Consider the following 57,671-nt stretch of genomic DNA (forward strand, 5'->3'; position numbering starts at 1 on the left):
GCCGGCCCGGCCGGGGCCTTCGAGCCCCGGCCGGATCACGCGTGACATCTCGCGGCGCTCAGTGAGCGCCGAGCTCCCCTCCGAGGTACGCCTCGCGCACCTGGGGGTCGTTGAGCAGGTCGGCCGCCGGAGCGGACTTGACCACCTTGCCGGTCTCCAGCACGTACGCCCGGTGGGCGAGCTGGAGGGCCTGCTGGGCGTTCTGCTCCACCAGCAGCACGGTGGTCCCCCGGTTGTTGATCTCCTTGATGATCGAGAAGATCTGGGCGACCAGCATGGGGGCGAGGCCCATCGAGGGCTCGTCGAGCAGCAGCACCTTCGGCTTGCTCATCAGCGCCCGGCCGATGGCCACCATCTGCTGCTCGCCGCCCGACATCGTGCCGCCCGCCTGGTTCTTGCGCTCGGCCAGCCTCGGGAACAGCTCGAAGACCTCGTCGAGGTCCTTGGTGAGGTCCCCGCTACGGGTGTAGGCCCCCATCAGGAGGTTCTCGGTGACGGTCATGCCGGGGAAGACGCCGCGCCCCTCCGGGGACTGGCCGATGCCGGCCACGACCCGCTTGTGCCCGGGCAACTTGCTGATGTCGGCGCCGTCGAAGGTGACGGTGCCGGACGTCAGCGGCCGGAGACCCGAGATGGTCTTCAGGGTCGTGGTCTTGCCCGCGCCGTTCGCGCCGATGAGGGTGACGATCTCCCCCTGGTCGACCTCCAGCGAGACGCCCTTGATGGCCTCGATCTTGCCGTAGTGGACGCGCATGTCCTTGATCTCAAGAAGCATCTGCGGGAGCCCCCAAGTACGCCTCGATGACCCGCGGGTCGTTCTGCACCTCGGCAGGGAGGCCGTCGGCGATCTTCTGCCCGAAGTCCAGCACCGCGATGCGGTCGCTGATGCCCATGACCAGGGCCATGTCGTGCTCGATCAGCAAGACGGTGCGCCCGGCGTCGCGGATCCTGCGGATCAGGCCCTGGAGGGACTCCTTCTCCGCGGGGTTCATGCCCGCCGCCGGCTCGTCCAGCAGGAGGAGCTTCGGCTTGGTGGCGAGCGCACGCGCGATCTCCAGCCGCCGCTGGTCGCCGTAGGGGAGGTTCTTGGCCGTCTCCTCGGCGCGGTGGCCGATGCCCACGAACTCCAGGAGCTCGCGGGCCAGCGCCTTGCCGTCACGCTCCTCGTGGCGATGCCACGGCAGGCCGAGCGCCGCGCTGAACATGCCCGCGCGGTGGTGGGCGTCGGCCCCCACCATGACGTTCTCCATCGCCGACATGTTGTGGAACAGCCGGATGTTCTGGAAGGTGCGGGCGACACCGCGCTTGGTGACCTTGAACCGCTTCATGCCGTCGATGCGGTCGCCGTCGAAGACCACCTGGCCCGACGTCGGGCGGTACACGCCGGTGACGACGTTGAACACCGTCGTCTTGCCCGCGCCGTTCGGCCCGATGAGGGCGAAGATCTCGCCCTCGTTGATGGTCAGCTCCACCTCGCGCAGGGCGACGACGCCGCCGAACTGCATCTTGACCTTCTGCAGCTGCAGAAGCGGGCGCGGATCGCTCATTTGGCTGCTCCCTCGGCTGCGGGCTGGGACTCCGGACCCGGAACCTCGGCGCCCATGCTGCCCATGCCGCCTGTGCCCTCCGCCAGCTCGGCTTTTCGGCGGCGCGACGGCAGCAGGCCCTCAGGCCGGAAGATCATCAACGCGACCAGCGCGGCGCCGAACACCATGGTCCGGTACTCGGACAGGCCGCGGAACCGCTCAGGCAGCCAGGCGACGAGGAACGCGCCCAGGATGACACCCGGGATGTTGCCGGAACCGCCGAGCACGACCGCCGCGAGGATGGTCGCGGACAGCATGAACATGAAGTCGTTCGGGTTGATCGAGATCGTCTTGCCGGCCCAGACGACTCCCATGGCCCCGCCGATCGAGGCGCCGATCGCGAAGGCCAGGAGCTTGAACTTGAAGGTCGGCACGCCCATGACCTCGGCGGCGTCCTCGTCCTCGCGGATGGCCGCCCACGCGCGGCCGACCCGGCTCTTCTCCCACCGCTTCACGAAGATGATGATCGCGGTGGCCACCACGACCAGCAGGTAGTAGTAGGGCCTCGGGTCGAGCACGCCGTAGTGGAAGATCTGCACCCCGAAGACCTCGATGCCGTCGAAGCTCGGCGGGTGCGGGATGCCGGCGATGCCGCGGGGGCCGCCGATGGCGTCGGTGTTCTCGGCCGTCTGGCGGACGATCTCTCCGAAGCCGAGCGTGACGATCGCCAGGTAGTCACCGCGAAGGCGCAGCGTCGGCCCGCCGAGGACCACGCCTGACAGCGCCGACAGCAGCACGCCGACGATCAGGATCTCCCAGAAGTTCAGGCCGAGCTTCGTCCCGAGCAGCGCCATCGAGTAACCGCCGATGGCGAAGAACGCGACGTACCCGAGGTCGAGCAGGCCGGCCTGGCCCACGACCACGTTGAGGCCGATCGCGAGGACCACGTACGTCCCGATGGGGAAGAACAGGACGCTGGCCCAGTCGCTGTAGGGCGACATGAAGTGGCCGAAGGACTCGGAGGGCAGCAGCAGCGCGATCACGAACAGCGCGACGTAGACGATCCAGCGCTGCCAGACGGGGGCGCCGGCCCATCGGTCGCGGATGCCGTCGAGGAAGGCCGAGAAGGCGTTCCTGCCGGTGGTGGTCGTGGAGTTCGTGCTCATGCGCGTGCCTGCTGGAGTGATTCACCGAGGATGCCGGTGGGCCGGAACATCAGGACCAGGACGAGAACCGTGAACGCGATGACATCCTTCCATCCCGAGCCGAAGATGGCGGCACCGTAGTTCTCGATGAGACCGAGGAACAGGCCGCCGACCAGCGCTCCGCGTAGGTTGCCGATGCCCCCGAGCACCGCGGCCGTGAAGGCCTTGATGCCGAGCAGGAAGCCGATGGAGAACTTCGTGACCTCGAACTGGAGCACGAAGAGGGCGCCGGCGATGCCCGCCATGAGGCCGCCGATGAGGAACGTCATCCGCACGATCTTGTCGATGTCGACGCCCATGAGGACCGCGGTCTCCGGGTCCTGGGAGGTCGCGCGGATGCCCCGGCCGATCTTCGTGCGGTTCACCAGCAGGTCGAGCAGGACCATCATGCCGATCGCCGCCACGAAGATCAGGACCTGGTCGACCCGGATCTGCGCGCCGCCGATGGTGAAGAGCGTGTCCTTCTGCATGATGCGGGCCACACCCATCTGGTTGCGGCCCTGCTGCGGACGGTTGAACACGTGCGGGATGATCACCAGGGCGAAGAGCTCCTGGAGGAAGAGAGAGGCGCCGATGGCCGAGATGAGCGCGGCCAGGCGGGATGCGCCGCGCTTTCGCAGCGGGCGGTAAGCGATGCGTTCGAGCAGCATGGCCGAGCCCGCGGAGGCGAAGCCTCCGGCGAGCACCATCAGGAGCAGGCCGCCGACGAGGGCGAGCCCGGTCAGCGGCTGGGTGATGCCGAGGGTCATCACCACGAACGCCGACGCCATGGTGCCGATCATGAACACTTCGGAGTGCGCGAAGTTGATGAGGCGCAACACGCCGTAGACCATCGTGTAGCCGAGGGCGACGAGACCGTAGATCGAGCCCAGGATGAGGCCGTCGATCGTGTACGGCCAGAAGGAGCCGAGGAGGTTATCGAACACTGAATGGTTTCGCTTTCAGGGAAGCCTGCAGGCGACAACGGGCAGGGGCGGGACCGCCGTGGCGTTCCCGCCCCCTCACTACTGTGACTACCGCCGTCAGCCGAGCTTGGCCGTCGTCGTGTCGCCGAGCAGGCCGATCTGGCCACCCTTGACCTCGTACATGTAGATCGACTTCGCGGAGGGCTCACCGTTCGGGTCGAACTTGATGTGCTTGGAGATGCCGTCGAAGTCGGACTTGCCGACCGCCTCGTTGATCGCCTCGGCGGTCGTCGCACCGGAGCCGATGGCCTTGGTGAACGTCGTCATGGCGTCGTAGCCCTCGGTGGCGTAGATCAGCGGGTCGGCGCCGAACTTCGCCTTGTAGTCCGCGGCGAACTTCTTGACCTTCTCGTCGGTCTCCGCGGCGGTCGGGATGCGGCAGGGGCAGCCGATGAGCGCGCCCTCGGCCTGCGGAGCGCCGGCGCTCTCGATGATGCCCTTGTCCAGGGAGCCGTCGGCGGAGAAGAACTTGGCCGTGACGCCCTTGTCCCTGAGCTGCTTGAGCAGCTTGCCGGCGGCGGCGTAGTAACCACCGAAGAACAGCGCGTCCGGCTTGGCCGAAGCGATCTTGTTCACCGTCGAGGAGTAGTCGGCGGCGTTCGGGTCGAGCGCGTCGTCGGTGACCGTGGCGCTCTTGGCCTTGAGCTGGGCGCGAACCGCGTCGCCGAGGCCCTTGCCGTACTCGGACTTGTCGTCGACAACGAAGACCTTCTTGGCCGCGGCGGCGCCCACGATGAAGTCGGCGATGGCCGGGCCCTGGACACCGTCGTTCGGGACGACCCGGTGCCAGTACTTCCAGCCGTTCTCGGCCAGGGCCACGGCGGTGGCCGAGGCGGAGATGCTCGGGATCTTCGCCTCTTCGAGCAGCGGGCCGACCTGCTTGGACTCGCCGGAGAAGGCGGGGCCTACGAGCGCGACGACCTTGTCGGTCTTGATCGCCTGCTGCGCCAGGCTGACGGCCGTGGTCGGGTCCGCCTTGCTGTCATACTTGATCATCTCAAGCTTGACCTTGGGATTAGTGGCGTTGTACTCGTCGACGGCAAGCTGGGCGCCGTTGCTCGGCGGGATGACGATGCCGGAGTTCTCACCCGACAGGTCGCCCATAAAGCCGATCTTCAGCGTGGTCGGCGCGGCGGAGTCGCCACCCTCCGACGACGACCCTGAGTCACTACCACAAGCAGCGAGACCAACGGTAAGTGCCACACCGACGGCGAGCACGCCCCCGAGGCGAGCAATCTTGGGCCGCAAGGTTGCCTTCCTTTCGCCTGATCCACGAAGGGATCGGGTCCACAGAACCACCCTGGCGGTCTGGCCAGGGCTCGTTGACGGCATTACACCCAGCTCAAGTCACAGGTCGGTACAGAGTCACATCACGTTACCGCTTCGTTATCACACCGGTCCTCTTCGGCGATCGGCCGGAAAAGTAAAGGTCACATCGGCGGCGCCGTGTTTCACAAGATCGGCTGACCTGCCCTGACCGACCACTCCGGACAACCGCCCTCAGGCTCCGACAGGACGAGGCAGAGCGGTCCTGACGCCCCACGTCAGGACTCCTCGGGGCCCTGGGCCTCCTGCACGACGGCCTGGGCGACCTGGCGCATGCTCATGCGGCGGTCCATCGACGCCTTCTGGATCCAGCGGAACGCCTGGGGCTCGGTCCAACCGTGCTCGGCCATCAGCAGGCCCTTGGCGCGCTCGACCAGCTTGCGGGTCTCAAGGCGCTCGCCGAGGGTGGTGACCTCGCGTTCCAGGGCGGCGATCTCCTCGTGGCGGCTCACGGCCATCTCGATCGCCGGTACCAAATCGGACTTCGTGAATGGTTTGACCAGATATGCCATGGCCCCCGCGTCCCTCGCCCGCTCCACGAGGTCGCGCTGGGAGAACGCGGTCAGGATCAGGCACGGCGCGACGCGCTCCGACACGATGCGCTCGGCCGCCGAGATGCCGTCGAGGATCGGCATCTTGACATCGAGGATCACCAGATCGGGCCGCTGCTCCAGGGCGAGTTTGATCGCCGTCTCGCCGTCCCCGGCCTCGCCGACGACGGCATAGCCCTCCTCTTCGAGCATTTCCTTAAGGTCGAGACGGATCAGCGCCTCGTCTTCCGCGATCACCACTCGCCGCTGCGTACTCACGACCAAGAGAGTACCGATGTCCGCTAGATTAGGGACACGAGCAGCTCGGCGCCCCGATAGACCAACGGCAGAGTCGATGGCCTCAAAATCCATACAGTGTGGGTTCGAATCCCACTCGGGGCACTGATCCGGCGAAACCGCGTGGCTGAGGCCGCGCGGTTTCCTCATGTCCGCCCTCTCGCAGGGCCGGCAGCCACAGGAACCACACGCGGCCGTCACCGGTGACCTGGCGCCGCGAGACCCACCCCGCCACCGCGGGCTCGGGCACGTCGGTCAGGTACGCGGCCATCCGCCCGTCCGGCCAGGTCAGCGGCGTGCGTCGGAACGAGCGGAAGGCGCAGCCCGCCTCGTAGGCGATGGGCAGGGTGCTCGCGGGGCCGCCGACTACGCATGGGCCGCGCAGCCCCGCCTGCCTCAGCGTCTCGGCGACGGCCCGCTCCGCCGCCCTGTAGGCGTGCGAGCGCTCCACGCGCCGTCCAAGGACCAGATGCTGCGTGACGAGCTGGCCCGCCATCGCGACCAGGAGGAGCACGGCGGGCAGGCGCCCGGTGGAAGTCGACCACACCAGGAGCAGGGCCACCGGCAGGGCCAGCATCGCGTAGGCGGGCAGCAGGAAGCGTGGCGCGCCGTACCCCACCAGGAACAGGTACTGCGCGGCCAGCCCGGCCCCGGCGGCGCAGGCCAGGCCGTACGGCTTCGCCACGCCGAGCCTGCGGGCCACAAGGAGCCCTCCGGCCACGGCGAAGGGCAGCGCGAGCCACCAGACCGCCAGGTAGGAGTACCGCACCGAGATCGCGCACGGGCGGCACAGCAGCGGCCCGTTGAGCGCGGCGAACTCGTGGACGAAGCCCCAGGTGGGCCGGAGCCGGCCCTGGATCCTGCCGGCCTCGTCGATCCGGTGCGCCACCCCGCCGTACCGGACAACGGCCTCGACGACCCACGGCGCGAGCCCCAGCCCGAGCCCCCCGGCGAGGGCGAGAAGGACGTCCTTGCGCCGCCACGCGGGTACGGCGAGCCACGCGAGGGCCAGGGGCAGCACGAGCCACACGGCGTCGCCGGGCCGCAGCGCCGCGGCGGCGGCCACGCTGAGCGCGAGCCCGGCCAGCGGGCCACGCGCCCACCGCCGGAACTCTTCCTGAGCGGGATCCCGGACGGCGAGCAGGAACAGGGCGACCGCGGCCACCGACGCGTAGGCGACGTACAGGTTCGGCATGACGGCCCCGCCGTAGTACTGGGCGACCCACAGCCCGCACAGCAGCAGCGCGGCCAGGGCCACGGTCGCGGAGCGGCCACGGTGGGCCAGCACGCGCAGCCACGGCAGGTAAGCCAGGAAGAGCCCGGCGCAGGACAGCAGCGTCATCCAGACCCGCACCACCTGCGGCGAGGCGGACAGGTACGCCGCCGGAGCGGCCAGCCACGTGATCCCCCGCGCGCGGGGAGCGGTGAAGGGGGCGTCCGGCAGGCGCGGGCTCACCTGGCTGAGATAGACCAGCTCGTCCCATCCCCAGCGCAGGCCGGGACCGACGAAGACCAGCTGCGCCAGCCCGTACAGCACGGCCACGAGCGCCAGCGGGAACGCGGGATGGCCGGCCCAGGCAGGGACCTGGCGCGTCCTCAGGCGGCCGGCCACGGGCCGGCCGGTCCTTCCCGCACGTTTCCCGGCCACCGTCATGGGGCCGATCAAACCCGGTCGCGTTACCGGCGAACCGCCTCACATGCGGCTCTTGGTGATCTCCCCACCGGACCTCTACCGAACGTGTGTACGGCCGCCGCCGGAGGACCCGGTGGCGGCCGTCAGGGACGCGGGATCAGCCGCCGGAGACCAGCGAGCCGATGGTGTGGACGCGCAGGGCGTTGGTGGAGCCGTGGTTGCCGGGAGGCGAGCCGGCCACGATGACGACCTTGTCGCCCTTCTCGTAGCGGCCGACCGACAGCAGGGCCGACTCGACCTGGCGCACCATGTCGTCGGTGTGGTGCACGAAAGGCACCTCGAAGGTCTCCACGCCCCAGGTGAGGGCCAGCTGGCCGCGCACCTCGGGAGCGGAGGTGAAGGCCAGCAGCGGGATCGGGGAGCGGTAGCGGGCGAGCCGGCGGGCGGTCTCCCCCGACATCGTGAAGGCGCACAGGGCCTTGGCGCCGACGATCGCCCCGACCTCGGCCGCCGCACGCGCGATCGCGCCACCGGTGGTCTCGGGGAGCCGGTCGAAGGTGTGCGTCGACTGCAGCGCCTCCTCCTCGGCGGCGGAGGCGATGCGGGCCATGGTCGCGACCGACTCGATGGGATAGCTGCCGACCGAGGTCTCGCCCGAGAGCATGACGGCGTCGGCGCCGTCCATGACGGCGTAGGCGACGTCGGAGACCTCGGCGCGGGTGGGCCGCTGGGCGCTCATCATCGAGTCGAGCATCTGGGTGGCCACGATGACCGGGTGGGCCTTCTCCCTGGCGAGGGCGATGGCGCGCCGCTGCACGATCGGCACCTGCTCCAGCGGGAGCTCCACGCCGAGGTCGCCGCGGGCGACCATGATGCCGTCGAACGCGTCGACGATGGCTTCGAGGTGCTCCACGGCCTGGGGCTTCTCGATCTTGGCGAGGAGCGGGAGGTGCACGCCCTCCTCGTCCATGATGGTGCGGACGATGTCGGCGTCGGTGGGGCTGCGCACGAAGGACAGGGCGATCATGTCGAAGCCCGTGCGGAGGGCCCAGCGCAGGTCCTCCTCGTCCTTCTCGGTGAGGGCGGGGGCCGAGACGGCGACGCCCGGCAGGTTGAGGCCCTTGTTGTCGGAGATCATGCCGCCGACGACCACCTTGGTCACGACGCGGGGGCCCTCGACGGCGGTGGCCTCCAGCACCAGGCGGCCGTCGTCGACGAGGATCGTGTCACCGGGGTGCACGTCGCCGGGAAGGCCGTCGTAGGTCGTGGAGACCAGGTCACGGTCGCCGGGGACGTCCTCGGTGGTGATCGTGAAGACGTCGCCGAAGCCCAGGCGAACGGGCCCCTCGGCGAAACGGCCTACACGGATCTTGGGGCCCTGCAGGTCGGCGAGGACGCCGACCGCCATGCCCAGCTCGGCCGCGGCCTCCCTGACCCGGCCGTGGATCTCCTTGTGGAGCTCGTGGCTCCCGTGGCTGAGGTTGAACCGCGCCACGTTCATACCCGCGGCGATCAGCTCGCGCAGGCGCTCCGGAGAAGAGGTGGCGGGCCCCAGTGTGCAGACAATCTTCGCTCGACGACTCACAAGTCCTACCCTAATTGGTACAGACCACTTGATGATGACGAAGTTCACAGCGCCTGGCGAAATCCAGGTGACGTGAGCCCGCCATCGGGCGACCCCGAGCACGTCGCCGCAGGTGGAACGCCATGCCTGGGACGCGGCCCACGACGAATGCGACCGGGCGCTCCAGGTCCGTATTCGTATGCGTGTGGCTTCCAGGATAGGCGTCGCGGGCGGGCGGGGCGGCCGGGTCGCGCAACCGGCCCTTCCCGTTCACTCCGCGTTCGTCCAGGCCCCGTCGCTCGGGGCCTGGCGGGACGTCCCGGTCAGCCCTTGGTGGTGGCGGCGCGGTAGGCGTCGACGATGCCGTGCCCGTAGAAGCCGTTCTTCGACTTGGGGCCGGCGCAGACGTGCGTCTCCTCGCTGACGGAGTAGGTGGTGGAGCCGGACGCGGGGCACGCGGTCGGGGTGGCTGTGGCGTACAGCAGCTCCTCGACCCGCGCGGGGCTGAGGGTGAGGCCGCCCTTGCCCGGCTTGCCGAAGCGGCTGATCAGGATGGCGGCGACGCCCGCGGCGTGCGGCGAGGCCATCGAGGTGCCGGAAAGGTACTGGTAGTACGCGCACTTGCCGTGGTGGCACTCGCGGATGACCGAGGAGCCGGTGGGCTTGCCCGAGCGGTCGATCAGCTTCTGCTTGCGCAGCGCGCCGGCCGGCGCGGCGGCCAGGATCTCCCTGGCCGCGCCCTTCAGGGAGGTGCCGGCGTCCGCCGGGTCCCCGCCGGGGGCGGACAGGTCGGTCTGCTCGACGCCGTAGTCGGAGTACCAGGCCTTGGCCTTGCTGGGCCCGAGGGCGGAGACCGAGATGACGCCGCCCGACTCGGCGGGCACGTTCAGGCAGGAGTTGTCGATCGTTCGCTCACGCTCGCCGCCGGCCGGGTAGCCGGGGCTGCTCTTGTCGGTCGTGGGGTGGCCGAGGTCGGTCGACTCGTTGCCGAGCGCGCTGATGAGCGTGACGCCGTGCTTGCGGGCGTAGTCGAGCGCGCGCTGGACGCCGGTGATGATGCCCTGCTGCTGGAGCTGCTCGGCGCGGGAGTCGGCCGGGTTGTGGGCGCAGTTGAAGGTCCACGGGTCGACGAAGAAGCTCATGTTGACCACGTCGATGCCCGCGTCGCCCGCGTAGGTCAAGGCGTCGAGCACCGGCTTGAGGAAGAAGAAGCCCGAGTCGGCGCCCGCGCGGATGTTGACGAGCGAGACGTCGGGCGCGACGCCCGCGACCCCGATGCCGTTGAGCGGCGAGCCGATCGTGCTGGCGACGTGCGTGCCGTGGCCGTCGTCGTCCACGTCGACGGGGTCCTTGCAGCTCTTGTACTCGCAGGGCCCGTCGAGCGTCTTGCCCTTGGAGTCCTTGGGGCGGTCGACCACGAAGTTGCGGCTGAGCGCCCGGTTGAAGTTGGGGGCTATGTCGGGGTGCTTGCCGTCGACCCCGGTGTCGATGATGCCGACCAGCACCTTCTTGCTGCCGCGCTCCTTGGCGTACGAGCCGGTGGGCGTGGCGCCGATCATCTTCATGTCCCACTGGCGGCTGGACAGCGGGTCGCCGTGCGGGGACGAGGCTCCGGCCGCCGACGCGCCGGAGGCCTCCGCGGCGGGCGCGAGCGCCTCCGCGGAGGAGTTCCGGGCGGCGGGCGTGGAGGACTCCGTCACCGACATCGGGGCGGTGGGCACCGAGGCCCGGTCTCCGGGGCGAAGGGCGGCGGCCGAGCCGATCCGGCGGTTGCCGGTCACCCCGACGACGGACGCGCTGGCGCCGAGCCGCTCGGCGAACCCCTGGGCGGGACCGTGCGCGATGACGTATCCGAGCTTGGCGTCGACCGCGTCGGCCGTGCCCCCGCCGGCCCTGATCGCGCCGAGCGCGTCGGCCTGCCTGCCCTGGGCGTAGAAGACGAGGTACTGGCCCGTCGCCGGCGACGCGGGCGCGGCGACCGCACCGGCGCTCGTCACAAGAGAGCCCGCCAGCGTTCCCGCCAGCGCGACCGAAACGACAGCGCCTGTCAGGCGTCTGTACCCCCGCACCATTGACCCTCTCCTCAAGCCTCTACCGACGAGGCAGCATCTTTCAGGGGATCGAGGACCAAAGCAAGTTGCGACTAAAATCCCCGGCAATCGATCCGTTATAGCCATATATAGCGGCAAATTATGACCGGAATGGCCGAAACTCCATAAAAGGGACGGCGCCCCGGGGGGGCGCCGTCCCTGTAGGTACGTCAGACCAGCGGACGCGCCGTCGGCGGGATCGCCACGGGCAGCGCCGTCTGGCCGGTCAGGAAGCGGTCGGCGGCCGCGGCGGCCGAGCGGCCCTCCGCGATCGCCCACACGATGAGGGACTGGCCGCGGCCCATGTCACCGGCCACGAACACCCCCTCCACACCCGACATGTACGACTTGTCCCTCGCCACATTGCCCCGGGCGTCGAAGAACTCGTCCGGGTCGTCGGCGAGAGCCGCGAGATCGGTGAGCAGCGCGCCCTTCTCCGGGCCGAGGAAGCCCATCGCCAGCGTGACCAGCTGGGCGGGGACCTCGCGCTCCGTGCCGGGGATGGGCCTGAAGCCCGCCGCCGGCCCCTCCACGTCGACCAGGCGCAGGGCCCTCACCCGTCCCTGGTCGTCCGCGACGAACTCGGTCGTGGAAGCGGCGTACACCCGGGCGCCGCCCCCGTCCTCCAGCTCCTCGTGGGCGCTCTCCATCTTGAACAGCATCGGGTAGGTCGGCCACGGCTGGGAGTCCGGCCGCACGCCCGGAGGCTTCGGCATGATCTCCAGCTGGGTGACCGACAGCGCGCCCTGGCGCACCGCCGTGCCGACGCAGTCGGCGCCGGTGTCACCGCCGCCGATCACCACGACGTGCTTGTCCTCGGCCGAGACCGGGGAGACGGCGAGGTCGCCCTCCTGCACCCTGTTGGAGAGCGGGAGGTACTCCATGGCCTGGTAGACGCCCTTGTGCTCGCGGCCCGCCACGGGCAGGTCGCGCCACGCGGTGGCGCCGCCGGACAGCACGATCGCGTCGAACTCCTCGCGCAGCCGCTCGACCGTGATGTCGACACCGACGTTGACGCCGGTGCGGAACTCCGTGCCCTCCGCGCGCATCTGCGCCAGGCGCCGGTCGAGGTGCCGCTTCTCCATCTTGAACTCGGGGATGCCGTAGCGGAGCAGGCCGCCGACGCGGTCGGCCCGCTCGAACACCACCACGTCGTGCCCGGCGCGGGTGAGCTGCTGCGCGGCGGCGAGGCCGGCGGGGCCCGAGCCGACGACGGCGACCCTCTTGCCCGTCTTGGCGGCCGGTGGCTGGGGGGTCACCCAGCCCTCGGCGAAGGCGCGGTCGATGATCTCCACCTCGACCCGCTTGATCGCCACGGGGTCGGAGTTGATGCCGAGCACGCACGCGGCCTCGCACGGAGCCGGGCACAGGCGGCCGGTGAACTCCGGGAAGTTGTTGGTGGCGTGCAGCCGCTCGATCGCCTCGCGCCAGTCGTCCCGGTACACGAGGTCGTTCCACTCGGGGATGAGGTTCCCGAGCGGGCAGCCGTTGTGGCAGAACGGGATGCCGCAGTCCATGCAGCGCGCGGCCTGCTTGGTGAGCGCGGGCTTCGGGAAGTCCTCGTAGACCTCCCGCCAGTCGCGGATGCGGACGTCGACCGGGCGGCGCGCCGGCAGCTCACGGGCGTGCGTAAGGAAACCCTTGGGGTCGGCCATCGGTGAAACCTCCCTTAACCGTGTACGGCGGCCATGACCGCCTCGTCGATGTCCCTGCCTTCGGCACGCGCGACCTCCGCCGCCTTCAGCACCCGCTTGTAGTCGATCGGCATGACCTTGCCGAAGCGGGTGAGCGTGCCGTCCCAGTCGTCGAGCAGCGTCTTGGCGACCGTGGAGCCGGTCTCCGCGAGGTGGCGCTCGACGATGTCCCTGAGGAACTCCGAGTCCTCCTCGGTCAGCTCCTCGACCTCGACCATCTCCCGGTTGACCCGCGCGGGGCTCAGGTCGAGCACGTAGGCGATGCCGCCCGACATGCCCGCCGCGAAGTTGCGTCCCGTCGGGCCGAGCACGACCGCCCTGCCGCCCGTCATGTACTCGCAGCCGTGGTCGCCCACGCCCTCCACGACGGCGGTGGCGCCGGAGTTGCGGACGCAGAACCGCTCGCCCACGACCCCCCGGACGAACACCTCGCCGGACGTCGCGCCGTACAGGCCGACGTTTCCGGCGATCACCTGGGTCTCGGCGCTGAACGGCGCGTCGGGGTGCGGCCGTACCGTCACGCGACCGCCCGACAGCCCCTTGGCGAGGTAGTCGTTGGCGTCGCCGGTGAGCCGCAGGGTGACGCCGTTCGGCACGAACGCGCCGAAGGAGTTGCCCGCGGAGCCGGTGAAGCTCACGTCGATCGTGTTGTCGGGCAGGCCCTCACCGCCGTACCGCTTGGTCACCTGGTGGCCGAGCATGGTGCCGACCGTGCGGTTGACGTTGCGGATGGGCAGCTCCAGCGTCACCCGGTCGCCGTACTTCAGCGCGCCCTCGGCGAGCTGGATGAGCGTGTTGTCCAGGGCCTTGTCCAGGCCGTGGTCCTGGGCGACCGTGCGGTGCAGCGGCGTGTCCTCGGGCAGCGAGGGCACGTGCAGGATCGGCGACAGGTCGAGGCCCGCCGCCTTCCAGTGGTCCTCGGCGGCCGTGGTGTCCAGGAACTCGGCGTGGCCGACGGCCTCCTCGATCGAGCGGAACCCGAGCGCGGCGAGGTACTCGCGGACCTCCTCGGCGACGAACTGGAAGAAGTTGACCACGAACTCCGGCTTGCCGTTGAACCGCTTGCGGAGCTCGGGGTTCTGCGTCGCGACACCGACGGGACAGGTGTCGAGGTGGCAGACGCGCATCATCACGCAGCCGGACACCACCAGCGGCGCGGTCGCGAAGCCGAACTCCTCGGCACCCAGCAGCGCGGCCACCACCACGTCGCGGCCGGTCTTGAGCTGACCGTCCGCCTGTACGACGATGCGGTCGCGCAGCCCGTTGAGCAGCAGCGTCTGCTGGGTCTCGGCCAGGCCGAGCTCCCAGGGGGTGCCGGCGTGCTTGATCGAGGTCAGCGGCGAGGCGCCGGTGCCGCCGTCGTGGCCCGAGATGAGCACGACGTCGGCGTGCGCCTTGCTGACGCCCGCGGCCACGGTGCCGACCCCGACCTCCGCGACGAGCTTCACGTGGACGCGCGCCTCGGGGTTGGAGTTCTTCAGGTCGTGGATCAGCTGGGCCAGGTCCTCGATCGAGTAGATGTCGTGGTGCGGCGGCGGCGAGATCAGGCCGACGCCCGGCGTGGAGTGCCGGGTCTTGGCGATCCACGGGTACACCTTGTGGCCGGGCAGCTGGCCGCCCTCGCCGGGCTTGGCGCCCTGGGCCATCTTGATCTGCAGGTCGGAGGCGTTGACCAGGTACTCGCTGGTCACGCCGAACCGGCCGGAGGCCACCTGCTTGATCGCCGAGCGGCGCACCGGGTCGTGCAGGCGCTCGGGGTCCTCGCCGCCCTCACCGGTGTTGGACTTGGCGCCCAGCCGGTTCATGGCGATCGCGATGGTCTCGTGCGCCTCCTGCGAGATGGACCCGTAGGACATCGCGCCGGTGGAGAAGCGCCTCACGATGCTCTCGACCGGCTCGACCTCCTCGATCGGGACCGGCGGGCGCACGCCGTCGCGCAGCCTGAACAGGCCGCGCAGCGTCATCAGCTTCTCGGCCTGCGAGTCGACCAGGCCGGTGTACTCCTTGAAGATCTCGTACCGGCGGGTGCGGGTGGCGTGCTGCAGCTTGAAGACCGTGTCGGGGTTGAACAGGTGCGGCTCGCCCTCGCGGCGCCACTGGTACTCCCCGCCGACCTCCAGCCTGCGGTGGGCGTTCTCGGCGCGCGGGTAGGCCCGCAGGTGCCGGAGCCCGACCTCCTTGGCGAGCACGTCGAAGCCGACGCCGCCCAGCCGGGAGGTGGTGCCCGCGAAGCAGGCGTCGATGACGTCCTGGCCGAGGCCGAGCGCCTCGAAGATCTGCGCGCCGGTGTACGAGGCGACCGTGGACACGCCCATCTTGGACATGATCTTCAGGACGCCCTTGCCGTACGCCTTGATCAGGTTGCGGACGGCGGCACGCGGGTCGAGGGCCAGCGTCCCGGCCGCGATCATGTCCTCGATGGTCTCGATCGCGAGGTAGGGGTTCACGGCCGAGGCGCCGTACCCGATCAGCAGCGCCATGTGGTGGCACTCGCGGGCCTCGCCGGTCTCGACCACCAGGCCGACGCGCGTGCGCGACTTCTCGTGGATCAGGTGGTGGTGCACCGCGCCGGTCAGCATCAGCGACGGGATCGGGGCCATCCGGCTGTCGGAACCCCGGTCGGAGAGCACGATGATGCGCGCGCCGCCCGCGATGGCCCGCGACACCTCGGCGCAGATCTCCTCCAGGCGGTGCAGCAGCCCCTCGCCGCCGCCCGCGACCTCGAACAGGCCCGAGACGACGTGCGGCTGGAAGCCGGGCAGCGCGCCCTCGTCGTTGATGTGGATCATCTTGGCGAGCTCGTCGTTGTCGATCACCGGGTACGGCAGGACGAGCCTGCGGCAGGACGCCGGGTCCGGCGCGAGCAGGTTGCCCTCGGGACCGATGGTCGTCTGCAGCGAGGTGACCAGCTCTTCGCGGATCGCGTCCAGCGGCGGGTTGGTGACCTGGGCGAACAGCTGGCTGAAGTAGTCGAACAGCAGCCTGGGCTTCTCGCTCAGCACGGCGACGGGCGAGTCGGTGCCCATCGAGCCGATCGGCTCGGCGCCCGCCTTGGCCATCGGGGCCAGGATGACGCGCAGCTCCTCCTCGGTGTAGCCGAAGGTCTGCTGGCGCTTCACCAGGGCCTCGTGGGTGACGATCGGGCGCTGCCGCTCGGGCAGCTCCTCGAAGCGCACGAGCCCGGCGTGCAGCCACTCACCGTACGGGTGCGCGGCGGCCAGCTCGGCCTTGACCTCGTCGTCCTCGATGATCTTGCCGCGCTCGGTGTCGACGAGGAACATCTTGCCGGGCTGCAGGCGGCCCTTGCGTACGACCTTGGACGGCTCGATGTCGAGCACGCCGGCCTCGGACGCCAGCACGACCAGGCCGTCCTCGGTCACCCAGAAGCGGCCAGGGCGCAGGCCGTTGCGGTCGAGGACCGCGCCGACGAGCGTGCCGTCGCTGAAGGTGATCGACGCGGGGCCGTCCCAGGCCTCCATCGAGGTGGAGTGGTACTCGTAGAAGGCCCGCCGCGCGGGATCCATCTCGGTGTGGTTCTCCCACGCCTCGGGGATCATCATGAGCACGGCGTGCGGGAGGCTGCGGCCACCGAGGTGGAGGAGTTCCAGGCACTCGTCGAAGGACGCCGTGTCCGAGCCGTCGGGGTCGCAGATCGGGAAGAGCCTCGCGAGGTCGCCGGGGATCAGGTCGGTCGCCAGCATCGCCTCGCGGGCCCGCATCCAGTTGCGGTTGCCCTTGACAGTGTTGATCTCGCCGTTGTGGGCGACGTACCGGTACGGGTGCGCCAGCGGCCACGACGGGAAGGTGTTGGTGGAGAAACGGGAGTGGACCAGCGCGATCGCGCTCGCGAACCTCTCGTCGGACAGGTCGGCGAAGAACGGCTCCAACTGCGGGGTCGTCAGCATGCCCTTGTAGACGATCGTCCGCGAGGACAGCGAGGGGAAGTAGACGTCCACCTCGTGCTCGGCCCGCTTGCGCAGGCAGAAGGCCAGGCGGTCGAGCTCCAGCCCGGTCTCGCCGTTCGGCGAGGCGACGAAGAGCTGCACGAAGGCCGGCATCACGGCCCGGGCGCTCGGCCCGGCGTGGGCGGTGTCGACGGGCACCTCGCGCCACCCGAGAACGGTCAGGCCCTCCTCGGCGGCGATCTCCTCGATCATTCCGACGCCGATCGCGCGCGCCTGCTCGTCGAGGGGGAGGAAGGCGATGCCCGCGGCGTACGAGCCCGCGGGGGGAAGCGTGAAGTCCACGGACTCACGGAGGAACGTGTCGGGGATCTGCGTCAGGATGCCGGCGCCGTCGCCGGTGTCCGGTTCGCTACCCTTGGCCCCTCGGTGATCCAGGTTGCACAACGCCGTCAGGGCCTTCGCGACGATGTCATGGCTGCGGCGTCCGGCGACATCCGCCACCATCGCGACACCACAAGCATCGTGTTCCTGCGAAGGGTGATACAGGCCCTGGGGCTCGGGGGAACCGAGGTGGGCAGCAGGCATTGAATCCCTCCCGTCGTCTTCGTCTGCTTCGTCTTGATTGGCGAGTGCAGGCAAGAGGGACGACGTTGGCCCTGCTGCTGTAGGTGTGTAGAGACTACCTCACCCTGTCGGAATAGTGCCCGCCAGGTTGGTATCGCGAACATTCACCATCTGTGAGTGGACCTTCGCGCCCGCTGTCGTACGTCCCAGGCCGCAGTGACCAGAACGCCACACAGAAGGGTGTTATTCCACGCCAGGAACCCTGCGACTGTCAAGGACCTGGTCAAACCCGGGTCAAGCACGGTCAGCCGCCGGCGCTCAGGACGCGCCGCTGGACGAACCCGCCGAGGGTGTCCAGGGCGAGCTGGGGGAAGGTGAGATCGGCCTGTCCCTCGTCGCCGACGGGCCCGACCCAGTTCACGACGACGAAGTGGCCGAGCGCCCGTACCTCCGCCCGGCTGTGGCCGGCGTCGAAGGACTGCGGCTGGCCTGGCGCGAGCCGCAGGAACCCGTCGCCGTCCTTGGGGTCGAGCGCCGCCACGAGCCTGTCGGCCGAGGCGCCGTCGGCCAGGTCGAAGACGGCGTACTGCCCGGAGACCCCGCCGTCGGAGCTGGCGAAGCTCCCGCGCAGCACCTGGGCGCACCCGGCGAGGGCGGCGGCCGGGCCGCTGCCCCACAGCGCCTCCGCGCAGTCGGAGGACACCGTGACCTGGCGGCGCTCCATGCTCACGCCCGACGAGGTGAGCCTGGCGGCCTGCCCGAACACCTCTTGCTCGCTCGGCGGGCGGGGATCGAGCGCCCGGGTGGCGATGGGGGCGTACAGGGCGGAGGTGCGCTCGCCGCGGAACCGCGCGGGGCTCGGACCGGTCTCGGGCCGCGTGGTGAAGAACACGACGGCCCCCGCCGCGGCGAGCACTCCGGCGACGGCGACGACGATCCAGGTGCGGCTGGGCATGGCCATTGACCCTACTTGGCGGGGGGCGCCGAGGGCCCGGTGACGGCGACGACGCGGCGGTAGATCGCCTTCTCCGCGCCCCTGACGCCGAGGATCAGCGACACGAAGTCCTCCTTGGGCGCAGGCTCCTGGCCGTCGACCCGCCCGACCCACACGAACCCGGCGTAGTGCCCCATCGCGTGACCGCTGGCCTCGGTGTAGCCGTCGGGCACGAACGTGGCCGTCTTTGACTCCAGCGGGCGGACCCAGCCGCCTCCCCTGTAGAGGGTGGACATCTCCCGCACGAACCCGTCGGCGGCGCTGGAGCTCGCCATGTTGAACAGGGTGTACTGGGCGACGTACCGGTGGTCCGCGCTGAGGTAGATCCCCCGGACCGCCTGGGTGCAGCCGGTCTCCGCGAGCTTGGCCAGCACGTCCCCGCCCCACATCACTGGCGCGCAGGCGTCGTCCAGACGGCGGCCGGCCAGCCTGAGGGTCAGCTTGCCGCTCGTGAGCGTCTTGGCGCCGAAGACCTCCTCGGCCCGCAGCGGGGCACCGTCGGCCTTGCGGTCGGCGATCGGGGCGAACAGGTTGGGCGACACCCAGGCCTGGTACTCGTCGGGGTGGGGAAGGCCGATCGCGTCGGCCTGCGTGCCCTGCTCGGGGGGCGGCTGGGAGACCCCGAGGGTGCTGACGATGGCGGTGAGGCCGAAGCCGCCCACGAGCACGACCAGGACCGTGCCCACGGCGAACAGGATCCGCTGCTGCTTCTCGGTCAGCCCCCGCTCGGAGAGGGCCTCCACCTCGAAGGAGGGCCGGCGTCTCTTGCTGCGCGCGCTCACAGGCCGCCGGCGCCGATGAGCGTGCCGAGACCGAACGTCAGAGCGGCCGCCACCGCGCCCACCGTCAGCTGGCGCAACCCGGAGAACCACCAGCTTCTGGCCGTCACGCGGGACACCACCGCCCCGGCCGCGAACAGGGCGATCATCGAGACGGCCGCCGAGAACCACAGCACCTCGGCCCCGAACAGGTAGGGCAGCAGGGGAACGATCGCCCCCACGCTGAAGGACAGGAACGAGGAGAGGGCGGCGAGCTTGGGAGAGGGCAGGTCGCCGAGGGCCACGCCGAGCTCCTCGCGGGTGTGGACCTCCAGCGCCTGGACCGGATCGCGGGAGATCTGCCGGGCGACCTCCGCGGCGAGCTCGGAGTCCACGCCGCGCATCTCGTACTGCTGGGCGAGCTCGATCTCCTCCGCCTTGGCGTTGTCGGCCAGCTCGGCGCGCTCGATGTCGATCTCGGCCAGCGCCAGCTCGCGCTGGCTGGCCACCGAGACATACTCACCGCCCGCCATCGAGAAGGCGCCCGCGGCGAGCCCGGCGATGCCGGCGAGGGAGACGACCCTGGTGCCGGCGCTCCCTCCCGCGACACCGGCGATGAGGGCGAAGTTCGACACCAGACCGTCCATGGCACCGAACACGGCCGGGCGGAGCCATCCGCCTGTCACGTCGCGGTGCTTGTGGTGGATCTCGGCGCGCCCCCCCGAGGAGCCGCCCTGGATCATCGTGAATTCGCCTCCGAGTCCGGCACGGCGGGCGCCGGCGCCTCGTGCGTCTTCTCGCCCTCGGCCTTGCGGCCGGTCTCTGCCGCGTCGGCCTGGTCCGCGTGATGGGCCGGATCGGCCGCCGCCGGGTCGTCCGCCGGATCGGCCGCCGCCGGGTCGCCGGCCGGATCGGCTTCCGCCGCGAGGGTGACGGTGGTCTCGGCGGACGCCCCGGCGCGCTCGTGGTCGTCGGCCAGGTCGGCGGGATGCGCGGGATCGGAGCCCTCGCCGGAGCCCTCACCGGAGCCCGAACTCGGCACCAGGGTCTCCTCGGTGGTCTTGTTCCTGGTGACCCAGAAGTAGACCAGCGCGCCGATGAAGATGACCACGGCGGTCCATTGGTTCAGCCGCAGGCCGAGGATGTGGTGGGCGGGATCGACCCGCATGCCCTCGATCCAGAAGCGGCCAAGGGTGTAGCCCGCGACGTAGAGCGCGAACAGCCGGGCGTGACGCAGCCCATAGCGCCTGCCGGCCCAGATGAGCACGCCGGCGAGGGCCAGATCCCACAGAGACTCGTAAAGGAAGGTGGGGTGGTAGGTCGTCACGCCGGGGATCGTGCCGGGGCGGCCCGGGTCGATCTCCACGGCCCACGGCAGCGTGGTGGGGCCCCCGAACAGCTCCTGGTTGAAATAGTTGCCCCAGCGGCCGATGGCCTGGGCCACCGCGATGCCGGGCGCCACCGTGTCGGCCACCGCCGACAGAGAGATGCCGCGCCTGCGGCAGGCGATCCACACCCCGACGCCGCCGAGCGCGACCGCGCCCCAGATGCCGAGACCGCCGTGCCAGATGTACAGCGCGTCGATCGGCCGGTTGGGGGCGTCGGGCCCGAAATACAGCTGCCAGTCGGTGATGACGTGGTAGAGCCGACCGCCGACCAGGCCGAAGGGAACGGCCCAGACGGCCAGGTCGGTGATCGTGCCGGGCTCGCCGCCGCGCGCGCGCCAGCGGCGCTCGCCGATCCAGACGGCGGCGATGACGCCGAGCACGATGCAGAAGGCATAGGCCCGCAAGGGGACCGGTCCGAGGAACCAGACCCCTTCTGAAGGGCTGGGAAAGGAGGCCAGGGGCATGTCAGGTGACGTTACCGTTTCCCGGCCTACTTCGCGGCATCAAGGATGGTCTTGCGGAGGGACGACGGGCTGTAGGAGATGGTGTTGTCGATCTCCTGGCCGTTGAGCCGCAGCGTGGGCGTGCCCTTGGCGAAGAGCTTCGCGCCTTCCAGCTTCGCGGTGTAGGCGGCCTGGGCCGGAGCCTCTTTCTGGGTACGCACGCAGGACTCGAAGCCCGGGTCGGTGACTCCGGCCTCCTTGCCCCACTTGACCAGGTCGTCGATCGCGAAGCCGCTCTTGGTCTCGGACGGCTGCTCCTTGAACAGCCGGTCGTGGAAGGCCATCCACTGCTTGCCGTCGGGCACGCACCGCGCGGCCGAGGACGCGCGAACGGTGTTCCCGTGCGCGGGCTCGTCGGTGAAGATGTTCACGGCGTGGTAGACGACCTTCACCTGGCCCGCCGCCGCCATGTTCTTCACGGTCGCGGAGCTCGCCTGCTCGAAGCCCTGGCAGGCGGGGCACTGGAAGTCCTCGTAGATGTCGAGCACGGGCTTCTCGACGCCCGGCTTCGCCATGACCCTGGAGCCGTCGGACTGCAGGGTGATCGGCGCGAGCTGCCCGCTGAGCGTCTCGGACTTGCCGGACTGCACGTACCACCACGCGCCGCCGATGACGGCGAGCGCCACGATCACCACGGTGACCACGGTGGCGAGACGCCTGCGCTGCTGCTGCTTGCGCTCCTGCTCGCGCTGCGACTTGATGCGCTCGCGCGCGGAGAGATCCCGCGCGGCCTTTCCCATCAGAGACTCTCCTTCATGTGGGGCTCGTCGCCCTCGATATCGTCGACGTCGGCGTGCGGCTCGCTCGCGGGGGCCAGGCCCAGCGCGGAGTCGAGCGCGAGGCGGCCCGGAGCGAATCGGACGACCCACGCCCCCAGCAGGAACAACCCGCCGTCCCGGAGGATCTCCCACAGGTAGCCCGGGCTCTTCCCCTCTGCCAGCTTGCCGCCGCCGCCGAAGCAGCCGCAGTCGATGCGCAGGCCGCGTGCCCACGCCGACGCGATGCCGACCACGAAGACAAGCATGAGCAACGCGGAGACGACGCCCGCCGCACGCGTGAGCAGCCCGACAACAAGCAACACCCCAACGACGATCTCAACGATCGGCAGGCCGTAGCCCACCGCGGTGGCGACCGGCACCGGCAGCAGCTCGTAGGCCTTCACGGCCTGGACGGAGAGAGCCGGTGTGCCGATCTTCAGCCACCCGGCCGCGATCAGCACGCTCGCGACCACCAGCCGGGCGACGGTCGTCACCCAGGGTACCGCCGGGCGCACGTAAAGCGACCCCATTGACGCGGGCTCCTTGGAAGTCACCAGCATTCTCGTCTCCTTGTCCAGGAACAGGCCGGTCTGCGAGACGATCCGGTCGTGGACTCGTCTGGCACCGGGACGTCGAGCGTCCGGCCCGATACAGGCGTTCGGCCGAAGAGTACCGGGTGACCAGCCCATCATGACCGCGATAAGCGCCTGGTAAACGGCCTGAGCAGAGGATTCGAGGGGCGGGGCGCGGGCGACGCGAACGGCCGCCCTTCACAGGGCGGCCGGGGATCGTGCGAAGTCAGGCGGCGCCACCACGAGGCGACCGCGGGAGGGTCAGGCGCGTACGCCCGCCGCCATCTCGGCGGTGAGCTCGCGCACCGCCGCGAGGCCGGAGGCCTCGTCGGGGGCGTCGAGCAGGCGGCGGATGAACGCCGAGCCCACGATGACCCCGTCGGCGTAGCCCGCGACCTCGGCGGCCTGGGCGCCGGTGCCGACCCCGAGCCCCACGCAGACCGGCAGGTCGGTGTGGGTCCGGCTGCGCTTCACCAGGCCCTCGGCCGCCGCGCTGACGCTCGCGCGCGCGCCGGTGACCCCCATGAGGGAGGCGGCGTAGACGAAACCGGTGCAGCAGTCGACCACGGCCTGGATGCGCGCGTCGGGCGAGCTGGGCGCGACCAGGAACACCGTGTCGATGCCCGCGGCGGCGCTGAAGGAGCACCAGGGCCCGGCCTCCTCGGGCGTGAGGTCGGGGGTGATGGTGCCCGTGCCGCCGGCGTTGGCCAGATCGCGGGCGAAGCGCTCGGCGCCGTAGCGGTCGATCGGGTTCCAGTAGGTCATGACCAGCACGGCCGCGCCGGTCTTGGCCACTCCCTCGACGGTGCGCATGACATCGGCGATGCGGGTGCCGTTGCTCAGCGCGCGGTGCACCGCGTCCTGGATGGTGGGACCGTCCATCAGCGGATCGGAGTAGGGCAGGCCGATCTCGATGACGTCGCAGCCCGCCTCGACCATGGCCGTGGCGGCGGCGATGGCGCCGTCCTTGGTCGGGAAGCCGGCCGGAAGGTATCCGACCAGGGCGGCCCGCTTGTCGGCCCGTGCCTTCTCGAACACCGTCTGAAGAGTCGTCATGTCAGGGAGTCCCGCTCACAGGTGTCTGGGGCCTACAGGTTGAAGTACTTCATGGCGGTGCCCATGTCCTTGTCGCCACGGCCCGAGAGGTTGACCAGGATGGTCGCCTCGGGGCCGAGCTCCCGGCCGAGCTTGATCGTGCCGGCGAGCGCGTGCGCCGACTCGATGGCCGGGATGATGCCCTCGGTGCGGGCGAGCAGCGAGAACGCCTCCATCGCCTCGGCGTCGGTGATGCCGTGGTAGCTCGCGCGGCCGGAGTCCTTCAGCCAGGCGTGCTCGGGGCCGACACCGGGGTAGTCGAGGCCCGCCGAGATCGAGTGGGACTCGATGGTCTGGCCCTCGTCATCTTGCAGGACGTACGTGCGGGAGCCGTGCAGGACGCCGATCGAGCCCTCGGTGAGGGTGAGGGCGTGCTCCCCGCTCTCGACGCCGTGCCCAGCGGCCTCGTAGCCGTGGAGCGCGACGCCCTCGTCGCCGATGAAGGCGTGGAAGATGCCGATGGCGTTGGAGCCGCCGCCGACGGCCGCCGTGACGGCGTCGGGCAGGCGGCCGGTGAGCTCCAGGACCTGCCTGCGGGCCTCGACGCCGATGACGCGGGCGAAGTCACGGACGATCTCGGGGAACGGATGCGGCCCCGCGACCGTGCCGAACAGGTAGTGCGTGGTGTCGACGTTGGTCACCCAGTCGCGGAACGCCTCGTTGATGGCGTCCTTGAGGGTGCGGCTGCCGTTGCCGACCGGGACGACCGTCGCGCCGAGGAGCTTCATGCGGGCGACGTTGAGCGCCTGGCGCTCGCAGTCGACCTCGCCCATGTAGATGACGCATTCGAGGCCCATGAGCGCGCAGGCGGTCGCGGTCGCGACGCCGTGCTGGCCGGCTCCGGTCTCGGCGATGACGCGCGTCTTGCCGAGGCGCTTGGTGAGCAGCGCCTGGCCGAGCACATTGTTGATCTTGTGGGCGCCGGTGTGCGTGAGGTCCTCGCGCTTGAGCAGCACGCGGGCCCCGCCCGCCACCTCGCTGAACCGGCTTACCTCGGTGATGGTGGTCGGCCGACCGGCGTACGTGCGGAGCAGGTGCTCGAACTCACGCAGGAACGCGGGGTCGTTCTTCGCGTCCTGGTAGACGCGGGCGACCTCGTCGAGGGCCGGGATCAGCGCCTCGGGCACGAAACGGCCGCCGAACACGCCGAAACGGCCGCGGATGTCGGGGTCGTCGCCGGCCACGCCGTTGCCCGCGAGGCCGGCCGCGGTGATCAGAGTGCCTTCGGAGGTCGTCACTGCTGCCTCTCGGGTCCGTTGTCGAGTCGCGAAGCGGGGTGCGCCCCCGCGGTGACCAGGTCCACCACAGCGGCCCTGGGGTCCTTGCCGGTGACCAGGCTCTCGCCCACCAGCACGGCGTCGGCGCCCGCCCGGGCGTAGGCCAGCAGGTCGTGCGGGCCGCGCACACCGGACTCGGCGATCTTCAGCACGCCGTCAGGGATCTTGGGCGCGATGCGGGCGAAGACGTCGCGGTCGACCTCGAGGGTCTTGAGGTCGCGCGCGTTGATACCGATGATCTTCGCACCCGCCTCGAGCGCCCGGTCGAGCTCTTCCTCAGTATGCACCTCGACCAGCGGCGTGAGGCCGATCGACTCGGCCCTTTCGATCAGCGACACCAGGGCGTTCTGATCGAGGGCCGCGACGATGAGCAGCGCCAGGTCGGCGCCGTGGGCCCGCGCCTCCCACAGCTGGTAGGAGGTGACGACGAAGTCCTTGCGCAGGATCGGGATGTCGACGGCCGCGCGCACCGCGGCCAGGTCTTCGAGGCTGCCGCCGAACCGGCGGCGCTCGGTCAGCACGCTGATGACGTGCGCGCCGCCCGCTTCGTAGTCGCCGGCGAGCGCGGCGGGGTCGGCGATCGCCGCCAGCGCGCCCTTGGACGGGCTGGAACGCTTCACCTCGGCGATGACGGAGACCTTGTCGCCGCCCAGCGCGGCGTACGCGTCCCTGGTGGCCGGCGCCCGCTGGACGCGGTCCTTGAGCTCCGCCAGCGACACGGCCTGCTGCCGATCGGCGAGGTCGGCCCGCACGCCGTCCAGGATCTCGTCGAGCACGCTCACTTGATCTCCTCGCTTGGCTCGCTCACCCGATCAGGGTCCCTCCGGTCGACTGTGCCTCGCAGGGCAGAGGACACCGTGCCATCCGATCAGCTGATCGAGTCGGAGGCCGGCTTCCTCTCCCGACCTTGCCCTGCCGATGGTATCGGGCTTACCGCCGTCGCCTTGCCACAGGGTGCCGGATCTCGGGGCGTCACGGTGCCAGGAACCTGCCGAAAGGCAGATTTCTCACGATCCAGTACACGATCACGAGCGTGAGGAATGCCCAGATATAGGCCGGGTGCGCCAGCGTCGTGCGGACGGGCCTCCCCTGCCAGGTGCGCACGGTCCACCGGCCCCACCAGAACAGCAGGAACGGGATCGTGGCCACCGCGAGAGGGTTGAGCCCGAGGGCCGCCACCACATCGCCGTGGGCCAGGGCGTGGATGGTGCGCAGCGTGCCGCAGCCGGGGCAGTAGAGCCCCGTGATGAACAGGAACGGGCAGGTCGGGTAGTGACCCGGCGCGTTCGGGTCGACCGCGCCGACGTAGGTGAAGACCGCCCCCGTGAGCACCGCGGCACCGAGGGGCGCGAGCATTGACCGCATCCGGTCCGTGCCACGCCTCCCGGTGTGCTCGGCGTGTGAGGTCATCAGTAGTTGTAGGTGTTGACGTTGCCCGCGTTGAAGAGCACCAGGAACAGGACGACGTAGCCCACGACCACGACCACGTCGACGATGATTCCCCAGATCAGCGCCCGCTTCCACCAGGTCTTCGCCTCTTCCGACGCGGCGATGGCCCCCTGGTAGTCGCCGACCGCCCACTTCGAGTTGACCTGCGACGACTTCACGATCGACACGATGCCGAACGGAAGGCAGCAGAACAGCGTGGTGAGGATCGCGGCGACCAGGTGGTTGTCCGGCACGGCCGGCCCGCCGCCGTAGGGCGGCTGCCCGTAGCCGCCGCCCGGAGGCGGGTAACCGCCCTGCCCGTACCCACCGCCCTGCTGACCGTACCCCCCGCCCTGCTGGCCGTAACCGCCGCCCTGCTGGCCGTACCCCCCTGAAGGCTGGCCACCACCCTGCTGGCCGTAGCCGGGCTGCTGAGGGTTGTGATCCTCAGGATTGCCCGGCTGATTCCCGTAGCTCATTGAATGACTCCCGTGACGTCAATGTGCGTGTTGCGCTGCGGCAGCATAGCGACGACCGGCGACACGGAGGGCTGAAGTTTCACTTTGTGGGCAAGTTGTCATGAGAGCGGCAAGGAAGAACGGCTCATCGGCTCTGTCCACCTCAGCCGCCGGTGCGGTGGTCCGGGGGGACGTCGGTGGGATCGTCGCCCCGGTCGAGCGCGTCCCACAGCGACCGCTCGGCACGGCCTGGCCGCTCGGGACCGGGCGCCGGGGCGGCGCGGCCTCCACCCTCAGAGGACGGCGCGGGACGGTCGTACCGGTCGGACATGCCGGGCCAACCGGCGCCTCGCACAACGGCGATCACCCCCGCGGCCAGCAGGACCAGCCCGCCCGCCGTGGCGATGCCCGGCCACGCCCAGGAGGTCGACACGACGACCTGGTCGGCGCCGGACAGTGTCGTGCGCTCCTGGGCGGCCGAGACGACGTGCGAGGACAGGACGCCCTGCCACGAGGCCGCGACGATCGCGGCGCCGAACAGGGCGATCAGGACGCCGATCAGCCTGCGCCACGGGCCCCGGGTCGCGAGCACGGCCACCACCGCTGCCAGCGACGCCAGGGCCAGCGGGCTCAGGACGGGCGCGACGTCGCCTCCGGCAAGCGGCACGGGGGCCGCGTGGAGGCCGCTCGGATCGCCGGAGAAGGCCACACTCGCCCAGGTGCGCCCCCCGGCGACCAGCGCGAGCACCGCCCCCGCGACGCCGGTGGCCACCCACGCCATCAGGGGCCGCCGCGCCCCGCCACGCGCGGGGCTCGTACGGACAGGAGCGGTCGTCATCGCGCCACCCACCGGACGGCGGCGCGCGCGGCCGGGGTCACGCGGACACCTCCAGCACGTCGGCGTCGAAGCAGGTGCGGTCGCCGGTGTGGCAGGCCGCTCCGACCTGGTCGACCTTGAGCAGGATCGTGTCGCCGTCGCAGTCGAGGGCGACGTGCCTGACCCACTGGACGTGGCCCGAGGTCTCGCCCTTCACCCAGTAGGAACCCCGGCTGCGCGACCAGTAGGTGGCGCGGCCGGTGGTCAGCGTGCGGTGCAGCGCCTCGTCGTCCATCCAGGCCAGCATCAGCACCTCACCGGTGTCGTGCTGCTGGACGACCGCGGGCACCAGCCCGTCCGGGGTGCGCTTCAGGCGGTCCGCGATCTTCTGGTCAAGAGGCATGGGGCAATTCTGCCGCAACCAGGCGCAGGGGCAGGTCACCGCAGGGGTACGCCGTGAAACCCGCCGCTCCCCTGTAGACGGAACCGGCGAGCCACTTGGCCGTCGTCGAGGCCACGACGCGTCCCGAGGCGTTCACCAGGAGGGCCGGCGCCGGGATCCGCCTCAGCGCGGGGGTCACGGCCCCCTCGAAGGCCCGCACGAGCACGTCCGCCGCCGCGACACCGACGAAGACGCCCTCCACCAGCACCGGGACCGAGAGCGTGAGGCTGTACTCATCGGTGCACAGATAGTCGACGTAGGGGCCGCAGACGGTGCGCTCGGCACCGGACCGCGGCCCGGCGAACCAGTCCCAGTGGGTGTAGTCGTAGAAGGCGCTGCTCGCGGGGTTCAGGTCGCGCAGGAGCTGCGCGGGGGCGCCGCCGGGGTTGTCCTGCCACCATTCGAGGTACCAGGGCGCGTCGGCGAGCAGGCCGGGGGCGGCGATGAAGCCGATGCCCGCGATCAGCGCGCCGAGGTGCCCGAACAGCAGCGGGCGCAGCGCGGCGAGATCGGCGGTCACCGGCGCGCGCCCGCCGCGCCGTACAAGCAGGATCCGCTCGGCGGCGGCGGCGCGGACCTCGCCCAGGGCGCGGAACACCTGCTCGGCGGTGTCGCTGACGGTGAGGCGCGCCCGGGTCACGGTCGCGCCTGCCTCATCCTCAACCTTCGTTGCCATGATCCCGTCACGTTTCGAGGAGCCGGAGCTCGATGAGATGCTCGACGGCGTCGAGCACGTGCCGCTCGGCCAGATCGCGGGCCTCACCCGCGTCGCCCCGCTGGACGGCCCCGGCGATGGCGCGGTGCTCCGCCACCACCTCATCGTGCCTGGTCGCCCCCGCCCGGGGAAGCCAGAGCAAGGGTCCGATGTCGGCCTGTAACCGGATCTCCTCCTGGGTGAGGCGCGCCGACTGCGAGGCCGCCGCCACCTCGATGTGGAAGCGTCCCTCGACGCGCGTGCGGCGCGCGTCGGACGCGGTGGCCATCTCGTCGGCGGACCGCCACAGGGGCGCGATGTCCTCCGGCAGCGACCGGTGCGCCGCCAGGCGTGCCGCCGCGCCCGCGATGGCGGCGTAGTGGTCGCCGAGGTCGCGCAGCTCCCCCACGGAGTACGCGCGCAGCCGTGCCTCGAACTCGGCGCCGGACGGGTCCGGCGGTACGCGGACGAAGCTGCCGCCGCCACGGCCCCGGCGGGTCTCGACCAGGTCGCGCTGCCGCAGCGCCATGAGCGCCTCGCGCAGGGTCACGGTGGACACCCCGAGCCGCCCGGCTAGCTCCGCCTCGCTCGGGAGCTGCTCGCCGTCGGCCAGCAGCCCGAGGGCGATCGCGTCGGCGAGGCGGCGCACGACGGCGTCCACCCGGGCGGTGCTGTCGAGCGGGGAGAAGACGGCCACGTGAGCGGTGTTCATGCCCGAGCCCTGCCCCTCTGCCGCCTTAATCACAGTGATATCGGATGGTGCGTCACCGCGAAACATTTAACCCCATAGGTTTTGCTTCATGCCAGATCAAAACGTGGCGGTACGGTTGCGCGGCCTGAGCAAGAGCTTCGGGCCCGTAGAGGCCGTCGCCGGTGTCGACCTCGAGGTCGCGGACGGCGAGTTCTTCGCGATGCTGGGCCCGTCCGGATCCGGCAAGACCACCGTGCTCCGGATGATCGCGGGCTTCGAGTCCCCTACCGCCGGCACGGTGGAGCTCGGCGGCCACGACGTCACCCGCCTCACCCCCTTCGAGCGTGACGTCAACACCGTGTTCCAGGACTACGCGCTCTTCCCGCACATGAACGTGCTGGACAACGTGGAGTACGGCCTGCGGGTCAAGAAGGTCGGGAAGGCCGAGCGGCGCGAGCGGGCGGTGACCGCGCTGAGCTCCGTCCGGCTGGAGGGCTTCGAGAAGCGGCGGCCCGCCCAGCTGTCGGGCGGGCAGCGCCAGCGCGTCGCGCTGGCGAGGGCGCTGGTCAACCGGCCCCGCGTCCTGCTGCTCGACGAGCCCCTCGGGGCCCTCGACCTCAAGCTCCGCGAGGAGATGCAGGTCGAGCTGAAGCAGATCCAGCGTGAGGTCGGCATCACGTTCCTGTTCGTCACGCACGACCAGGAGGAGGCCCTGACCATGAGCGACCGGATCGCGGTGTTCGACCGGGGCAGGATCGAGCAGATCGGCACCCCCGCCGAGGTCTACGAGCGGCCCTCGACGCCGTTCGTGGCCGGGTTCGTCGGCACCTCCAACCTGATCTCGGGCGAGGCGGCCAAGGCCGTGCTCGGCAGGGACGGCACCTTCAGCGTGCGTCCGGAGAAGCTCCGCCTCGTGCTCGACGTGGACGCCCCCGTCGCCGAGGGCGACCACAGCGTGACCGGCACCGTCGCCGAGGTGGTGTACGCCGGCGCGGCGACCCGGTTCGTCGTCGACCTCGACGCGGGCGGGCGGCTGATCGTCACGCAGCAGAACCTCGAGGTCTCGTCCATGGAGGTGACGGGCCTGCGAGGCAGCCGCGCCCGGCTCGTATGGAACCGCCGCCACGAATTCGCCATCGCCTCCTGAAGGCCGGACACCCCTCATCCCGTCCAGCACCGCGCTCCACCCCTCAAGGAGAAACACCATGCGGTCCACCCGACTCGTGATCGCCACCGCCGCGCTCGCGCTGGCAGCCGCCGCCTGTGGCGGCGGCTCGACCGGCACCTCGACCGGCGGCGCGGCCGCCCCCGGCCAGAGCGCGTTCACCCCTCCCAAGCTGGAGGCGCCGAAGAGCCTCGGCGCCGGCGAGGGCCAGGTCAACCTGGTCGCCTGGGCCGGTTACGCCGAGGACGGCTCCAACGACCCGAAGGTCGACTGGGTCCATCCCTTCGAGCAGGCCAGCGGGTGCAAGGTCAACACCAAGACCGCGGGCACCTCCGACGAGATGGTGAACCTGATGAAGACCGGCGAGTACGACGCCGTGTCCGCCTCGGGCGACGCGTCGCTGCGCCTGATCGCCTCCGGCACGGTCGCCCCGGTGAACACCGACCTGGTGCCCAACTACAAGAACGTGTTCGAGGGGCTGAAGCTCAAGCCGTGGAACTCGGTCAACGGAGTGGCCTACGGCGTGCCGCACGGCAGGGGCGCCAACCTGCTCATGTGGCGTACCGACAAGGTCACCCCGGAACCGGACTCCTGGAGCGTCGTCTTCGACCCGGCCTCGCCGTACAAGGGCAAGCTGACGGCCTACGACTCCCCCATCTACATCGCCGACGCCGCGCTGTACCTGATGGCCACCAAGCCCGACCTCGGCATCAAAGACCCCTACGCCCTGGACGACAAGCAGTTCCAGGCGGCGGTGGACCTGCTGAAGCAGCAGAAGCAGAACATCGGCGAGTACTGGTCGGACTACACCAAGGCCGTGCAGTCGTTCAAGAGCGGCGACGCCGTGGCGGGCACGACGTGGCAGGTCATCGCGAACCTGGTCGAGGCCGACAAGGCGCCCGTCAAGGCCACGCTGCCCAAGGAGGGGTCCACCGGCTGGTCGGACACCTGGATGGTCGCCGCCGAGGCCAAGCACCCCAACTGCGCCTACAAGTGGCTCGACTGGATCATCTCCCCCAAGGCCAACGCCCAGGTGGCCGAGTGGTTCGGTGAGGCGCCCTCGAACTCCGAGTCCTGCGCCCAGACCGCCGACAAGGGCTTCTGCGACACCTACCACGCCACCGACGAGTCCTACTTCTCCAAGGTGCACTTCTGGACCACCCCGATCGCCCAGTGCCTGGACGGCCGTACGGACGTCAAGTGCAAGGACTACTCGGAGTGGACCCGGGCCTGGACGGAGATCAAGGGGTGATCGGTTCCGCATCGGGGACGCCGGCGGCCCCGGCGTCCCCGTCCGGCCGCGGGGGCACGGCGCCGGCGCGTCCCGGCCCCCGACGCAGGCTCGCCGCCGCGCTCCACCGGCACGCCGGGGTACGGCTGTCGCTGCTGCTGTCGGCGCCCCTGGCCTGGCTCGGCGTGGCCTACCTGGGCGCGCTCGCCGCCCTGTTCGTGACCGCCTTCTGGACGACGGACTCCTTCACCGGCGACCTGGTCAGGACGTTCACCTGGGCCAACTTCCACGACGTCCTCACCATCGAGGTCTACCGGACGGTCGCGCTGCGGTCGCTCGGCGTCGCGGTCGCGGTGACGCTGATCGACATGATGATCGCCTTCCCGATGGCGTTCGCGATGGCCAAGCTGGCCTCGCCGCGCACCCAGCGCTGGCTGGTCATCGCCGTCCTGACCCCACTGTGGGCGTCCTACCTGGTCAAGGCGTACGCCTGGCGGGTGATGCTGTCGTCGGACGGCCTGCTCGGCTGGGGGTACGGGCTGACGGCGACCATCCTGACGCTGTCGTACCTGTGGCTGCCCTACATGATCCTGCCGATCTACGCGGGGCTGGAGCGCCTGCCGAACTCCCTGCTGGACGCGGCCGGCGACCTCGGCGCGCGGGGCTGGCGGACCTTCCGCACGGTGGTGTGGCCGCTGACGTTCCCCGCGATCGTGGCGGGCTCGGTGTTCACGTTCTCCCTCTCGCTGGGCGACTACATCGCCGTGAAGATCGTCGGAGGCAAGAGCCAGCTCATCGGCAACGTCGTCTACGACAACATCGGCGCCGCCAACAACCTGCCGTTCGCCGCCGCCGTGGCGACGATCCCGGTCTTGATCATGCTGGTGTACCTCGCCGCCGTGCGCCGTACCGGAGCGCTGGAGAACCTATGACCCGCGCTCCCCGCACCTGTTCCGACCCGGTGGACCGGAGGCTTTCGTGAACCTGTCCCGCGCGGCACGGCTGGCACTGCGCCTGGCACTGGCCCTCGGCCTGGCGGTGATCTACGTGCCGCTGGGGATCGTGCTGCTGAACTCCTTCAACGCCGACCGGACCTTCGCCTGGCCGCCGACCGGGTTCACCACCCGGTGGTGGAGCACGGCCTGGAACTCCTCCGGCGTGCGCGACGCCCTGTGGACCTCGGTGCAGGCGGGAGCCGGCGCGACGGCGATCGCGCTGGTCCTCGGCACGATGGCGGCCTTCGCCGTGCAGCGCTACCGGTTCTTCGGCCGCGACACCATCTCGCTGCTCATCGTGCTGCCGATCGCCCTGCCCGGAATCGTGACCGGCATCGCGCTCAACAACGCCTTCCGCACGATCCTCGAACCCTTCGGCGTCGGCCTGGGCCTGTTCACCGTCATCGTGGGCCACGCGACGTTCTGCGTGGTCACCGTGCACAACAACGTGCTGGCGCGGCTGCGCCGCATGGGGACGAACATCGAGGAGGCCTCCGCCGACCTCGGCGCGGACACCTTCACGACCTTCCGCCTGGTGACGTTCCCGATGATGCGCTCGGCGCTGCTGGCGGGCGGGCTGCTCGCGTTCGCCCTGTCGTTCGACGAGATCATCGTGACGACGTTCACCGCCGGGGCGGGGGTGCGGACGCTGCCGATCTGGATCTTCGAGAACCTCTTCCGCCCGAACCAGGCGCCGGTCGTCAACGTGGTCGCCGCCGCGCTCATCGTCTTCTCGGTGGTCCCGATCTACTTCGCGCAGCGCCTCTCCGGCACCACCAGCACCCACTGACCCGGGATTGCCAAGCAACATCGCGCAATATGCGGGTACAGAGAGAAATCTAAGGGCTACGGTCGGGATGTCACGACATCACGTAACCGAAGAGGTGGCCCCCATGCCCCCGACCCGTATCACCGAAGCGAAGGGAATCCTGGCCGCGCGGCTCCGGGAGATCCGCAGCGAGGCCAGCCTGACGGGGCGGACCCTCGCCTCCGAGGCCGGCTGGCACTACTCGAAGGTGTCCAAGATCGAGCACGCGTCGCAGTTGCCGAACGAGAACGACATCAGGGTCTGGTGCCGGGTCTGCGACGCGGAGGAGTACGTCGTCGACCTGATCGCGGCCGTGCGCAACATCGATTCCATGTACACCGAGTGGCGGAGGCTGGAGACCACCGGCCTGCGGCACGTCCAGGAGTCGTTCCAGCCGCTCTACCGGGAGACCCAGCAGTTCAGGGTCTACCAGCACTCGGCGGTTCCCGGGCTGCTGCAGACGCCCGAGTACGCACGCGCGCACCTGCGGGCGATCATCGACTTCCGGGGCATCCCCGACGATCTCGACGCGGCGGTGACCGCCCGCCTCGCGCAGCAGGAGGTGCTCGGGGCGGGCGGCAAGCGGTTCATGTTCGTCGTCGGCGAGCAGGCGCTGCGCACCGCGGTGTGCGACCCCGAAGGGATGGTCGCCCAGCTCGACCGGCTGGTCCGGATCACGACCAACATGCCGCAACTCAGCTTCGGCGTGATCCCCGCGACAACCCGGCCACCGATCATGCCACCCGAAAATTTCTGGATATATGACGATAATCAGGTCAGGGTGGATACGGTCCCCGGGCAGTTCAGAATCAAGGCGCCCACCGACGTCGCGCTGTACGAGAAGGCGTTCACCAAACTCGCCGAGGCCGCCGTCTATGGTCAGGCGGCACGCGACCTCATCACCGCGACGTCGGACGGATTGCGAGGAACATGAAGCAACTTCGTTGATCCCGAGATCGGCCGCCACCTAGCCTCTTGGGCGACACCTCCGTGGCGACGCGGGCCGTGGCCCGCCTCGCACGGCCCACGACGAGCCAGGCGAGCCCAGTCGCGCCGGTGAGGAGCCACCTCGTGCCCGCCCTCCACGTTGAAGCCGCCGCCCTCGCCGGCCGCCGTCCCGCGGCGGCCGTCCGGCAGATCGCCGAGGACCTCCAGACCTGCCTCGCGCGCCGGAACATCCCCGCGTACGTCTACTTCCTCGAAGACGGCCAGGCCGCCGTCTCTCTGTGGCAGGGCCTGCTGGCCCGGGTCGACGGCCGCATCATCTGGTGGACCAGCCCGCACCCGAGCCGCAGGGGCGGCGTCCTGCGCACGTTCGCCCTCGCTCCCGCCACCGCCGCCGCCCGGCTGGCCGAGCACTACGCGACCCTGCGCGCGCGCCCGCTCCCCGAGCTCTTCGCCGACCCCGAATAACCGCTCTCCCCCGGCCATGTTCATCCGCGAAGTCCCCAGCACACCGGAGCCGACCATGACGACCACCGACAAGGTCGCGTCCGCGACCACGGCCAGCACCCACCGGACGGCCACCGCCCACCTGCACGCGCTGGGCGAGGTGCTCCAGGCGCGCGGCCTGTACGTGCGCGTCGGAGCGACCGCCGGCGGGCTCCCGCAGCTCATCGTGATCAGTACCGTGGTGCCCACCCTGTCAGAGGTGATCTTCGCGGCCCAGCGGCAGGGGACCTGGTGGTTCTGGTGGTCGTGGGCCGAGCGCATCGCCCCCGTCGACGACCTGGCCACCACCGAGGCGCGGATCCGCCAGGCGCTCACCCCCTCGGACCGCCAGGACCGCTGAGCGGCCGCGGGGTGAGGCCGGCGAGGTAGGAGATCGGCTCAGCGGGGCCGCCCGGCTTGAACTACTGAACAAGCAGGTTTTGACGAGCTCTACGACGACCTGGCGGCCGAGGTCCAGGAGGCGTAGAGGTCGGCGTACACGCCGTCCTGCCGCACCAGCTCGGCGTGCGGCCCGCGCTGGACGACACGGCCGTGCTCGAACACCAGCACCTCGTCCGCCGCCTCGGCGGTGGACAGGCGGTGGGCGATCGACACGGCCGTACGGCCGCGGGTGACCCCGTCGAGGGCCCGCGCTATCCGCACCTCGGTGGCGGGGTCCACGGCGGAGGTCGCCTCGTCGAGCAGCAGCAGGTCGGGGTCGGCGAGATAGGCCCTGGCCAGCGCGACGAGCTGGCGCTCCCCCGCGGACAGCGACTCGCCTCGCTGGCCCACCGGGGTGGACAGGCCGGCGGGAAGGCCCTCCAGCCAGTCGGTCAGGCCCAGCTCGGTCATGGCGAGGTCGATGTCGGCGTCGGTGGCCGAGGGGCGGCCGTAGCGGATGTTGTCCGCGAGCGAGCCGCTGAACAGGAACCCGTCCTGCGGCACCATGACGATCCGCTCCCGGAGGGAGGAGAACCGCACCTTGCGCAGGTCCACACCGTCGACCAGGACGCGCCCCTCGGTCGGGTCCATGAGGCGGGTGAGCAGCTTGGCGAAGGTCGTCTTGCCCGAGCCGGTCTCGCCGACCACCGCGACCCGCGTCCGGGGCGCGATGTCGACCGAGACCTGGTGCAGCACGGGAGGCCCGTCCGGGTAGGCGAAGCCCACGTCCTGGAAGGAGACCGTGATGGAGCCGCGCGGCAGCGTCACCCCGTTCACCGGGTCGGCCACGTCCGCCGGCGTGTCCAGCACGCCGAGGACCCGCCTCCACCCGGCGACGGCGTTCTGAGCGTCGTTGAGCACCTCGGTCGCGGTCTGCAGGGGGCTGATGAAGAGGGTGATGAGGAACAGGAACGCGACCAGCCGCCCGGCGGAGATCGTGCCGCCGACGCCGAGCTCGACCCCCAGCAGCACCACCCCGGCGACCGCGACCGCGCCCACCAGCTCGGTGATCGGAAAGGTGAACGCGACGATCTTCTGAGCCCGGGTCTGGGCGTTGCGCTGGGCGTTGACGGCCTCGTCGATGCGCCGGGCGGTGCGCTCCTCCGAGCCGTACGCGCGGATCACCGCGCTGCCGACCACGGACTCGCTGATCGCGGACAGCATGTCGCCGGTGCGCTCACGGACCTGGGTGTACGCGCGGGCCACCCAGCGCTGGAACCTCGGCAGCACGATCACCAGCGGCAGGAAGCAGCCCCAGACGACCAGCGCGAGCTGCCAGGAGTAGAAGGCCATCAGCACGCTCGCGATGAGCAGCTGGCCCACCGAGATGATGACCATGAGGCCACCCCACTGCATGAACGTGCTGATCTGGTCCACGTCGCTGGTGACCCGGGAGACCAGCGCGCCGCGCCGCTCGGTGTTCTGCGTGAGCACCGACAGGTCGTGGACGTGCCGGAACCCCTTGCCGCGCAGGGAGGCCAGCCCCGACTCGGTCGAGCGGTAGAGGCGGACGTTCATGAGGTAGCCGCACAGCGCGGTCAGCGACACCGCGACCGCGCACAGCAGGACGGCGTTCCTGATGAACGGCACATCCGGCGTCGCGTTCTTCAGCCCTCGGTCGATGACCTGCTGAACGGCGATGGGGACGATCACCTTGCCGAGCGTGGCGGCCACCGCCAGCACCAGCGTCACCGGCAGGCCGGCGCGGAACTCCGGCGACAGTTCAAGCCCCCGCCGGAACGTCCCGAGAGCCGAGCGCTGCTCCACCCGCAGCGACGTCGTCATGCCACGTTCTTCGACCCGCGACGTCATGCCACGATCCCCTCGTCGGCGTCGAGCGCCGCGCGCTCGGATTCCTCACGTTCGTAGGCGGTGACGAGGTTGCGGTAGCCCTCGCACCGGGCGAGCAGCACGTCGTGCGGGCCCCGGTCGGCGACCCTGCCGTGCTCCAGGTAGACGACCTCGTCCGCCAGCGCGATCGTCGCCATCCGGTAGGCGACCACGATCACCGTGGAGTCCGGCGACCCCTCCCGCAGGCCGTACAGGATCCGGCCCTCCACCTGCGCGTCCACGCTGGAGGTGGAGTCGTCCAGGATGAGCAGCCGCGGAGTCCTGACCAGCGCCCTCGCGAGCGCCAGCCGCTGCCGCTGGCCGCCCGAGAGCGTCGCGCCACGCTCGCCGACCTGCGTGTCCAGGTTTTTCGGCAGGGCGCTCACGAACCCCTCCGCCTGGGCGAGGCGGAGCGCCGCCCAGATCTTCTCGTCCGGTACGGGCTCACCTGCGTCCGTCCCGAGGGTCAGGTTGCCGCGCACGGTGTCGTCGAACAGGAACGTCTGCTGCGGGACCAGGGACGCGGCCGTGCTCACCTGGCCCTTCGCGACCTCGCGCAGGTCGGTGCCGTCGATGAGCACCTGGCCCTGGTCGGGGTCGATCAGCCGGACGAGGAGCTGGGTCAGCGTGGACTTGCCCGAGCCGGTGGGGCCGACGATCGCGACCGTACGGCCGGGCCCGACCTGGAAGTCGACCCCGGACAGCACCGGCGTGTCCGCCGAGTAGCCGTAGGTGAGGCCGCGCACCTCCAGCCGGGCGGGGCCGCCGGCGTCCAGGCGGGCGGTGCCGTACTCCATCGAGCCGGAGGCGTTCAGCACGTCCTGCACCCGCGTCCAGCCGACGACGCTGCGCGGCATCTCGGCGAGCACCCAGCCGAGCGCGCGGATCGGGAACGCCAGCAGCGTGAACAGGTAGGACACCTGGATCAGCTCGCCCGACGAGACGTCGCCGGCGGCGAGCCGGATGGAGCCGAACAGCAGCACGGCGAGCACGCCCAGCGTCGGCAGCGCCTCCAGCAGCGGGTCGAACAGCCCGCGGATGCGGCCCACGGCGATGTTGGCGTCACGAAGCTCGTCCGCCTTGGCCTGGAAGCGGACGGCCTCGGCGTCCTCCCTGCCGAGGGTCTTGACGACCAGCGCCCCGTCGAAGCTCTCGTGGGCGATCTCGCTGACCTCGGCGCGGAGCTGCTGGGCGCGCATCGCGAGGGGGGAGAGCCGGCGCTGGTAGACGAGGTTCAGCACAGCGATAGCCGGAAATATCAGGAAACCGACGAGGGCGAGCATCGGGTCCACGAGCAGGATCGCGACGGCGGCGGTGACCAGCATCACCACCACGCCGACGGCCATGGGCAGCGGGGCCAGCGGGGCCCAGGCAGCCTCGGCGTCGGAGCTGGCGTTCGACAGCAGCTGGCCCGTCGGGTGGCGGTGGTGCCAGGCGAGCGGCAGCCGCAGGTACTGCCGCGTGACCGCGCGGCGGGATCTGGCCTGCATGCGGTACTGCATGATGCCCGCGAGCACCCTGCGGCCGATCACGCCCGCCGCCTTCACCACCGCGACGCCCACGATCAGCAGGGCCGCGGTCACCAGCGTGCCGGTGGTCGCGTGCCCCTCGCGGAAGGCGGGCAGGACGGCGTTCTCGGTGGCCCATCCCAGCGCCCATGAGGAGCCGACGGTCATGATCCCGTAGACGGAACTCGCCAGGACCGCGCCGGTGAAGATCCGGGGCTCGGTACGGATCGCGTGCCCGACGACACGCAGTCCCTGACGCATGACTGTCGGACTGTGCTGGCGCTCGCTCGGCACGCGGGGGATCCTCTCGACGGGGCCATGCCTGGTGAGGGCCTGTCTGTTTCGCTGGACGGGGGGAACGTCCGCCTCAATCCCTATCATCCGGTGCAAGCCGTTTATTCCCACCCCTATAGTGCCGGGTCGCCCCCGGGGCCCCCCTTGTAGGGTGATCAGGGTGACGCACGCACGCGCCGAGCGCGAAGCCCTGAGTGATCTCCTCGACAGTCTGGGCCCTGAGGCCCCGACACTGTGCGAGGGGTGGACGACCGCCGACCTCACCGCCCACCTGGTCGTCCGCGAGCGCCGGCCTGACGCCGCCGGAGGCATCGCCATCAAGCCTCTGGCGGGCTACACCGAGTCCGTGCAGAACAAGGTCAAGGCAGGTAAGCCCTACCGCGAGCTGGTCGACGACGTGCGCCAGGGCCCGCCCCGATGGTCGCCGTACGGCCTGGTGCCCGGCCTCGACGCGGCGGTCAACACGCTTGAGTTCTTCGTCCACCACGAGGACGTCCGGCGGGCCCAGCCCGGCTGGGAGCCCCGCGAGCTGCCCGCCGACCTGGTGGAGGTCATGTGGAAGAGGGTCTCGGGAGGCGCGCGGCTGATGCTCCGCAAGTCACCCGTCGGCGTGGTGCTCCGCCGTACCGACGGGCGCAAGGCCGGGGGCAAGAAGGCCGAGCCGCACGTGATCGTGACCGGCGAGCCGGCCGAGCTGCTGCTGTTCGCCTTCGGCCGCCAGGAGCACGCCCGGGTGACCTACGAGGGCGACGAGGCCTCGATCGAGCGGCTGCGCGGCGCCAAGCTGGGCCTCTGACACCAGCGGCCCCATCCCTGCAACCACCCGGGCCCCGCATCCGTTGGGGCGCGTATCACGGGTGTCCGTCGCACAGCGGATAGGACGGTCATGCCCTGACTATGATCATCTCAAGGCCGCCGCGTGACCGATTCCGGAGATCGGCCAGTCCGCGCTTCGGGTAGGACCACGTCACTGGAACCACGGGAGAGGCGATCCGATGAAGACCAAGAAGGTACTGCTGTACCTCGTCATCGCGTTCGCGGTCTTCTACGTGTACTCCCGGCCCGCCGAGGCGGCGACCGCGGTCAGGGGCATGGCCACGGGGATCAGCTCGGGCGCGGGGCAGCTCGCCATGTTCTTCTCCAAGCTGCTTCACTGATGAGCTGAGCGGCCCCGCGCCCCCCGGTGGCGCTACCTCACGGGATGCCCGGCCTCGCGCAGGGTGTCCTTGACGTCGGAGATCTTGAGCTGACCGAAGTGGAAGACGCTCGCGGCGAGGACCGCGTCGGCCCCCGCGTCCACGGCCGGAGGGAAGTCGTCGAGCGCGCCCGCCCCGCCGCTCGCGATGACCGGCACGGTCACGGCCTCGCGCACGGCCCGGATCATCGGAAGGTCGTACCCGCCCTTGGTGCCGTCGCCGTCCATGGAGTTCAGCAGGATCTCGCCCACGCCCAGCTCCTGGCCCCGGCGCGCCCACTCGACGGCGTCGATGCCCGTGCCCCGGCGGCCGCCGTGCGTCGTGACCTCGAAGCCCGAGGGGGTGGGCGGGCCGTCCACGACGCGCCGCGCGTCGACCGACAGCACGACGCACTGGGCCCCGAACCGGCGGGACGCCTCGGTCAGCAGCTCAGGGCGCGTGATCGCGGCGGTGTTCAGCGACACCTTGTCCGCGCCGGCGCGGAGCAGGCGGTTGACGTCGTCGACCGACCGCACTCCCCCGCCGACGGTCAGCGGGATGAACACCTGCTCGGCCGTGCGGCGGACCACGTCGAACATGGTCTCCCGGTCGCCCGAGGAAGCGGTGATGTCGAGGAACGTCAGCTCGTCGGCGCCCTCGGCGTCGTAGCGCCGCGCCAGCTCGACGGGGTCGCCCGCGTCCCTGAGGTTCTCGAAGTTGACGCCCTTGACCACCCGGCCGGCGTCGACGTCCAGGCAGGGGATGACGCGTACGGCGACGGTCATGCCCTCACCGCCGCGAGAGCCTCCTCCAGCGTGAACGCCTGCGCGTACAGCGCCTTGCCGACGATGGCGCCCTCGACTCCGTCCGGGACCAGCGTGGACAGCGCGCGCAGGTCGTCGAGCGAGGAGACGCCCCCGCTGGCGATCACGGGCTTGTCGGTGCGGGAGCACACCTGGCGGAGCAGGTCGAGGTTCGGCCCGCGCAGGGTGCCGTCCTTGGTGACGTCGGTGAGGACGTAACGCGGGCAGCCGTCGGACTCCAGCCGGTCGAGCACCTCCCACAGGTCCCCGCCCTCCTTGGTCCAGCCACGGGCGGCCAGCGTGGTGCCCCGCACGTCGAGGCCGACCGCGATGCGGTCGCCGTACTCAGCGATGATCTTCGAGCACCAGGCGGGGTCCTCCAGGGCGGCGGTGCCGATGTTGACGCGCCTGCACCCCGTGGCGAGGGCCGCCTCCAGCGACGCGTCGTCACGGATGCCGCCGGACAGCTCGACGTGGACGTCCAGCGCGCCCACCACGGACGCCAGCTGCTCGCGGTTGGACCCCCTGCCGAAGGCGGCGTCCAGGTCGACCAGATGGACCCACTCGGCGCCCGCCTGCTGCCACGCGAGAGCGGCGGCGAGCGGGTCGCCGTACGAGGTCTCCGTACCCGCCTCACCCTGCACGAGGCGCACTGCCTGGCCGTCCGCGACGTCCACTGCGGGCAACAGCACCAGCGACATTGTTACGACCTCCGGTCGAATACGACGGTGACGAGCACCGGGAAGAGCAGAAGGGACAACACCAGGACGCCCAGCCGGGCGGCCCACCCGCTGAGCAGCAGCCAGGAGGCCGCCTGCACCAGCACGAACAGCACGGCGACGACGGAGTTCTGCGCCCGCCGGCGCCTGGCGATCAGGCCGCCCTGGCGCGCGACCCTGATCGGCTTCGGCACCAGCGCGGCCAGCCGGCCGCGCAGCCCGCGCCACCGGGCCCTGCGCTCCTCGCGCCTCGCGCGCGCGGCGGCCTGCCGCGCCTGCTCGGCCTCACGCTCGGCGCGGCGGCGCGCTCGCTCCTTGCTCATGCGGGCCCCTAGCCGGGAAGACGGGTGGCGGCGTGCCGGGCCGGCCTGAGGGGGACCACGGCGCGCCGGACCCGCCCGGGTAAGACCACGGCGCGGCCGGACGTCGTTCGGGAGCTCACAGCGTGCCCAGCCAGTTCTTCAGCAGCACCGCGCCCGCGTCGCCGGACTTCTCGGGGTGGAACTGGGTCGCCATGAGCGGGCCGTTCTCCACCGCCGCGACGAACGGCACGCCGTGCTCGGCCCACGTGACCAGCGGCTGGGTGAAGCCGGGACCGGCCTCCAGCTCGAACTTGCGCACGCCGTAGGAGTGCACGAAGTAGAACCGCGTGGCGTCGCCGAGCCCGGCGAACAGCGCCGACCCCTCGGGCGCCTGGACGGTGTTCCACCCCATGTGCGGCAGGACGGGCGCGTCGAGCCGCTCGACGACGCCGGGCCACTCGCCGCAGCCCTCGTCGTGGCCGAGGCCCTCCTCGGTGTACTCGGCGCCCTCGGCGAACAGGATCTGCATGCCGACGCAGATGCCGAGCACCGGGCGCCCGCCGGCCAGGCGGCGGCCGATGATCTGCTCGCCGCGCACGGCCTTCAGCCCGGCCATGCAGGCCGCGAAGGCTCCGACCCCGGGGACGACGAGCCCTTCGGCGTCCATCGCGGCGTCGAAGTCGGCGGTCACCGTCACCTCGGCGCCGACGCGGGCGAGCGCCCGCTCGGCCGACCGCAGGTTGCCCGAGCCGTAGTCGAGGACGACGACCTTGGTCATCACACCACCCCCAGGATGCGGGTGCCGGAGTCGAGGACGGCGGCGCTCACCACCACAGCACCCCCGCGGTGATCGCGAGCACGGCGCCCACGCCGAGGACGACGGCGCCGATCTTCAGCCCCTGCTTGAGGAACGAGTAGATGCCGCCGAGCATGAACAGCCCGATGAAGACCATGGCGACCGCGGTCCAGTTCGAGCTCATAGGACGCCCTTGGTGCTGGGCACGCCCGTGGCGCGCGGGTCGCGCTCTGTGGCCTCGCGCAGCGCGCGGGCGAGGGCCTTGAACTGCGCCTCGACGATGTGATGGGCGTTGCGCCCGTACGGCACGCGCACGTGCAGGCAGATCGCGGCCTGCGCGACGAAGGACTCCAGGATGTGCCGGGTGAGGGTCGTGTCGTACTCGGGGCCGATCATCGGGGCCATGCCCTCGGGCTCGGAGTGCACCAGGTAGGGCCGGCCGGACAGGTCGACCGTCACCTCGGCCAACGACTCGTCGAGCGGGCAGGACGCGTTCCCGAACCTACGGATGCCCGACTTGTCGCCCAGTGCCTCGCGGAAGGCGGCGCCCAGCGCGATAGCGGTGTCCTCGATGGTGTGGTGCGAGTCGATGTGCAGGTCGCCATTGGTCTTCACGGTCAGATCGAACAGGCCGTGCTTGCCGAGCTGGGCCAGCATGTGGTCGAAGAACCCGACGCCGGTGGACACCTCCACCCTCCCGGTGCCGTCGAGGTCGACCTCCACCAGCACCGAGGTCTCCTTGGTCGTACGCTCGACGCGGCCGGTCCTCGGCCTCGGCTCGCCCGCGGCGGGACTGGTCACAGGATTTCCTCCAGGTCGTCGCGCGCGGGCCTGCCGGGCGCGGGGGTTACTCGGGACTCGGCCAGGGCGCCGGACATGGCCTCGCGGAAGGCCGCCATCTCCTCCGCGGTGCCGACGGAGACGCGCAGCCACTCGGGCGGGCCGACCTCGCGGATCAGCACGCCGCGCTCCAGCAGCGCCTCCCAGACCGCGCGGCGGTCGGGGAACCGGCCGAACAGCACGAAGTTGGCGTCGGAGTCGGCCACGGACAGGCCGCGCTCCCTCAGCCACCCCACACAGGCGTCGCGCTCGGCGCGCAGCCGGTCGACGGTGCCGAGCAGCTCGTCGCGGTGCGCGACCGCGACCCTCGCCGCGGCCTGGGTCAGCGTCGACAGATGGTACGGCAGGCGCACCAGGAGCAGGGCCTCGATCACGGCAGGGTCGGCCGCCAGGTAGCCGAGGCGCGTGCCCGCCATGGCGAACGCCTTGGACATGGTGCGGGTGACGATCAGCCGCGGGTTGCCGGGCAGCAGGCTCAGGGCGCTCGGCGTGCCGGTGCGGGCGAACTCGAAGTACGCCTCGTCGACCACGACCATGCCCGGCGCGGCCTCGACCACCCGCTCGATGACGGCGAGCGGCAGGGCCGTGCCCGTCGGGTTGTTGGGGCTGGTCAGGAACACGACGTCGGGGCGGTGCTCCTCGATGGCGGCGACGGCCTTGCCGGGGTCGACGCCGAAGTCGTCCTCGCGGGAGCCGGAGATCCACCGGGTGGAGGCGCCGGTCGTGATGATCGGGTGCATGGAGTACGACGGCTCGAAGCCGAGCGCCGACCTGCCGGGACCCCCGAACGCCTGGAGGATCTGCTGGAGCACCTCGTTGGAGCCGTTGGCCGCCCACACCTGGCCGGCCGTGAGCCCGTGACCGAGGTAGGCCGCGAGGTCCTCGCGAAGGGCCACGGCGTCCCTGTCGGGATAGCGGTTCAGCTCCGAGGCGTCCCGCCGCACGGCCTCGGCCAGGTCGGCGACCAGGCCGGGAGACGGCGGGTAGGGGTTCTCGTTGGTGTTCAGCCGGACCGGCACGTCGATCTGGGGCGCGCCGTACGGCGAGCGCCCCCGCAGGTCGTCACGGATGGGCAGGTCATCGAGGCGCGCGGCCCTGCCAGGGCTCAGGGAGGTCACCGGGACCCCCCGCCGAACCTGGCGCGGACCGCGGCGCCGTGCGCGGGGAGGTCCTCGGCCTCCGACAGCGCGTACACGTGCGGCGCGGCCTCCTCAAGGGCGTCACGGGTGTAGTCGACCACGTGGATGCCCCGCAGGAAGGTCTGCACGGAAAGGCCCGCGGAGTGGCAGGCGCAGCCGCCTGTCGGCAGCACGTGGTTGGAGCCGGCGAGGTAGTCGCCAAGGGACACCGGGGCGTACGGGCCGATGAAGACGGCGCCGGCGTTGCGGACCCGGGCGGCGACCTCGTGGGGGTCGGCGGTCTGGATCTCCAGGTGCTCGGCGGCGTAGGCGTCGACGACGCGCACCCCGTCGTCGAGGCTGGACACCAGCACGATGCCCGACTGCGGGCCGGCGAGCGCCTCGGCGATGCGCTCCGAGTGCCGCGTGGCGGCGACCTGCCCGGGAAGCTCCTTCTCGACGGCCTCGGCCAGCTTCTCGCTGGTGGTGACCAGCACGGCGGCGGCGATCACGTCGTGCTCGGCCTGGCTGATCAGGTCGGCGGCGACGTGGGCGGGGTCGGCGGTGTCGTCGGCGAGCACGGCGATCTCGGTCGGGCCCGCCTCGGAGTCGATGCCGACGCGCCCCTTGAGCAGGCGCTTGGCGGCGGCGACCCAGATGTTGCCGGGACCGGTGACCATACGGACCGGGGCGCACTCCTCGGTGCCGTAGGCGAACATCGCCACGGCCTGGGCGCCGCCCACGGCGTACACCTCCTCGACCCCGAGCAGCGCGCACGCCGCGAGGATGGTCGGGTGGGGCAGCCCGCCGAAGCCGGCCTGCGGCGGGGAGCTGACCGCCAGGGACGCCACCCCCGCCTCCTGGGCGGGCACGACGTTCATCACGACGCTCGACGGGTAGACCGCGCGCCCGCCGGGGACGTAGAGGCCGACCCGGTCGACGGGCACCCACCGCTCGGTGACCGTGCCGCCGGGGACGACCTGGGTGGTGGTGTCGGTCCTGCGCTGGTCACGATGGACCAGGCGCGCCCTGCGGATCGACTCCTCCAGCGCGGCGCGCACGGCCGGGTCGAGCTCGGCGAGCGCGGTGGTGAGAGCCTCGGCGGGCACGCGGGTGGAGCCGAGCTCCACGCCGTCGAACCGGGCGGTGAGCTCCCGCACGGCCGCCACTCCCCTATGGCGCACGTCGTCGCAGATGGGCCGCACCTTCGAAAGGGCGGCCTCCACGTCGAGCTCGGCGCGGGGCAGCACGTCGCGCAGGTCGTCCGGAAGGGACCCGCGCAGGTCGATACGGGATATCACCGGTCCAGTCTACGGAGGGTCGCGCCCCGATCCGGTTCCAGTCCGCCATTCGGACGACGCCTTTACATTGTAGATTTTAACTTGTCGTTAAGCTGGGGCCGTGAGCAAGACGAAGAACAAGGGAGGCCAGGGCACTCCCGCCACCGTGGCGCTGGCCAGGGCCGAGGTCGGCTTCACCCTCCATCCCTATGATCACGATCCAAGCGCCCAGGCCTACGGCGAGGAGGCCGCCGACGCGCTCGGCCTGCCGTACGAGCGGATCTTCAAGACGCTGGTGGCCGAGGTCGAGACCGGGCTCGCGGTCGCGGTCGTGCCCGTATCCGGCAAGCTCGACCTGAAGGCGTTCGCCTCCGCCCTGGGCGGCAAGCGCGCCGCCATGGCCGACGCGGCCAAGGTCGAGCGGGTCACCGGCTACGTCGTCGGCGGCATCAGCCCGCTGGGACAGCGCAAGGCCCTGCCCACCGTGATCGACTCCTCCGCGCTGGAGTTCGAGACGATCTTCTTCTCGGCGGGCCGGCGCGGGCTGCAGATCGAGACCGCCCCCGCCGAGCTGGTGCGCCTCACCCGGGCGACCACCGCTCCCATCGGCAAGGCGCCCTGACCACGCTTGGCAACCCTTGCCGTCGCCTTCCCGCGATTCGGGTGACCAGACTGGCGTCAACTGCCATAAGACCAGGCCCCGCGTGCCCGAAGGAGCAAGAGTGACCGAGTTGTTCTACCTGTCCGCCACCGAGATGCTGGACCTGCTGCGCGCCAGGGAGATCAGCGCGGCCGAGCTGGCCGAGGCCCATCTCCGGCGGATCGACGAGGTCAACGGCGAGGTCAACGCGGTCGTCACGCTGGTCGCCGACCAGGCGCTCGCCGAGGCGCGCGCGCTCGACGACGGCCTCGTCCGCGGTCACTGGCGGGGCCCGCTGCACGGCCTGCCCATCGCCTACAAGGACCTCACGGACACGGCCGGCATCCGCACGACGTACGGCTCGCCGATCTTCGCGGGCCACGTCCCCGAGGCCGACGCGCTCGTGGTCCGGCGCGCCAGGGCCGCGGGGGCGATCACGGTCGGCAAGACCAACACGCCGGAGTTCGGCACCGGCTCGCACACCGTCAACGAGGTGTTCGGCGCCACCCGCAACCCCTACGACCTCACCCGCAGCGCGGGCGGCAGCAGCGGCGGGGCCGCAGCCGCGCTGGCCTCGGGCATGGTGCCGCTGGCCGACGGCTCCGACATGGGCGGATCGCTGCGCAACCCCGCGTCGTTCTGCAACGTGGTGGGGCTGCGGCCGACCCCTGGCCGGGTACCCGACGCCTCGGCGACCTCGGCCTGGTTCACGCTCGGCGTGTCGGGGCCCCTGGCGCGGACCGTCGGCGACGCCGCGCTGCTGATGAGCGTCATCTCCGGCTTCGCGCCCACCTCGCCGTTCGCCGTCAGGGAGGACGGCTCCGCCTTCGCCGGGTCTCTGGAGTGCGACCTGGCGGGCCTGCGGGTCGCCTGGAGCCCTGATCTCGGCGGGCTGCCCGTGGACCCGGAGACGGCCGCCGTGACGGCGCGGGCGCCGGGCGTGCTGGCCGGGCTCGGGGCCAAGGTGGAGCAGGTCGAGATCGACCTCGCGGGCGCCGAGGAGGCGTTCCGCACCTACCGCGCCTGGTACTACGCGAGCGCGTTCGGCGACCTCCCCGCCGATCAGGTCGGCCCGAACGTCGCCTGGAACATCGAGCGCGGACGCGAGGTCACCGGCGCCGACCTGGCACGCGCCGAGCGCCTGCGCAGCCGCCTGTTCCAGCGTGTGAACGCCTTCTTCGACGACCACGACATCCTGATCGCCCCGGTCAGCCAGGTGCCGCCCTTCCCGGTCGACCAGCCGTACGTCACCGAGGTGGCGGGCACGCCGATGCCCGACTACCTGGCGTGGATGCGGTCGGCGTACTGGATCAGCGTCCTGCACGCCCCCGCGGCCTCGGTGCCGTGCGGGTTCACCCCGGGCGGCCTGCCCGTCGGCGTGCAGATCGTCGGGCGGCCGTGGGACGACCTCACGGTGCTCAAGGCCGCGCACGCGTTCGAGCGGGCGACCGGCCATGGGGCGAGACGCCCCGCGCTCGGCCGCTAGCCCGGCACACGCGGGACCACGCCCGGCCGCCGGCCGGGGCGGACGCGGGATCGCGCTAGCGGCCCCCGTCGCGCTCTTCGCCGACGCCGCCCGCGCCGGTCGCCGGCTCCGGCGTGTCGCGGCCGTCGACGGACTCCAGGATGCCGAAGATCACTACCGCGACCAGCGCCCAGCTCAGCAGCACGCCGCGCGCCGTGACGCCGAGCACGTCGACCGTGGACCCGATGCCGGCCGAGCGCGGCGCCGCCGCCTGGACCATCGAGCCGCCCAGGGACGTGCCGACGCTGAGCGCGAGGAAGCCCGCGAGCAGGCCGCCCACCGCGAGCCCGGCCAGCAGCGCGATCGGGCGCCCCTTGCGCGCGAGCACGTACGCCACGACACCGCAGACCAGCCCCGCGACGCCCGTCACGACCACGAACCAGCCGTCGGCCGCGATCAGGGACTGGGTGGTGGGGTCGGTCAGCTCCGGGCCGGTCTTGGTGATGACGTACGGCGTGCGGGGGGCGAGCGCCGACCAGCAGAATCCCGCCGCCACGCCCATGAGGGCGAGCACGACCACCGTCAGCCCGAAGTCCCGCAGATGCCGCACCCGATCACCTCGCCTGTCACGCGTCCCTGTACCAGCGTACGGATCCGCACATGCTATCGAGGTAAGCCCCGCCACCGCGCCTCCTGGCACGCCCGGGCCCCCGTTAGGCTGTCCCCCGTGAGCGAAGAGGTATGGCTGATCGAGTCGTCCGGACCTCTGCGGGGGGACGTCGAAGTACGCGGTTCGAAGAACGCGGTGTCCAAGCACATGGTGGCCGCGATGCTCGGCATCGGCCCGAGCACGCTGCACAACGCCCCCGAGGTGGGCGAGGTGGGCATCACGGCCGCCATGCTGGAGGCGCTCGGCATCGAGGTCGACATCAACGGGGGTGAGATCACCCTGGAGCGCGGCCCCGAGATCAGGCCCCGGGTGCCGGAGGCCTTCACCGGGCTCAACCGCATCCCGATCCTGATGCTCGGCCCGCTGCTGCATCTGGCCGGTGAGGCGTACGTCCCGCTCGTCGGCGGCGACCCCATCGGGCGGCGGCCGGTCAACTTCCACGTCGAGGCGCTCCGGGCGATGGGCGCCGAGGTCGAGGTGCGCGACACGGGCATCTTCGCCAAGGCCACCCGGCTGCGCGGCACTCGCGTCGAGCTGCCCTATCCCAGCGTCGGCGCGACGGAGACGATCCTGCTGTCGGCCGTCCTCGCCGAGGGCAAGACGGTCATCAAGGGCGCGGCCACCGAACCCGAGGTGGTCGAGCTGGCGCTGTTCCTGCAGCGCATGGGCGCACGCATCGAGCTCAGCCCCGACCGCCGCATCGTCATCGAGGGCGTCGAGCGCCTGCGCGGCGCGTCCACCTGGCTCGCGGGCGACCGCATCGAGGCCTTCTCCTACCTCGTGGCCGGCCTCATCACCGGCGGCGAGGTCCGCGTGCACGGCTGCCCGCAGGACCGGCTCGTCACCGCCATCACGACCCTCGCCCGCATGGGCGCGACGTTCGACATCACCGACGACTGGCTGACCGCCTCCGCGCCGAACGGCCTGCGGGCCGCCGCCGTGCAGACCGACACCCACCCCGGCTTCATGACCGACTGGCAGACGCCGCTGATGGTGCTGTTCACGCAGGCCGAGGGCATGTCGGTCCTGCACGAGACCGTCTTTGAGAACCGGCTCGTCTATGTGCCCGCCCTGCAGAAGATGGGCTGCGAGATCGAGATCTTCGACGTGTGCCTGGGTGGGCCCGCGTGCCGCTACCACGACACCAACGCCAGGCACTCCGCGGTCGTCAGGGGCGTCTCCAAGCTCCGGGGCGCCGACGTCACCCTGCCCGACATCCGCGCCGGGTTCTCCGGGGTGCTGGCCGCGGCCGTCGCCGAGGGCACCTCGACGCTGCGGGGCGTCCACCACATCGAGCGCGGGTATCACCGTGTTTTCGACCAGTTCACCTCACTTGGGTTGAAGATCAACCGGGAAGCGTAAAGATTCCCCGGTAGGGCGTTTGCCGACGTTCCCTCGGTCGCACTTCTATCCCCGTGACCTCGGGATCCGACGGCCGCCGAACACCCGGCGGCGAGTCCACGCGGCGCCGCACCCGGGAGCGTCCGGTGGCGGTGAGCATCGCGGCGCTCGGCGTCGCGGGCGTGGCCGGCGGGTTGCTGGCCGCGGCCGTCGCGCTCCCGGCGGTCGGCGGCGCGGGCATCCTCACGCGGAGCGCCGCGCACGACTTCTTCGAGGTGCCCGCCATGCTGCGCGAGGCCCCGCTGCCCGAGCGCACCCGGCTGCTCGACAAGGACGGCAAGCAGTTCGCCCAGTTCTACGTCCAGAACCGGCAGTCGGTCGACATCAGCAAGATCGCGCCCATCATGCTCAAGGCGATGGTCGCCATCGAGGACTCGCGGTTCTACGAGCACGCGGGCCTCGACCTCAAGGGCACCCTGCGGGCCATCATCGCCAACACCAAGGCGGGCAGCATCCGGCAGGGCGGGTCCTCGCTGACGCAGCAGCTGGTGAAGAACATCCTGCTGCAGAACGCCCACTCGGAGAACGAGCGGGACATGGCCCGCGCCCCCAGCATCCGCAGGAAGCTCCAGGAACTGCGGTACGCCATGGGGCTGGAGAAGAAGTACACCAAGGACCAGATCCTCGTGCGGTACCTCAACATCGCCTACTTCGGCGGGGGCGCGTTCGGCGTGCAGGCCGCGGCGCAGCGGTTCTTCGGCACCTCCGCCGCCGCGCTGACCCCGGCCCAGGCCGCCACCCTGGCGGGGGCCGTGCGCACGCCGTACTTCACCGACCCGACGCTCGGCGAGGTGCACCAGAGGCGGCTGCTGGAACGCCGTGACCTCGTGCTCGACCGCATGGCGCAGCTCGGGATGATCCCGCAGGTGAGGGCCGACGCGGCGAAGGCCGCACCGCTGGCCCTGAACCTGCGGCCCGAGCCCGGCGGGTGCTCGGAGAGCGAGTTCCCGTTCTTCTGCCTGTACGTGCAGAAGGAGATCGCGACCAACCGCGCCTTCGGGCAGACCCGGGCCGAGCGCGAGCGCCGCCTGTACCGCGACGGCCTGGTGATCAGGACCACCCTCGACCGCACCGCGCAGCGCGCCGCCGAGAAGGCCATCTCCGCGCACGTGCACGCCAAGGACAACGACGTGGCCGCCGAGGCGATGGTGGAGCCGGGCACGGGACGGATCCGCGCCCTGGCCGCGAGCAAGCAGTACGGGATCAACCCCGGCGACAGGAACGACGGCCCCAAGACCACCTACAACCTGCCCGCCGACACCGCGCACGGCGGCGGGCAGGGGTTCCAGGCGGGGTCGACGTTCAAGGCGTTCACGCTGGCCACGGCCCTGGCGAAGGGCTGGCGGTTCGACCAGGGCTTCGACACCCCCGGCAGCTTCGTCCCCTCCTCTGGGTACAAGAACTGCCAGGGGAAGAAGGTCAACGACCCCGACTCGGTGGTCCACAACGCCGGCGGCGAGGGGAAAGGCGGCCCGCACAGCCTGTCCACCGGCACGTGGCAGTCGGTCAACATCTTCTACATGATGCTGGAGCGCGATGTAGGGCTGTGTGACGTGGTGCGCACGGCCAGGTCGCTGGGCATCGTCAGGGCGGACGGCAAGCCGCTCAAGGAGGTGCCGACCTTCACCCTCGGGGTGAACGAGATGGACCCGGTGACGGTGGCGGCCGCCTTCGCGGCGTTCGGCGCCCGTGGCCGCTACTGCCGCCCAATGGCCATCCTGGAGATCTCCGAGCGGCGCGGCAGGCGCACGGCGATCTCGCCCAGCTGCACGGACGCCATCGAGCAGGAGGTCGCCGACGCCGTCAACCACATCCTGTCCGGGGTCTTCACCAGGGGCACGATGAAGGGGCAGAGCATCGGCAGGCCCGCCGCGGGCAAGACGGGCACCAACAACGGCTACACCTCGGCCTGGTTCGCCGGCTACACCCCGGACCTGGCCGCGGCCGTCAGCGTCGGCGACATCAGGGGCGCCTACAAGTACCCGCTGACCGATGTGGAGATCGGCGGCCAGTCCTACGGCGGCGTCCAGGGGGCCTCCCTGCCCGGGCCCATCTGGGTCGAGTCGATGGACGCGGCGCTGCGCTACATCCCGGCGACCTCGTTCACGGCGCCCGACATGGGGCGGTTCGGGGGCGGCTCGACTCCGGGGCTGAAGCCCGAGGACCAGCTCCTCGACCCCCGGCTGGAGGCCGGAGAGGAGGGCGAGGGGCGGGAACGCCGGCTCCGCCGCCATTCGCGCCGGTCCGCCGACGAGGACGGGTGGGACCCCTTCTGGATCAGGCCGGAGGAGGACCCGTGGGCCCCGCGGCGCCGGGTGAGGGAGTACCGGGAGCCCTGGCCGGGGGGCGTTGAGGAACGATGGGCGCCGGACCGGCCCGCACGAAGCCGGGAGGCCTGGTGACCTCACCCCCCACAGGGGATGTCAGGCTCCGACGCAGGCGGGGCCGAGGAGCTGCTTGAGGTCGCCCATGAGGGCGGGCGACGGCGTCACCCTGAGCCGGTCGTCGAGGCGCATGACGGTGGTCTTCGGGCCGTTGTGCAGCTGGAGATGGACCTCGGTCTTGCCCCGGTGGGTGCTCAGCACCTCCTTCAGGCGGCCGATCACCGGGGGCGTGCACCGCGTCAGCGCGAGGCTGACCACCAGCGGGCCGCCCGACTCCACCGACAGGTCGGGCGCGGTCACCTCCATCGCGACGATCTTGGCGACGTCCTCACGCTTGTCCAGCCGGCCCTTGACGAAGACGATGGCGTCCTCGGCGAGCACGGTGGCGCAGAGCTGGTAGGCCGACGGGAAGATCATGACCTCGATGGCGCCTTCGAGGTCCTCCAGGGTGGTCAGCACCCAGGTGTCGCCCTTCTTGGTGACCTTGCGCTGCAGGCCGGTGAGGATGCCGCCGACCGTGACGACCTGACCGTCAGGGCGCTCCTCGGCCTGCAAGGCGGCGATCGAGCAGTCGGCGCCGCCCGAGAGGATGTGCTCGACCCCGAACAGCGGGTGGTCGGAGACGTACAGGCCGAGCATCTCGCGCTCGAAGACCAGCAGGGTCGACTTGTCCCACTCGCCGGGCGGGATCTGCACGTCGAAGGTCTGGTCCTCGGCGCCGTCGATCGCCCCGAACAGCGAGTCCTGGCCGATGGCCTCGTTCTTCTTGATGTCGATGATCGCGTCGACGGCCTGCTCGTGCACCATGACCAGGCCCTTGCGGACGTGGCCCATCGAGTCGAAGGCGCCGGCCTTGATCAGCGACTCGATGACCCGCTTGTTGCAGACGATCGCGGGCACCTTGCGCAGGAAGTCCTTGAAGTCGGTGAAGCGGCTCTTCTCCTTGCGCGCGGAGATGATGCCGTCGACCACGTTGCCGCCGACATTGCGGATGGCCGACAGGCCGAACCGGATGTCCGTGTCGCGCGGGGTGAAGTCGAAGTCGGAGTCGTTGACATCCGGCGGGAGGACCTTGATGCCCATGCGGCGGCACTCGTTGAGGTAGAGGGCCGACTTGTCCTTGTCGTCCTTGACCGAGGTCAGCAGCGCGGCCATGTACTCGGCGGGGTAGTTGGCCTTGAGGTAGGCGGTCCAGTAGGACACCAGGCCGTAGGCGGCGCTGTGGGCCTTGTTGAAGGCGTAGTCGGAGAACGGGAGAAGGATGTCCCAGAGCGTCTTGATCGCGACGTCGGAGTAGCCGTTGTCCTTCATGCCCTGCTCGAAGGACTCGAACTGCTTGTCCAGCTCGGCCTTCTTCTTCTTGCCCATCGCGCGGCGCAGAAGGTCCGCTTTGCCGAGCGAGAACCCGGCGACCTTCTGCGCGATGGCCATGACCTGCTCCTGGTACACGATCAGGCCGTGGGTGGTGCCGAGGATCTCCTCCAGCGACTCCTTGAACTCCGGGTGGATCGGGGTGATCTCCTGCTGGCCGTTCTTCCGCAGCGCGTAGTTGGTGTGGGAGTTCGCGCCCATGGGCCCCGGGCGGTAGAGCGCGCCGACGGCGGAGATGTCCTCGAAGTTGTCGGGCTTCATCAGCCGCAGCAGCGACCGCATGCCGCCGCCGTCCAGCTGGAACACGCCCAGGGTGTCGCCCCGGCCGAGGAGCTCGTAGGTCTTCGGGTCGTCCAGCGGCAGGTCCAGCAGGTCGATCAGGTTGCCGGTGTTGGCCTGGATCATCTTCAGGCAGTCGTCGATGATCGTCAGGTTGCGCAGGCCCAGGAAGTCCATCTTGAGCAGGCCGAGCGTCTCGCAGGTCGGGTAGTCGAACTGCGTGATGATCGCGCCGTCGGAGTCGCGGCGCATGATCGGGATGTAGTCGGTCAGCACGTCCGCCGACATGATGACGCCCGCGGCGTGCACGCCGGTCTGGCGGATCAGGCCCTCCAGGCCCTTGCCGAGGTCCATCGCCGCCTTGACGTCGACGTCCTCCTCGTACAGCTTGCGCAGCTCGCCCGCCTCGCCGAAACGCGGGTGCTCCTTGTCGAAGATGCCGGAGAGCGGGATGTCCTTGCCCATCACCGCGGGCGGGAAGGCCTTGGACACCTTGTCGCCGAGGGCGTAGGGATAGCCGAGGACGCGCGCGGCGTCCTTGATGGCGGCCTTCGCCTTGATGGTGCCGAAGGTGGCGATCATGGCGACCTTGTCGGCGCCGTACTTCTCTGTGACGTACCTGATGACGTCGGCCCGGCGACGTTCGTCGAAGTCGATGTCGACGTCGGGCATGGAGACGCGGTCGGGGTTGAGGAACCGCTCGAAGATCAGGCCGTGCGGCAGGGGGTCGAGGTCGGTGATGCCCAGCGCGTACGCGGCGAGCGAGCCCGCCGCCGAGCCACGGCCGGGACCCACCCGGATGCCGTTGTTCTTGGCCCACATGATGAAGTCGGCGACCACGAGGAAGTAGGACGGGAACCCCATCTGGAGGATGACGCCCATCTCGAAGTCGATCTGGCGCTGGTGCTCCTCGTCGATGCCCTCGGGGAACCGGCGCGCCATGCCCCGGGCGATCTCCTTGCGGAACCAGCCCTCCTCGGTCTCCCCCTCGGGCAGCGGGAAGGTCGGCATGAGGTTCTTGAAACCGAACATGCCGCTCGGGTCGACCTTCTCGGCGACCAGCAGCGTGTTGCGGCAGCCCTCGGCCCACAGGTCGGAGGAGTCGACCGCCCGCATCTCGTCGGCGTTCTTGATGTAGTAGCCGCTGCCGTCGAAGCGGAACCGGTCGGGGTCGGCGAGCTGCTTGCCGGTCTGGATGCACAGGAGCGCGTCGTGGGAGGTCGAGTCGGACTCGTAGGTGTAGTGCGAGTCGTTGGTGACCAGCGGCGGGATGCCGAGCTCCGCCGAGATGCGGGTGAGGCCCTCGCGGACCCGGCGCTCGATGTCGAGCCCGTGGTCCATGATCTCGAGGTAGTAGTTCTCCTTGCCGAACAGATCCTGGAACCGGGCCGCCGCCGCGAGCGCCTCGTCGTACTGCCCGAGGCGCAGGCGCGTCTGCACCTCGCCCGACGGGCAGCCGGTGGTGGCCATCAGACCCTCGGAGTGCTCGGCGAGCAGCTCGGCGTCCATGCGGGCCCACTTGCGGACGAAGCCCTCGGTGTAGGCGCGCGAGGAGAGCTTCATCAGGTTGCTCAGGCCCTTGGCGTTCTTCGCCCAGATGGTCATGTGGGTGTAGTAGCCACCCGCCGACACGTCGTCGCGCTTCTGGTGCGGCTCGCCCCACAGCACCGGCTTCTTCTGGTGGCGGGACGCCGGGGCGACATAGGCCTCGATGCCGATGATCGGCTTGATGCCGGCCCCGGTGGCCTGCCGGTAGAAGTCGTAGGCGCCGTGCATGTTGCCGTGGTCGGTGATCGCGATGGCGGGCATCCCGAGATCGCCGACCTGTTTGAACATCTGCTTCAACCGCGCCGCACCGTCGAGCATGGAGTACTCGGTGTGAACGTGCAGATGCACAAACGAATCAGCCATGCGGGCCGTCCCTCTCCCCTAAATCCGGTGCGGCGGATGAGAGCCTACGCCGTGCCGGCACCCTCTCGCGGCACACCCGGCCCACCGGTCTCAATCGTGATCCGGGCTCCGGCCGGCGAGCGCCTGGTCGCGCCGCGCGCCCTCCTGCGCCGGTTCCCGCCCATCGTCGCGCGTGTCGCCCCTGAGCTCTTCGGCGAGGTGCAGGCCGCTTTCGATGACGGCGTTCATGATGGGCGCGAGCCGCGCCTCCCCGAGAAGGGGCGCCCGGCGGGCCATCGCGGCGACCAGGCGGCGCTCGCGTTCCATGTCCCGCCCGGCGAACCCGCCGACGGGCTTGAGCCTCTGCACGGTGCCCGCCAGGGCCGCCCTGCGCTCCAGCAGCACCGCGAGCGCCGCGTCGACGCGGTCGATGGCGCCCCGCGCCGCCTCCAGTGTCGCGGGGGCCTCCTGGCGTACGAGCGCGCCGATCACGGTCACGGCCTCGCGCGCGGCCGCGACGGTCTGCGGGGAGGCGTCCGGGGCCAGCCACAGGCCGTCGGCTCCCGCGGCCACCGCCGCGCCCGCCAGCCCCGCGTCCTCGCCGGGCGCCGCGAGCACCGGGCGTCCCGACCTCGGCCTCGCGGCCCGCAGGAGTGCCAGGTCGGCCGGATCCCTGCGGCCCCCCTCGCAAAGGATCACGCCCTGGTCGCCCTCGGCCGCGCAGTGGTCCGCGAGGTCCAGCCAGTCCTCCAGGGAGGTCTCCGGGCCCCGCCACAGGACGACCGGAAGGCCGAGCCTCGCCGCCGCCCGTACGAGCGGCAGGTCGTGCGTCCCGGCCACCACCCCGTCGGCGTGCTCCGCGATCGCGGGAAGGTCACCGGCCGAGGCCGGCTCGACCAGCAGCGGCCCTTCCCACCCGGCTCTCGCCTCGGTGATCGCGCCGGCTCCATGGCCCTGCCCGTCCGTGGTCGCCTCATGATCGCCGCGCAGGCTCAGCCACCGCACGCCGGCTTCCGTCCCGGGATCGGCCACGCCCACCACGACGACCGCAGGGCCGTCCCCCACGGTGACGCTCCCGATCCGTACCGTGTGCGTGCCCGGCTGGCCGGTGGATGACATGTCGGCTCCCTCTGTGGGCGCCGGCCGCGACGGCCGCGAGCCGGCGGGGGTCTGGAACGACGAAAAGGCAGAGACGCCCTCGTCTCCGCCCTCTGCCGGCTCCGGTTGGCCGCTAGATCATGTGACGGCGACCGGCCCTCCCGCAACCGGGCCGGATGAACATGAAACAGCAAGTCATGGCACTGAGGTTATCAGGCGGGCGCCACCTGGTGGACGCCGGATCTCAGATACCGGGACGGCATGCCCGAGGCCGCGTTTGCACGTGCGCACCTCTGTGGGACGATTCATTCGCCTGGAAGGGGGTAGCGGCGGGTGATGTCGGAAGCACGGCCGGGTGGACCGCAGCAGGGGCGCCGCGTGGCCAACCGCTACCAGCTACTGGAGGCGATAGGCCGCGGTGGCATGGGCATCGTGTGGCGCGCCCACGATGAGCTGCTCGATCGCGCCGTCGCCGTCAAGGAAGTCCGTTATCCCGGTGACCCGCAGGACGACGAGGTGGCCGAGCTCAACCGCCGCACCTTGCGCGAGGCGCGGGCGGCGGG

Annotated in this window: 52 protein-coding genes and 1 tRNA gene (1 of these 53 running past the window's edge); 15 read left to right on the plus strand and 38 right to left on the minus strand. The window is 70.9% G+C overall.

The annotated features are described in order from the left end of the window. Positions 1–58: 58 nt before the first annotated feature. From AB0O34_RS16515 to AB0O34_RS16540, 6 genes are all read right to left on the minus strand, one after another. Positions 59–775: an ABC transporter ATP-binding protein gene (locus AB0O34_RS16515; RefSeq protein ID WP_363916248.1), complete on the minus strand. Its 717-nt coding sequence runs from the start codon at positions 773–775 to the stop codon at positions 59–61. Then, a complete protein-coding gene (locus AB0O34_RS16520; protein WP_363916249.1) occupies positions 765–1,547 on the minus strand; it encodes an ABC transporter ATP-binding protein in 783 nt (260 codons plus the stop codon). Before AB0O34_RS16520 ends, AB0O34_RS16515 begins: the two co-directional genes overlap by 11 nt. Then, complete coding sequence (locus tag AB0O34_RS16525; protein WP_363916250.1) at positions 1,544–2,692, minus strand: branched-chain amino acid ABC transporter permease; 1,149 nt, start codon at positions 2,690–2,692, stop codon at positions 1,544–1,546. The genes AB0O34_RS16520 and AB0O34_RS16525 overlap by 4 nt, the downstream gene beginning before the upstream one ends. Next, positions 2,689–3,657 (minus strand): branched-chain amino acid ABC transporter permease, encoded by a 969-nt coding sequence (locus AB0O34_RS16530; RefSeq protein WP_363916251.1) that lies wholly within the window; start codon positions 3,655–3,657, stop codon positions 2,689–2,691. Before AB0O34_RS16530 ends, AB0O34_RS16525 begins: the two co-directional genes overlap by 4 nt. Positions 3,658–3,753: 96 nt before the next feature. Then, on the minus strand, positions 3,754–4,995 hold the full coding sequence (locus tag AB0O34_RS16535; protein WP_363916299.1) for a branched-chain amino acid ABC transporter substrate-binding protein: 1,242 nt from the start codon (positions 4,993–4,995) through the stop codon (positions 3,754–3,756). A gap of 245 nt (positions 4,996–5,240) precedes the next feature. Beyond that, a complete protein-coding gene (locus AB0O34_RS16540; RefSeq protein ID WP_363916252.1) occupies positions 5,241–5,813 on the minus strand; it encodes a response regulator in 573 nt (190 codons plus the stop codon). A gap of 68 nt (positions 5,814–5,881) precedes the next feature. Between AB0O34_RS16540 and AB0O34_RS16545 the strand changes: the two genes are divergently transcribed. After that, positions 5,882–5,954, plus strand: a tRNA-Leu gene (locus tag AB0O34_RS16545). Between the two features lie 1,685 nt (positions 5,955–7,639). On the opposite strand, the gene pyk is transcribed toward AB0O34_RS16545, so the two are convergent. The 19 genes from pyk to AB0O34_RS16640 form a co-directional block, all read right to left on the minus strand. After that, positions 7,640–9,067, minus strand: a complete 1,428-nt coding sequence (pyk, locus tag AB0O34_RS16550) for a pyruvate kinase (RefSeq protein ID WP_363916253.1) — start codon at positions 9,065–9,067, stop codon at positions 7,640–7,642. Positions 9,068–9,369: 302 nt separating this feature from the next. Next, the gene (locus AB0O34_RS16555) at positions 9,370–11,118 is read right to left on the minus strand and encodes a S8 family serine peptidase (protein ID WP_363916254.1); all 1,749 of its coding nucleotides are present in this window, start codon (positions 11,116–11,118) and stop codon (positions 9,370–9,372) included. Between the two features lie 188 nt (positions 11,119–11,306). Then, on the minus strand, positions 11,307–12,791 hold the full coding sequence (locus AB0O34_RS16560) for a glutamate synthase subunit beta (RefSeq protein ID WP_363916255.1): 1,485 nt from the start codon (positions 12,789–12,791) through the stop codon (positions 11,307–11,309). Positions 12,792–12,805: 14 nt separating this feature from the next. Next, positions 12,806–17,320 carry a glutamate synthase large subunit gene (gltB, locus tag AB0O34_RS16565; protein ID WP_363916256.1) on the minus strand — a complete coding sequence of 1,505 codons (4,515 nt, stop codon included), beginning with the start codon at positions 17,318–17,320 and terminating at the stop codon, positions 12,806–12,808. Between the two features lie 283 nt (positions 17,321–17,603). After that, positions 17,604–18,254 (minus strand): hypothetical protein, encoded by a 651-nt coding sequence (locus AB0O34_RS16570; protein ID WP_363916257.1) that lies wholly within the window; start codon positions 18,252–18,254, stop codon positions 17,604–17,606. An 11-nt stretch (positions 18,255–18,265) separates the two neighbouring features. Continuing rightward, complete coding sequence (locus AB0O34_RS16575) at positions 18,266–19,075, minus strand: hypothetical protein (protein ID WP_363916258.1); 810 nt, start codon at positions 19,073–19,075, stop codon at positions 18,266–18,268. After that, the gene (locus AB0O34_RS16580) at positions 19,072–19,794 is read right to left on the minus strand and encodes a VIT1/CCC1 transporter family protein (RefSeq protein ID WP_363916259.1); all 723 of its coding nucleotides are present in this window, start codon (positions 19,792–19,794) and stop codon (positions 19,072–19,074) included. The genes AB0O34_RS16575 and AB0O34_RS16580 overlap by 4 nt, the downstream gene beginning before the upstream one ends. Then, the gene (gene lgt / locus AB0O34_RS16585; RefSeq protein WP_363916260.1) at positions 19,791–20,903 is read right to left on the minus strand and encodes a prolipoprotein diacylglyceryl transferase; all 1,113 of its coding nucleotides are present in this window, start codon (positions 20,901–20,903) and stop codon (positions 19,791–19,793) included. Before lgt ends, AB0O34_RS16580 begins: the two co-directional genes overlap by 4 nt. A gap of 26 nt (positions 20,904–20,929) precedes the next feature. Further along, positions 20,930–21,682 carry a thioredoxin domain-containing protein gene (locus AB0O34_RS16590; RefSeq protein WP_363916261.1) on the minus strand — a complete coding sequence of 251 codons (753 nt, stop codon included), beginning with the start codon at positions 21,680–21,682 and terminating at the stop codon, positions 20,930–20,932. After that, entirely contained in the window at positions 21,682–22,260 is a 579-nt protein-coding gene (locus AB0O34_RS16595; protein ID WP_363916262.1) for a MauE/DoxX family redox-associated membrane protein, read from the minus strand. The genes AB0O34_RS16590 and AB0O34_RS16595 overlap by 1 nt, the downstream gene beginning before the upstream one ends. A gap of 273 nt (positions 22,261–22,533) precedes the next feature. After that, positions 22,534–23,328 (minus strand): tryptophan synthase subunit alpha, encoded by a 795-nt coding sequence (trpA, locus tag AB0O34_RS16600; protein ID WP_363916263.1) that lies wholly within the window; start codon positions 23,326–23,328, stop codon positions 22,534–22,536. 32 nt (positions 23,329–23,360) lie between these two features. Beyond that, the gene (gene trpB / locus AB0O34_RS16605; protein ID WP_363916300.1) at positions 23,361–24,551 is read right to left on the minus strand and encodes a tryptophan synthase subunit beta; all 1,191 of its coding nucleotides are present in this window, start codon (positions 24,549–24,551) and stop codon (positions 23,361–23,363) included. A gap of 50 nt (positions 24,552–24,601) precedes the next feature. Further along, positions 24,602–25,426, minus strand: coding sequence for an indole-3-glycerol phosphate synthase TrpC (trpC, locus tag AB0O34_RS16610; protein ID WP_363916264.1), 825 nt, complete (start codon positions 25,424–25,426; stop codon positions 24,602–24,604). Positions 25,427–25,616: 190 nt separating this feature from the next. Further along, positions 25,617–26,000, minus strand: coding sequence for a DUF2752 domain-containing protein (locus AB0O34_RS16615; protein WP_363916266.1), 384 nt, complete (start codon positions 25,998–26,000; stop codon positions 25,617–25,619). A gap of 53 nt (positions 26,001–26,053) precedes the next feature. Next, on the minus strand, positions 26,054–26,551 hold the full coding sequence (locus AB0O34_RS16620) for a CD225/dispanin family protein (RefSeq protein WP_363916267.1): 498 nt from the start codon (positions 26,549–26,551) through the stop codon (positions 26,054–26,056). Positions 26,552–26,693: 142 nt separating this feature from the next. Further along, a complete protein-coding gene (locus AB0O34_RS16625) occupies positions 26,694–27,368 on the minus strand; it encodes a TIGR02234 family membrane protein (RefSeq protein WP_363916268.1) in 675 nt (224 codons plus the stop codon). Positions 27,369–27,405: 37 nt separating this feature from the next. Further along, positions 27,406–27,750 (minus strand): phosphoribosyl-AMP cyclohydrolase, encoded by a 345-nt coding sequence (gene hisI / locus AB0O34_RS16630; RefSeq protein ID WP_363916269.1) that lies wholly within the window; start codon positions 27,748–27,750, stop codon positions 27,406–27,408. Further along, on the minus strand, positions 27,740–28,465 hold the full coding sequence (locus AB0O34_RS16635; protein ID WP_363916270.1) for a hypothetical protein: 726 nt from the start codon (positions 28,463–28,465) through the stop codon (positions 27,740–27,742). The genes hisI and AB0O34_RS16635 overlap by 11 nt, the downstream gene beginning before the upstream one ends. A gap of 7 nt (positions 28,466–28,472) precedes the next feature. Further along, positions 28,473–29,195 (minus strand): FCD domain-containing protein, encoded by a 723-nt coding sequence (locus AB0O34_RS16640; protein WP_363916271.1) that lies wholly within the window; start codon positions 29,193–29,195, stop codon positions 28,473–28,475. An 88-nt stretch (positions 29,196–29,283) separates the two neighbouring features. On the opposite strand from AB0O34_RS16640, the gene AB0O34_RS16645 reads away from it, so the two are divergent. From AB0O34_RS16645 to AB0O34_RS16675, 7 genes are all read left to right on the plus strand, one after another. After that, positions 29,284–30,321 (plus strand): ABC transporter ATP-binding protein, encoded by a 1,038-nt coding sequence (locus AB0O34_RS16645; protein WP_363916272.1) that lies wholly within the window; start codon positions 29,284–29,286, stop codon positions 30,319–30,321. Positions 30,322–30,379: 58 nt separating this feature from the next. Next, entirely contained in the window at positions 30,380–31,591 is a 1,212-nt protein-coding gene (locus AB0O34_RS16650; protein ID WP_363916273.1) for an ABC transporter substrate-binding protein, read from the plus strand. Then, positions 31,588–32,502, plus strand: coding sequence for an ABC transporter permease (locus AB0O34_RS16655; protein ID WP_363916274.1), 915 nt, complete (start codon positions 31,588–31,590; stop codon positions 32,500–32,502). The genes AB0O34_RS16650 and AB0O34_RS16655 overlap by 4 nt, the downstream gene beginning before the upstream one ends. A gap of 46 nt (positions 32,503–32,548) precedes the next feature. Further along, on the plus strand, positions 32,549–33,355 hold the full coding sequence (locus AB0O34_RS16660; protein ID WP_363916275.1) for an ABC transporter permease: 807 nt from the start codon (positions 32,549–32,551) through the stop codon (positions 33,353–33,355). A 103-nt stretch (positions 33,356–33,458) separates the two neighbouring features. Continuing rightward, the gene (locus AB0O34_RS16665; protein ID WP_363916276.1) at positions 33,459–34,307 is read left to right on the plus strand and encodes a helix-turn-helix transcriptional regulator; all 849 of its coding nucleotides are present in this window, start codon (positions 33,459–33,461) and stop codon (positions 34,305–34,307) included. Between the two features lie 137 nt (positions 34,308–34,444). After that, positions 34,445–34,786 carry a hypothetical protein gene (locus AB0O34_RS16670; protein WP_363916277.1) on the plus strand — a complete coding sequence of 114 codons (342 nt, stop codon included), beginning with the start codon at positions 34,445–34,447 and terminating at the stop codon, positions 34,784–34,786. A 55-nt stretch (positions 34,787–34,841) separates the two neighbouring features. Beyond that, the gene (locus AB0O34_RS16675) at positions 34,842–35,165 is read left to right on the plus strand and encodes a hypothetical protein (protein WP_363916278.1); all 324 of its coding nucleotides are present in this window, start codon (positions 34,842–34,844) and stop codon (positions 35,163–35,165) included. 89 nt (positions 35,166–35,254) lie between these two features. On the opposite strand, the gene AB0O34_RS16680 is transcribed toward AB0O34_RS16675, so the two are convergent. Then, the gene (locus tag AB0O34_RS16680) at positions 35,255–37,057 is read right to left on the minus strand and encodes an ABC transporter ATP-binding protein (RefSeq protein WP_363916279.1); all 1,803 of its coding nucleotides are present in this window, start codon (positions 37,055–37,057) and stop codon (positions 35,255–35,257) included. Further along, positions 37,054–38,844 (minus strand): ABC transporter ATP-binding protein, encoded by a 1,791-nt coding sequence (locus AB0O34_RS16685; protein ID WP_363916301.1) that lies wholly within the window; start codon positions 38,842–38,844, stop codon positions 37,054–37,056. Before AB0O34_RS16685 ends, AB0O34_RS16680 begins: the two co-directional genes overlap by 4 nt. A 193-nt stretch (positions 38,845–39,037) precedes the next feature. Here AB0O34_RS16685 and AB0O34_RS16690 point away from each other — a divergent pair, with 193 nt between their 5' ends. Together AB0O34_RS16690 and AB0O34_RS16695 are read left to right on the plus strand one after the other, a co-directional pair. Continuing rightward, positions 39,038–39,673 carry a TIGR03085 family metal-binding protein gene (locus AB0O34_RS16690; RefSeq protein WP_363916280.1) on the plus strand — a complete coding sequence of 212 codons (636 nt, stop codon included), beginning with the start codon at positions 39,038–39,040 and terminating at the stop codon, positions 39,671–39,673. Positions 39,674–39,872: 199 nt separating this feature from the next. Continuing rightward, entirely contained in the window at positions 39,873–40,034 is a 162-nt protein-coding gene (locus AB0O34_RS16695) for a hypothetical protein (protein WP_363916281.1), read from the plus strand. Between the two features lie 32 nt (positions 40,035–40,066). Here AB0O34_RS16695 and hisF read toward each other — a convergent pair whose 3' ends face one another. From hisF to hisD, 8 genes are all read right to left on the minus strand, one after another. Next, positions 40,067–40,837, minus strand: a complete 771-nt coding sequence (hisF, locus tag AB0O34_RS16700) for an imidazole glycerol phosphate synthase subunit HisF (protein ID WP_363916282.1) — start codon at positions 40,835–40,837, stop codon at positions 40,067–40,069. Then, a complete protein-coding gene (gene priA, locus AB0O34_RS16705; RefSeq protein ID WP_363916283.1) occupies positions 40,834–41,556 on the minus strand; it encodes a bifunctional 1-(5-phosphoribosyl)-5-((5-phosphoribosylamino)methylideneamino)imidazole-4-carboxamide isomerase/phosphoribosylanthranilate isomerase PriA in 723 nt (240 codons plus the stop codon). The genes hisF and priA overlap by 4 nt, the downstream gene beginning before the upstream one ends. Positions 41,557–41,558: 2 nt before the next feature. After that, a complete protein-coding gene (locus AB0O34_RS16710; RefSeq protein ID WP_363916284.1) occupies positions 41,559–41,897 on the minus strand; it encodes a hypothetical protein in 339 nt (112 codons plus the stop codon). Positions 41,898–42,012: 115 nt separating this feature from the next. After that, on the minus strand, positions 42,013–42,657 hold the full coding sequence (gene hisH / locus AB0O34_RS16715; protein WP_363916285.1) for an imidazole glycerol phosphate synthase subunit HisH: 645 nt from the start codon (positions 42,655–42,657) through the stop codon (positions 42,013–42,015). Positions 42,658–42,700: 43 nt separating this feature from the next. Continuing rightward, positions 42,701–42,856 carry a hypothetical protein gene (locus tag AB0O34_RS16720; protein ID WP_358560088.1) on the minus strand — a complete coding sequence of 52 codons (156 nt, stop codon included), beginning with the start codon at positions 42,854–42,856 and terminating at the stop codon, positions 42,701–42,703. Continuing rightward, the gene (gene hisB, locus AB0O34_RS16725; protein ID WP_363916286.1) at positions 42,853–43,473 is read right to left on the minus strand and encodes an imidazoleglycerol-phosphate dehydratase HisB; all 621 of its coding nucleotides are present in this window, start codon (positions 43,471–43,473) and stop codon (positions 42,853–42,855) included. Before hisB ends, AB0O34_RS16720 begins: the two co-directional genes overlap by 4 nt. Beyond that, a complete protein-coding gene (locus AB0O34_RS16730) occupies positions 43,470–44,630 on the minus strand; it encodes a histidinol-phosphate transaminase (RefSeq protein ID WP_363916287.1) in 1,161 nt (386 codons plus the stop codon). The genes hisB and AB0O34_RS16730 overlap by 4 nt, the downstream gene beginning before the upstream one ends. Then, a complete protein-coding gene (gene hisD, locus AB0O34_RS16735; RefSeq protein ID WP_363916288.1) occupies positions 44,627–45,931 on the minus strand; it encodes a histidinol dehydrogenase in 1,305 nt (434 codons plus the stop codon). The genes AB0O34_RS16730 and hisD overlap by 4 nt, the downstream gene beginning before the upstream one ends. 100 nt (positions 45,932–46,031) lie before the next feature. Here hisD and ybaK point away from each other — a divergent pair, with 100 nt between their 5' ends. Next, complete coding sequence (gene ybaK / locus AB0O34_RS16740) at positions 46,032–46,532, plus strand: Cys-tRNA(Pro) deacylase (RefSeq protein WP_363916289.1); 501 nt, start codon at positions 46,032–46,034, stop codon at positions 46,530–46,532. 100 nt (positions 46,533–46,632) lie between these two features. Beyond that, a complete protein-coding gene (locus tag AB0O34_RS16745; RefSeq protein WP_363916290.1) occupies positions 46,633–48,036 on the plus strand; it encodes an amidase in 1,404 nt (467 codons plus the stop codon). 55 nt (positions 48,037–48,091) lie between these two features. Here AB0O34_RS16745 and AB0O34_RS16750 read toward each other — a convergent pair whose 3' ends face one another. After that, positions 48,092–48,625 carry a hypothetical protein gene (locus AB0O34_RS16750; RefSeq protein WP_363916291.1) on the minus strand — a complete coding sequence of 178 codons (534 nt, stop codon included), beginning with the start codon at positions 48,623–48,625 and terminating at the stop codon, positions 48,092–48,094. A 117-nt stretch (positions 48,626–48,742) separates the two neighbouring features. Between AB0O34_RS16750 and murA the strand changes: the two genes are divergently transcribed. Both murA and AB0O34_RS16760 read left to right on the plus strand, forming a co-directional pair. After that, complete coding sequence (murA, locus tag AB0O34_RS16755; RefSeq protein WP_363916292.1) at positions 48,743–50,047, plus strand: UDP-N-acetylglucosamine 1-carboxyvinyltransferase; 1,305 nt, start codon at positions 48,743–48,745, stop codon at positions 50,045–50,047. Between the two features lie 125 nt (positions 50,048–50,172). Next, the gene (locus AB0O34_RS16760) at positions 50,173–52,488 is read left to right on the plus strand and encodes a transglycosylase domain-containing protein (protein WP_363916293.1); all 2,316 of its coding nucleotides are present in this window, start codon (positions 50,173–50,175) and stop codon (positions 52,486–52,488) included. Between the two features lie 21 nt (positions 52,489–52,509). On the opposite strand, the gene dnaE is transcribed toward AB0O34_RS16760, so the two are convergent. Beyond that, positions 52,510–56,031, minus strand: a complete 3,522-nt coding sequence (gene dnaE, locus AB0O34_RS16765) for a DNA polymerase III subunit alpha (protein ID WP_363916294.1) — start codon at positions 56,029–56,031, stop codon at positions 52,510–52,512. A 90-nt stretch (positions 56,032–56,121) separates the two neighbouring features. Further along, entirely contained in the window at positions 56,122–57,129 is a 1,008-nt protein-coding gene (locus tag AB0O34_RS16770) for a chorismate mutase (RefSeq protein ID WP_363916295.1), read from the minus strand. A gap of 357 nt (positions 57,130–57,486) precedes the next feature. Here AB0O34_RS16770 and AB0O34_RS16775 point away from each other — a divergent pair, with 357 nt between their 5' ends. Then, positions 57,487–57,671, plus strand: the beginning of a protein-coding gene (locus AB0O34_RS16775) for a protein kinase (protein WP_363916296.1). 2,296 nt of this gene lie beyond the right edge of the window; only the first 185 of its 2,481 coding nucleotides appear in the window; it begins with the start codon at positions 57,487–57,489; the stop codon falls past the right edge of the window.

This window comes from Sphaerisporangium sp. NPDC088356 (assembly GCF_040685555.1).
In the GTDB taxonomy this organism is placed as follows: Bacteria; Actinomycetota; Actinomycetes; order Streptosporangiales; family Streptosporangiaceae; genus Sphaerisporangium.

Bases quoted from the DNA above. Each gene is read 5' to 3' on its own strand.
- AB0O34_RS16515 (WP_363916248.1), bottom strand. From the start codon at position 775: ATGCTTCTTGAGATCAAGGACATGCGCGTCCACTACGGCAAGATCGAG.
- AB0O34_RS16520 (WP_363916249.1), bottom strand. From the start codon at position 1,547: ATGAGCGATCCGCGCCCGCTTCTGCAGCTGCAGAAGGTCAAGATGCAG.
- AB0O34_RS16525 (WP_363916250.1), bottom strand. From the start codon at position 2,692: ATGAGCACGAACTCCACGACCACCACCGGCAGGAACGCCTTCTCGGCC.
- AB0O34_RS16555 (WP_363916254.1), bottom strand. From the start codon at position 11,118: ATGGTGCGGGGGTACAGACGCCTGACAGGCGCTGTCGTTTCGGTCGCG.
- AB0O34_RS16560 (WP_363916255.1), bottom strand. From the start codon at position 12,791: ATGGCCGACCCCAAGGGTTTCCTTACGCACGCCCGTGAGCTGCCGGCG.
- gltB (WP_363916256.1), bottom strand. From the start codon at position 17,320: ATGCCTGCTGCCCACCTCGGTTCCCCCGAGCCCCAGGGCCTGTATCAC.
- AB0O34_RS16570 (WP_363916257.1), bottom strand. From the start codon at position 18,254: ATGCCCAGCCGCACCTGGATCGTCGTCGCCGTCGCCGGAGTGCTCGCC.
- AB0O34_RS16580 (WP_363916259.1), bottom strand. From the start codon at position 19,794: ATGATCCAGGGCGGCTCCTCGGGGGGGCGCGCCGAGATCCACCACAAG.
- lgt (WP_363916260.1), bottom strand. From the start codon at position 20,903: ATGCCCCTGGCCTCCTTTCCCAGCCCTTCAGAAGGGGTCTGGTTCCTC.
- AB0O34_RS16590 (WP_363916261.1), bottom strand. From the start codon at position 21,682: ATGGGAAAGGCCGCGCGGGATCTCTCCGCGCGCGAGCGCATCAAGTCG.
- AB0O34_RS16595 (WP_363916262.1), bottom strand. From the start codon at position 22,260: ATGCTGGTGACTTCCAAGGAGCCCGCGTCAATGGGGTCGCTTTACGTG.
- trpA (WP_363916263.1), bottom strand. From the start codon at position 23,328: ATGACGACTCTTCAGACGGTGTTCGAGAAGGCACGGGCCGACAAGCGG.
- AB0O34_RS16615 (WP_363916266.1), bottom strand. From the start codon at position 26,000: ATGCTCGCGCCCCTCGGTGCCGCGGTGCTCACGGGGGCGGTCTTCACC.
- AB0O34_RS16620 (WP_363916267.1), bottom strand. From the start codon at position 26,551: ATGAGCTACGGGAATCAGCCGGGCAATCCTGAGGATCACAACCCTCAG.
- AB0O34_RS16625 (WP_363916268.1), bottom strand. From the start codon at position 27,368: ATGACGACCGCTCCTGTCCGTACGAGCCCCGCGCGTGGCGGGGCGCGG.
- hisI (WP_363916269.1), bottom strand. From the start codon at position 27,750: ATGCCTCTTGACCAGAAGATCGCGGACCGCCTGAAGCGCACCCCGGAC.
- AB0O34_RS16635 (WP_363916270.1), bottom strand. From the start codon at position 28,465: ATGGCAACGAAGGTTGAGGATGAGGCAGGCGCGACCGTGACCCGGGCG.
- AB0O34_RS16640 (WP_363916271.1), bottom strand. From the start codon at position 29,195: ATGAACACCGCTCACGTGGCCGTCTTCTCCCCGCTCGACAGCACCGCC.
- AB0O34_RS16645 (WP_363916272.1), top strand. From the start codon at position 29,284: ATGCCAGATCAAAACGTGGCGGTACGGTTGCGCGGCCTGAGCAAGAGC.
- AB0O34_RS16650 (WP_363916273.1), top strand. From the start codon at position 30,380: ATGCGGTCCACCCGACTCGTGATCGCCACCGCCGCGCTCGCGCTGGCA.
- AB0O34_RS16665 (WP_363916276.1), top strand. From the start codon at position 33,459: ATGCCCCCGACCCGTATCACCGAAGCGAAGGGAATCCTGGCCGCGCGG.
- AB0O34_RS16675 (WP_363916278.1), top strand. From the start codon at position 34,842: ATGACGACCACCGACAAGGTCGCGTCCGCGACCACGGCCAGCACCCAC.
- AB0O34_RS16680 (WP_363916279.1), bottom strand. From the start codon at position 37,057: ATGACGTCGCGGGTCGAAGAACGTGGCATGACGACGTCGCTGCGGGTG.
- AB0O34_RS16685 (WP_363916301.1), bottom strand. From the start codon at position 38,844: ATGCGTCAGGGACTGCGTGTCGTCGGGCACGCGATCCGTACCGAGCCC.
- AB0O34_RS16695 (WP_363916281.1), top strand. From the start codon at position 39,873: ATGAAGACCAAGAAGGTACTGCTGTACCTCGTCATCGCGTTCGCGGTC.
- hisF (WP_363916282.1), bottom strand. From the start codon at position 40,837: ATGACCGTCGCCGTACGCGTCATCCCCTGCCTGGACGTCGACGCCGGC.
- priA (WP_363916283.1), bottom strand. From the start codon at position 41,556: ATGTCGCTGGTGCTGTTGCCCGCAGTGGACGTCGCGGACGGCCAGGCA.
- AB0O34_RS16710 (WP_363916284.1), bottom strand. From the start codon at position 41,897: ATGAGCAAGGAGCGAGCGCGCCGCCGCGCCGAGCGTGAGGCCGAGCAG.
- AB0O34_RS16720 (WP_358560088.1), bottom strand. From the start codon at position 42,856: ATGAGCTCGAACTGGACCGCGGTCGCCATGGTCTTCATCGGGCTGTTC.
- dnaE (WP_363916294.1), bottom strand. From the start codon at position 56,031: ATGGCTGATTCGTTTGTGCATCTGCACGTTCACACCGAGTACTCCATG.
- AB0O34_RS16770 (WP_363916295.1), bottom strand. From the start codon at position 57,129: ATGTCATCCACCGGCCAGCCGGGCACGCACACGGTACGGATCGGGAGC.